Annotated in this window: 39 protein-coding genes (1 of these 39 cut by a window edge); 30 read left to right on the forward strand and 9 right to left on the reverse strand. The window is 65.2% G+C overall.

Annotated elements, in window-relative coordinates; translation table 11 throughout:
- Positions 1–1,483: the 5' portion of a DUF885 family protein gene (locus FG94_RS03185; RefSeq protein ID WP_229445838.1), read on the reverse strand. Its footprint begins 263 nt before the window's first position; 1,483 of the gene's 1,746 nt are visible here — the first part of the coding sequence; it begins with the start codon at positions 1,481–1,483; the stop codon falls past the left edge of the window.
- Positions 1,484–1,720: 237 nt separating this feature from the next.
- Between FG94_RS03185 and FG94_RS03190 the strand changes: the two genes are divergently transcribed.
- Genes FG94_RS03190 through FG94_RS03200 form a run of 3 tightly spaced genes read left to right on the forward strand, consistent with a single transcriptional unit; the run spans position 1,721 to position 4,994 of the window.
- The gene (locus tag FG94_RS03190) at positions 1,721–2,137 is read left to right on the forward strand and encodes a hypothetical protein (RefSeq protein WP_051996089.1); all 417 of its coding nucleotides are present in this window, start codon (positions 1,721–1,723) and stop codon (positions 2,135–2,137) included.
- Positions 2,138–3,607, forward strand: a complete 1,470-nt coding sequence (locus tag FG94_RS03195; RefSeq protein WP_036206971.1) for an ATPase domain-containing protein — start codon at positions 2,138–2,140, stop codon at positions 3,605–3,607. It abuts the gene before it with no gap.
- A gap of 58 nt (positions 3,608–3,665) precedes the next feature.
- Complete coding sequence (locus FG94_RS03200) at positions 3,666–4,994, forward strand: ATP-binding protein (RefSeq protein WP_229445839.1); 1,329 nt, start codon at positions 3,666–3,668, stop codon at positions 4,992–4,994.
- 7 nt (positions 4,995–5,001) lie between these two features.
- Here the strand turns inward: FG94_RS03200 and FG94_RS03205 are convergent, their stop codons facing one another.
- Positions 5,002–6,213 (reverse strand): pyridoxal phosphate-dependent aminotransferase, encoded by a 1,212-nt coding sequence (locus tag FG94_RS03205; protein ID WP_200879940.1) that lies wholly within the window; start codon positions 6,211–6,213, stop codon positions 5,002–5,004.
- Between the two features lie 147 nt (positions 6,214–6,360).
- A complete protein-coding gene (locus FG94_RS03210; RefSeq protein WP_229445840.1) occupies positions 6,361–7,875 on the reverse strand; it encodes a peptide MFS transporter in 1,515 nt (504 codons plus the stop codon).
- A 163-nt stretch (positions 7,876–8,038) separates the two neighbouring features.
- On the opposite strand from FG94_RS03210, the gene FG94_RS03215 reads away from it, so the two are divergent.
- Positions 8,039–9,016 carry an amidohydrolase family protein gene (locus FG94_RS03215; protein WP_036206977.1) on the forward strand — a complete coding sequence of 326 codons (978 nt, stop codon included), beginning with the start codon at positions 8,039–8,041 and terminating at the stop codon, positions 9,014–9,016.
- A 106-nt stretch (positions 9,017–9,122) separates the two neighbouring features.
- A complete protein-coding gene (locus tag FG94_RS03220; RefSeq protein ID WP_036207079.1) occupies positions 9,123–11,510 on the forward strand; it encodes a TIM-barrel domain-containing protein in 2,388 nt (795 codons plus the stop codon).
- A 155-nt stretch (positions 11,511–11,665) separates the two neighbouring features.
- Here FG94_RS03220 and FG94_RS03225 read toward each other — a convergent pair whose 3' ends face one another.
- Together FG94_RS03225 and xth are read right to left on the reverse strand one after the other, a co-directional pair.
- Positions 11,666–12,289, reverse strand: a complete 624-nt coding sequence (locus tag FG94_RS03225; RefSeq protein ID WP_036206980.1) for a LysE family translocator — start codon at positions 12,287–12,289, stop codon at positions 11,666–11,668.
- A gap of 74 nt (positions 12,290–12,363) precedes the next feature.
- Positions 12,364–13,161: an exodeoxyribonuclease III gene (gene xth, locus FG94_RS03230; protein ID WP_036206982.1), complete on the reverse strand. Its 798-nt coding sequence runs from the start codon at positions 13,159–13,161 to the stop codon at positions 12,364–12,366.
- 184 nt (positions 13,162–13,345) lie between these two features.
- Here xth and FG94_RS03235 point away from each other — a divergent pair, with 184 nt between their 5' ends.
- The 4 genes from FG94_RS03235 to FG94_RS03250 are packed head-to-tail and all read left to right on the forward strand — an operon-like array spanning position 13,346 to position 16,339.
- Positions 13,346–14,176, forward strand: a complete 831-nt coding sequence (locus tag FG94_RS03235) for an ABC transporter substrate-binding protein (RefSeq protein WP_027865318.1) — start codon at positions 13,346–13,348, stop codon at positions 14,174–14,176.
- Positions 14,177–14,185: 9 nt separating this feature from the next.
- Entirely contained in the window at positions 14,186–14,881 is a 696-nt protein-coding gene (locus FG94_RS03240; protein ID WP_036206984.1) for an amino acid ABC transporter permease, read from the forward strand.
- A gap of 19 nt (positions 14,882–14,900) precedes the next feature.
- Positions 14,901–15,596, forward strand: coding sequence for an amino acid ABC transporter permease (locus FG94_RS03245; RefSeq protein WP_036207082.1), 696 nt, complete (start codon positions 14,901–14,903; stop codon positions 15,594–15,596).
- Positions 15,597–15,610: 14 nt separating this feature from the next.
- Positions 15,611–16,339 (forward strand): amino acid ABC transporter ATP-binding protein, encoded by a 729-nt coding sequence (locus FG94_RS03250; RefSeq protein WP_036206986.1) that lies wholly within the window; start codon positions 15,611–15,613, stop codon positions 16,337–16,339.
- Between the two features lie 6 nt (positions 16,340–16,345).
- Here FG94_RS03250 and FG94_RS03255 read toward each other — a convergent pair whose 3' ends face one another.
- Complete coding sequence (locus tag FG94_RS03255; RefSeq protein ID WP_036206987.1) at positions 16,346–16,876, reverse strand: DUF488 family protein; 531 nt, start codon at positions 16,874–16,876, stop codon at positions 16,346–16,348.
- Between the two features lie 117 nt (positions 16,877–16,993).
- On the opposite strand from FG94_RS03255, the gene FG94_RS03260 reads away from it, so the two are divergent.
- Complete coding sequence (locus FG94_RS03260; RefSeq protein ID WP_036206989.1) at positions 16,994–17,341, forward strand: GFA family protein; 348 nt, start codon at positions 16,994–16,996, stop codon at positions 17,339–17,341.
- 64 nt (positions 17,342–17,405) lie between these two features.
- Entirely contained in the window at positions 17,406–17,654 is a 249-nt protein-coding gene (locus FG94_RS03265; protein WP_036206992.1) for a hypothetical protein, read from the forward strand.
- 12 nt (positions 17,655–17,666) lie between these two features.
- Here the strand turns inward: FG94_RS03265 and FG94_RS03270 are convergent, their stop codons facing one another.
- The 3 genes from FG94_RS03270 to map are packed head-to-tail and all read right to left on the reverse strand — an operon-like array spanning position 17,667 to position 21,871.
- Entirely contained in the window at positions 17,667–18,413 is a 747-nt protein-coding gene (locus tag FG94_RS03270; protein WP_081925756.1) for a pseudouridine synthase, read from the reverse strand.
- Positions 18,414–18,436: 23 nt separating this feature from the next.
- The gene (locus tag FG94_RS03275) at positions 18,437–21,019 is read right to left on the reverse strand and encodes a [protein-PII] uridylyltransferase (RefSeq protein ID WP_051996092.1); all 2,583 of its coding nucleotides are present in this window, start codon (positions 21,017–21,019) and stop codon (positions 18,437–18,439) included.
- 15 nt (positions 21,020–21,034) lie between these two features.
- Positions 21,035–21,871 (reverse strand): type I methionyl aminopeptidase, encoded by an 837-nt coding sequence (gene map / locus FG94_RS03280; protein ID WP_036206998.1) that lies wholly within the window; start codon positions 21,869–21,871, stop codon positions 21,035–21,037.
- Between the two features lie 276 nt (positions 21,872–22,147).
- On the opposite strand from map, the gene rpsB reads away from it, so the two are divergent.
- The 19 genes from rpsB (at position 22,148) to FG94_RS27070 (ending at position 40,393) form a co-directional block, all read left to right on the forward strand.
- Positions 22,148–22,897, forward strand: a complete 750-nt coding sequence (gene rpsB / locus FG94_RS03285) for a 30S ribosomal protein S2 (RefSeq protein ID WP_036207002.1) — start codon at positions 22,148–22,150, stop codon at positions 22,895–22,897.
- A 153-nt stretch (positions 22,898–23,050) separates the two neighbouring features.
- Positions 23,051–23,956 carry a translation elongation factor Ts gene (gene tsf / locus FG94_RS03290; protein WP_036207088.1) on the forward strand — a complete coding sequence of 302 codons (906 nt, stop codon included), beginning with the start codon at positions 23,051–23,053 and terminating at the stop codon, positions 23,954–23,956.
- A 165-nt stretch (positions 23,957–24,121) separates the two neighbouring features.
- On the forward strand, positions 24,122–24,838 hold the full coding sequence (gene pyrH / locus FG94_RS03295; RefSeq protein WP_036207004.1) for a UMP kinase: 717 nt from the start codon (positions 24,122–24,124) through the stop codon (positions 24,836–24,838).
- Positions 24,839–24,873: 35 nt separating this feature from the next.
- Positions 24,874–25,434: a ribosome recycling factor gene (gene frr / locus FG94_RS03300; RefSeq protein ID WP_036207006.1), complete on the forward strand. Its 561-nt coding sequence runs from the start codon at positions 24,874–24,876 to the stop codon at positions 25,432–25,434.
- A gap of 103 nt (positions 25,435–25,537) precedes the next feature.
- The gene (gene uppS, locus FG94_RS03305; protein ID WP_036207009.1) at positions 25,538–26,290 is read left to right on the forward strand and encodes a polyprenyl diphosphate synthase; all 753 of its coding nucleotides are present in this window, start codon (positions 25,538–25,540) and stop codon (positions 26,288–26,290) included.
- A 21-nt stretch (positions 26,291–26,311) separates the two neighbouring features.
- A complete protein-coding gene (locus FG94_RS03310; protein ID WP_036207012.1) occupies positions 26,312–27,142 on the forward strand; it encodes a phosphatidate cytidylyltransferase in 831 nt (276 codons plus the stop codon).
- A 32-nt stretch (positions 27,143–27,174) separates the two neighbouring features.
- Positions 27,175–28,350, forward strand: a complete 1,176-nt coding sequence (gene ispC / locus FG94_RS03315; RefSeq protein WP_036207015.1) for a 1-deoxy-D-xylulose-5-phosphate reductoisomerase — start codon at positions 27,175–27,177, stop codon at positions 28,348–28,350.
- A gap of 4 nt (positions 28,351–28,354) precedes the next feature.
- Positions 28,355–29,698 (forward strand): RIP metalloprotease RseP, encoded by a 1,344-nt coding sequence (rseP, locus tag FG94_RS03320; RefSeq protein WP_036207019.1) that lies wholly within the window; start codon positions 28,355–28,357, stop codon positions 29,696–29,698.
- 75 nt (positions 29,699–29,773) lie between these two features.
- On the forward strand, positions 29,774–32,110 hold the full coding sequence (gene bamA / locus FG94_RS03325; RefSeq protein ID WP_036207021.1) for an outer membrane protein assembly factor BamA: 2,337 nt from the start codon (positions 29,774–29,776) through the stop codon (positions 32,108–32,110).
- Positions 32,111–32,160: 50 nt separating this feature from the next.
- Positions 32,161–32,685 carry an OmpH family outer membrane protein gene (locus tag FG94_RS03330; RefSeq protein ID WP_036207022.1) on the forward strand — a complete coding sequence of 175 codons (525 nt, stop codon included), beginning with the start codon at positions 32,161–32,163 and terminating at the stop codon, positions 32,683–32,685.
- A gap of 63 nt (positions 32,686–32,748) precedes the next feature.
- Positions 32,749–33,798, forward strand: coding sequence for a UDP-3-O-(3-hydroxymyristoyl)glucosamine N-acyltransferase (gene lpxD, locus FG94_RS03335; RefSeq protein ID WP_036207024.1), 1,050 nt, complete (start codon positions 32,749–32,751; stop codon positions 33,796–33,798).
- Positions 33,795–34,283, forward strand: coding sequence for a 3-hydroxyacyl-ACP dehydratase FabZ (fabZ, locus tag FG94_RS03340; RefSeq protein WP_229413069.1), 489 nt, complete (start codon positions 33,795–33,797; stop codon positions 34,281–34,283). Before lpxD ends, fabZ begins: the two co-directional genes overlap by 4 nt.
- A 1-nt stretch (position 34,284) precedes the next feature.
- Entirely contained in the window at positions 34,285–35,073 is a 789-nt protein-coding gene (gene lpxA, locus FG94_RS03345; RefSeq protein ID WP_036207028.1) for an acyl-ACP--UDP-N-acetylglucosamine O-acyltransferase, read from the forward strand.
- A complete protein-coding gene (gene lpxB / locus FG94_RS03350; RefSeq protein ID WP_036207031.1) occupies positions 35,057–36,217 on the forward strand; it encodes a lipid-A-disaccharide synthase in 1,161 nt (386 codons plus the stop codon). Before lpxA ends, lpxB begins: the two co-directional genes overlap by 17 nt.
- Before the next feature lie 7 nt (positions 36,218–36,224).
- Positions 36,225–36,872 carry a ribonuclease HII gene (gene rnhB / locus FG94_RS03355; protein ID WP_081925758.1) on the forward strand — a complete coding sequence of 216 codons (648 nt, stop codon included), beginning with the start codon at positions 36,225–36,227 and terminating at the stop codon, positions 36,870–36,872.
- Between the two features lie 10 nt (positions 36,873–36,882).
- Positions 36,883–37,668 (forward strand): RNA methyltransferase, encoded by a 786-nt coding sequence (locus FG94_RS03360; RefSeq protein ID WP_036207033.1) that lies wholly within the window; start codon positions 36,883–36,885, stop codon positions 37,666–37,668.
- Positions 37,669–37,719: 51 nt separating this feature from the next.
- Complete coding sequence (locus FG94_RS03365) at positions 37,720–38,925, forward strand: EAL domain-containing protein (protein WP_036207035.1); 1,206 nt, start codon at positions 37,720–37,722, stop codon at positions 38,923–38,925.
- Positions 38,926–39,227: 302 nt separating this feature from the next.
- Entirely contained in the window at positions 39,228–39,662 is a 435-nt protein-coding gene (locus FG94_RS27065) for a hypothetical protein (RefSeq protein ID WP_152570823.1), read from the forward strand.
- A 119-nt stretch (positions 39,663–39,781) separates the two neighbouring features.
- Positions 39,782–40,393 carry a hypothetical protein gene (locus FG94_RS27070; protein WP_152570824.1) on the forward strand — a complete coding sequence of 204 codons (612 nt, stop codon included), beginning with the start codon at positions 39,782–39,784 and terminating at the stop codon, positions 40,391–40,393.
- The last annotated feature ends 134 nt before the right edge of the window (positions 40,394–40,527 follow it).

The following is a 40,527-nucleotide window of genomic DNA, read 5'->3' on the forward strand; positions in this document are numbered from 1 at the left end:
TGTTCTCCATCAGGTAAGCCTGGGCCTGCTCGCGGGTCCAGCCCTTGGCATGGATGCCGGTGTCGACCACCAGGCGCGAGGCGCGCCAGGCCTGGTAGCTCAGCATGCCGAAGTGCTCATACGGCGTCTCGTAGATGCCCATCTCCACGCCCAGGCGTTCCGAATACAGGGCCCAGCCTTCGCCGAAGGCCGAGATGTAGGCGCGGCGGAAGTTCGGCACGCCTTTTTGCTCCAGCGCCACCGGCATCTGGAAGGCGTGGCCGGGCGCCGATTCGTGCAGGGTCAGCGCCGGCAAGCTGTAGAGCGCGCGCGCCGGCAGGTTGTAGGTATTGACCCAGTAGGAGCCGGCGCCGCCGCGGCCGGCGGTGTAGAAGGGCGCCTGGTCGTCCGGCACCGGCAGGATCGCGAAGCGGCGGCGCGGCAGGTAGCCGAAATACTGGTCGGCCTTGGCGTCGAACTTCTTGGCGGTCCAGGCCGCGTGCATCAGCAGTTCCTTGGGTGTCTTCGCATAGAACTGCGGGTCGGTGCGCAGAAATGCCAGGAAGGCCGGCAGGTCGCCCTTGAAGTCCACCTTTTTCATGGTCTCGTGCATTTCGGCGCGGATCTTCGCCATCTCGGCCAGGCCGACGGCGTGGATCTGGTCCGCCGTCATGTTCGTGGTGGTGAATTCGACGATCTTCGACTGGTAGTAGGCTTTCCCGCCAGGCATGCTCTCGGCGGCCAGCGTGGTCCGGGCCCTGGGCAGGTATTCGGTGCGTAAGAAGGCCAGCACTTTCGCATACGCCGGCTGGACCTGCTCGCGGATCACGCTTGCTGCCTGGGCGCGCAGTGCTTCCTGCTCGGCTGCCGGCACTGCGGCCGGGAAGTTCTTGAACGGGGTGAAGAAGACCGTCTCTTCCGGGGTCCTGGCCTCGGCGATCGGCACCAGCGCCACGTCGCGGCCCTTCAGTGTGACCTGCGGCGGCGTGAAGCCGCGCGCCAGGCCGGCGCGCATGTTGGCGGTCTCCTGGTCGAAATAGTCGGGCAGGGCGGCCAGCTGCTTCAGGTAGTTGCGGTAGTCCTCGAGCGTCTTGAAGGGACGGCGCGCGCCGAAGGTGACGTTGGTCCAGAACGCGCTGTCGGCATTGACCGGCTGTTCGTACTCGCGGAAGCGCAGGGCGTCGGCCAGCGCCGCGATCTGGGCGCGGTAGACGGCGAAGTTGATGCGCTCGTCCGGCGACAGCTCGGCCGGCTTGATACTGTCGAGTTCCTTCAGGATGCCTTCCCAGTAGCGGCGCCGCGCTTCTTGCGCAGCAGCATCGACACGCGCGATGCTCGCGCTGACGCCGCGTTCATCCTCGGCACGGGCGAGCCGTTCCGTGACGCGCCATTTCCACTCTTTCGTGTAGATTGTCTTGAAGCGCGCGTCGGCGCTCGTTGCGGCTTGCGCCGGCGACATCGCTACGGCCAGTACGACACAGGCCGTCGACAGGACGGCACCCAATTTTTTTTCCATCGTTCACCCGCTAATGATGAGCAGCATTGCTCGGCGAGGGCTATTCTATAGCGGGCTTGGACCGAATTGACACTACTGAACATGTTTCTCGACGAACCCAGGCGATTTTTCCAGTTTGCTAGAGCGACACGCTATAATGCCGAATGCACCGGGGGAGCCGTTCATCCGTCCCCGCTGCGGGCCAGCGCCAGGCCACCAGACCCACCCAACCACCAGCGGCATTCATTGTTCAACGACGAAGACATGACGAATAGTACGGGCGCGCCGGATCCATCCGCCGTGAGCAGGGAGCTGTTGCAGCCCTGGCGTCGGATCGCTCAGCATCTCTGCCCGCTGATCGGAGAAAGCGGTTTCTGTGCCCTGTTCGGACGTGCCGTCCACGTGATCGGTCCCGATCATGCATGGCTTGCGCCCCAGCAGCCCTGCAGGGCACCTGCACAGCTCTTCGCATTGCTCGAGGAACGCATGGCCCTCGTCGATGCAGAGCGCGCCGCCGCGGCCAATGAGGCATTGCTCCAGACCTTTACCCAGTTACTTGCCGCACTTATCGGAGAAAGGCTGACCCAGCGGCTGCTGGAGTCGGCCACGGCCACCACGGACACGGCGCCAGGCCAGCAGAAGAATGCACAGGAGCAGAAATAAATGAGCGACAAAGTAAGCTTGGGGAAATTGGCTACCGGCGTGCCGGGGCTTGACGTGCTCCTGGGCGGCGGACTGAACGAGTTTTCATTCAACCTGATCACCGGGGCGCCCGGCTGCGGCAAGACCACGCTGGCGCACCAGATCATGTTCGCGCTCGCCAATCCCGAGCGCCGCGCCCTGTTCTTCACGGTGCTGGGCGAGCCGCCGCTGAAGATGCTGCGCTACCAGCAGCAGTATTCGTTCTTCGATACCGACAAGGTCAATACCTCGATCCGCTACGTCAACCTGGCCACCGACCTGCGTGCAGGCGACTTCAGCGGGGTCCTGGAACGCATCACCCAGGAGGTCGAGGACTTCGCGCCCAGCCTGGTGTTCGTGGATTCCTTCCGCTCCGTGATCCAGACCGGCAAGGGCGGCATCGAGGGCATGAGCGACCTGCAGTTCTTCGTCCAGGAACTCGGCACTCGCATGACCAGCTGGATGGCGACCACCTTCCTGATCGGCGAGTACCAGCACCAGGAAGCCGAGGCCAATCCGATCACCACCGTGGCCGACGGCATGATCGCCATGAGCCAGCTGCACGATCGCAATGCCGTGGTGCGCAAGATCCGCATCGTCAAGATGCGCGGCCAGGCCCACATGTCGGGCTCGCACACCTTCCGCATTACCGATGACGGCGTGCGCATCTACCCGCGCCTGCTGCCGCCGCTGGCCGACGACCGCGAACCGGGCGTGCCGGTGGACCGCGAGCCGCGCCGCATTGCGACCGGCACCCCGGGACTGGACGAAATGCTGCACGGCGGCCTGCCCCAGGGTCACTCGCTGCTGGCGATCGGCCCGACCGGCTGCGGCAAGACCATCATGGGATCGAAATTCTTGCGCGCCGGTGTCGACATCGGCGAAAAAGGCGTGATCATGTGCTTCGAGAAGGGCACGGCGCGCCTGCGCAATGCCGAGCTTGCCGGCATGATCCAGTCGGGCCAGGTCAGCGTGGTGGAAAGCCGCAATATCGACATGACGGCCGAGGAATTCGAGGATGATCTGCTGGTCGCCATCGGGCGTACCGGTGCGCGCCGGGTCGTGATCGATTCGCTGTCGGAGTTCAGCCTCTACCTGGCGCCCGAGTGCCGGCGCGACCTGCGCGAGGGCGTGTTCCGCATCCTGAGCAGCCTGGCCAAGCGCGGCGTGTCCTCGCTGGTGACGGTGGGCCTGGACGACCGCTCGGTCGACATGAATTTCGCGCGTGCAGACATGGCCTACCTGACCGACGCGGTCGTCGCCATGCGCTATGCCGAAGAGGACGGGCACGTGAAGCGCTTCATCTCCATCGTCAAGGTGCGGGGTTCCAGCCACAGCCACGATGTGCGCGAGTACCGGATCACGGACGACGGCTTCGAGATCGACCCGATCCCCGCCCAGGTCAACGGTGTCCTGTACGGGCGCATCGGTGGTTTGAGTTCCGACGAGTGAAACATCCATCATGGGGACGTTCAATGAATCAAATGCTGGCTCTGTACAACGTTCCCTGATGGGCGAAGACAACCCTTCCCTTGGCGGGCTGCTGCGCGAGCAGGAACTGCAGCAACGCATCGCCGTCCTCGAAGCCGAGTTCTCGCAGGCGCGCGTGCTGGCGCGCGAGCACGCCCGCCTCGAAGCCCAGGTCGAACAGCTGCGCGAAGCCAACGAGCACCTGGTCATGGCCACCGTCAGCGCCCAGTCGCTGCGCGATCTGGCCGAAGCCACCAACCGCCGCCAGACCGAATTCCTCGCCATGCTGGCGCACGAGCTGCGCAATCCGCTGGCGCCGATGAGCATGGCGGCCAGCCTGATGGGAAGCGTCGGTGCATCCTCGCCGCAGCTGGCCCATGTCGCCGGCGTGGTCAGGCGCCAGGTCGACCACATGGCGCGCCTGCTCGACGACCTGCTCGACGCCGCGCGCATCAGCAGCGGCAAGATCACCCTGTCGGCGCGCCCGATGGCGCTGGCCGCCGCCCTCGACCAGGCGGTCGAAACGGTGGCGCCGCGCGTCCGCGAACGCGGCCAGCGCCTCGATGTCGAGCTGCCCGACGAGGTGCTCACCATCGATGGCGACCCGGTGCGCCTGACCCAGGTCTTCGCCAACCTGCTCGGCAATGCGTCCAAGTACACCAGCGACGGCGGCCACATCGTGCTGCGCGCCTGGCGCGCGGACGAGGAAGTGGCGGTCGCGGTGAGCGACAACGGTTCCGGGATCGCCCCCGAGATGCTGCCCCAGGTCTTCAACCTGTTCATCCAGGGGCCGCGTTCGCTGGCCCGCTCGGAGGGCGGCCTCGGTATCGGCCTGAACGTGGTGCGCAACCTGGTGGGCATGCATGGCGGAAGCGTCACGGCCGATAGCGCCGGCGAAGGGAAGGGCAGCACCTTCACGGTCCGCCTGCCGCTGTCCAGCGCGGCTGCGCCGGTGGTGGAGATGCCGACCGGGCCGAGCGCCGCGGACGGCGCCTGCCGCATCCTGCTCATCGAAGACAACGTGGATGCCTGCGATACCCTGCGCACGCTGCTCGAACTGGCCGGCCATGAGGTCGCCGTCGCCTATGACGGCAACGCCGGCCTGGAGGCGGCGCAGGCACGCCGCTACGACATCCTGATCTGCGACATCGGCCTGCCGGGCATGGATGGCCTGGAAATCATGGCGCAGCTGCGCCGTGAACCGCCGCACGGGCGGGCGCCGTTTGCGATCGCCCTGTCCGGCTACGGCCAGGGCGAGGACCGCGAGCGTGCATTCGGCGCGGGTTTCGACCGCTACCTGGTCAAGCCGGCCGCGCCCGACGCCCTGCTCGAGCTGGTCGGCGAGGCGCGCGAGATTCGCGTGGCCTGAGCCCGCCTTAGCGGCCGAGCACGCGCGCCAGGCGCCCGATCGCTTCCTCGATGCGCTCCAGGCGCGTCGCGTACGAGAAGCGCACGTGCCTTGCCGGCGCGGCAAAACCGAAATCATCCCCCGGTACGATCGCCACATGCGCGTCGCGCAGCACCGACCAGGCAAAGGCGGTGCTGTCGCCGGCATGCGCATGCGGCAGGGCCGAGATGTCGGCATACACGTAGAAGGCGCCGTCCGGCATCACCGGCACCCCGAAGCCGAGCTCGCGCAGGGCCGGCACCAGGAAATCGCGGCGGCGCTGGAATTCGCGCCGGCGCTCCTCGTAGATGCCGAGTGCTTCTTGGGTGAAGCAGGCCAGGGCGGCCTGCTGGGCCACGGTCGGGGCGCAGATGAACAGGTTCTGCGCCAGCTTTTCAAACGTCGCCACCAGGGCCTCCGGCACCACCAGCCACCCGAGGCGCCAGCCGGTCATGCTGAAGTATTTCGAGAAGCTGTTGACGGTGATGACATTTGGGTCGAAGGCCAGGGCGCTGACCGGCTTGTGGTCGTAGGACAGGCCCTGGTAGATTTCGTCGATGATGGCGAAGCCGCCGCGTGCACGGACGGCGGTGAGCATGCCGCGCAGCTGTTCCGGCGTCATCGAGGTGCCGGTCGGGTTCGAGGGCGAGGCGACCAGCACGCCGCGCGTGCGTTCGTTCCAGTGTCCTTCGACGTGGGCGGCACTCAGCTGGTAGCGCTCCTCGCTGCCTGCCGGCACCAGGACCGGCTTGCCGCCGAAGCTTGATACGAAATGGCGGTTGCAGGGATAGCAGGGGTCCGGCATCAGGACCTCGTCGCCATCGGCCACCAGGGCGGCGCAGGCCAGCAGCAGGCCGGCCGAGGCGCCGGCGGTGACGACGATGCGGCGCGGGTCGATGTCGAGTCCGTGCACCGCGGCGTAATGGCCGGAGATTGCCTCGTGCAGCTCGCGCAGGCCGAGCGAATCGGTGTATTGGGTGACGCCGCCCTTGATGGCTTCCATCGCCGCATGGGCGACGATGTCCGGGGCGGTGAAATCGGGCTCGCCGACGCTCATGCTGATGACGTCGATGCCGCTGCGCTTCATTTCGCCGGCGGCCTTGACCATTTCCATGACGCGGAAGGGTTCGATGGCGTGGACGCGCTGGGCGACCTGGAGGGCGCGCAGGGCCTGGGTGTCGATGGGGGAAGTGGTAGACATGCCGGAATCCGTAAAATCTGATCCGCCATCTTACCGTAGGGTGGGCGGCTTTGCCGCCCACGCGGTCCAACGAGGCTAGATCAGCCAGTGCGAATCTTCGTCCATCAACTATCACCGCGTGGGCGGGAGACCCGCCCACCCTACGACTTATTGATGGGAATGATGCGTCGCCGTCAGCCTGCGCATCAGCGGCAGCGCCGCCAGCGCAATCAGCGTGCAGCCGATCGCCGCGATGCCCAGCTTGTTGAACAGCCCGGTGTAGACCGGCAAGGTCTGCAGCGGATCGGTCATGCCCTGCGGCACCGCGGCCAGGTTCGCCACCACGCCGCCCAGGTACTGCGAAATGCCGACGGCGACGAAGTAGGCGCCCATCATGAAGCCGCCCATGCGCGCCGGCACGTAGCGGGCGATCATGGCCAGGCCCAGGCCGCTCACCAGGAGTTCGCCCAGCGAGTACAGGCCGTAGCCGGTGATCATGATCCACGACGAGGTCAGGCCGTTCACGGCAAACGCGCCGGCCACGCCGTAGGTGAAGAAGCCGGCTGCCACCACGGCGAAGCCGAGCGCGAACTTGGCGGCGATCGACAGGTCCTTGCCGCTGTTACCGGCGCGGGTGTAGAGCAGGGCCAGCACCGGGCTCAGGACCATGATCCAGATCGCGTTGAGCGCCTGGAACTGGGCCGGCGACCAGGTCCACAGGTGGGCGCCGAACACGGTGAACTCGAGGTCGACGTTACGCAGGGCGAACAGCGACAGCGAGGTCGACATCTGCTGGTAGAAGATGAAGAAGAACACGGTCTGCAAGGTCAATACCAGGGCCGCGATCAGGCCGGCGCGCTCGTTCGGCTGGCTGCTGCGGATCAGGTGGACGAAGATGCCGAGCACGACGAAGCCGGCCACGTACACGAAGGCGCGCGCCAGGTCGCGGTACTCGAGGATGACGGCCGAGGCGGCGACGGCCACGACGCCGCCCGCCAGCACCGCCAGCAGGCGGTTCACGCGCAGCGGCTCCGCGTCCGGCGGCGAGCCGATGTGGCCGATGGTCTTGCGCAGCAGGCCGACCGTCAACAGGCCGACCGTCAGGCCGACGCTGCACACCGCGAAGGCCACGTGCCAGCCCAGGTTGCCGCCATAGGCCGCGTTGACATAGTCCTTGATCCAGGGCGTGGCCAGCATCGAGAAGGTCGAGCCGACGTTCACCGCCATGTAATAGATGGTGAAGGCGCTGTCGATCTTGGAATCGTCGCCCTCGTAGATCTTGCGCACCAGGTTGGCGGTATTGGGCTTGAACAGGCCGTTGCCGACCACGATCACGCCCAGCGCGGAAAAGGTCATCCAGGTGTTGGTGGTCGGCACCGCCATCAGGGCGTAGCCGAGGGTGAGGATGAGCGCGCCCAGGATCATGCAGCGCCGCGTGCCCAGCACCTTGTCGCCGATCCAGCCGCCGATGGCCGGGGCCACGTAGATCAGGGCGGCGGCCGCGCCCCAGACCAGGTTGGCGCGGCTGTCCTCGAAGCCGAGGCGCTGCACCATGAAATACACGATCAGCGCCTGCATGCCGTAGTAGCCGAAGCGCTCCCACAGTTCGATCAGCGCGATCGTGAGGAAGGAGCGGGTCTGGCTCACGGGGTGGGCCGCTTGTGGCGGCATGTCGTTCTTCATGTCTCTCCCTTGTAAGGACGGGCGGCGGAAATGCCGGCACGGATCGGGCGATGCTACGCCAGGCGCATGGAAGATGCAATCTTGACAGGCGTTGCTGCCGATGCGATAACATGTCGTTTTGCCTGGCTCAAACGGGCCGGCATTTTTCGCGCGAGGTATATGTATGAAGCGTCTTCCCGTCCTGTGGTGCGCCGCTGCGGTGCTGGCATGGAGCGGCGTAGCGAGCGCCGCGCCCGCGGCGCCGGCGCGCCCGGTTCCGGCTGCGATGCCGGTGGCCGACCACCACCAGTACGTCTACAGCCCGGCGGCGGCGGCCTTCATGTCGGCCACCAGCGCCATGCATCCGGTGTCGGCGCAGGACCTGATCCCGCAGCTCGACGCGGCCGGCATCGAACGCGCCGCCGTGCTGTCGGTCGCCTATGTCTACGGACAGCCGGCGCGCTCGCTCGCGGAAGAGTATGCGCGGGTGCGCGCCGAGAACGACTGGGCCGCGCGCCAGGCCGCCGAATATCCCGAGCGCCTGGTGGCGCTGTGCAGCGTCGATCCGCTCAGGGACTATGCGCTGGCCGAACTGGCGCGCTGCGCCGCCAGCCCGGAGTTCGGGCGCGGCATCAAGCTGCAGCCGGCTTCAGGCGGCGCCCTGCTGGACGACCCGCAGCAGGTCGAGCGCCTGCGCCGCGTGTTCCGCTCGGCCAATGCGCGCGGCATGGCGATCGTCCTGCAGCTGCAGGAGACCGGCGTGCGCGAGGCGCGCCTGCTGCTCGAGCAGCTGTTGCCGCATGCGCCCGACGTTCCGGTCCAGGTCGCGTATACGGGCGACAAACCCGGTGCGCGCGGCGCTTCGCCGCAGCTGGCTGCGCTGGCGGTGCTGGCCGATGCCGCCGCGCGCCGGGATCCGCGCATGCGCCACGTCTGGGTCGACGTCACGGCCTTCGCCCGCCCCGGCCTGACGGCCGCCGACGCGCGCCGTCTGGTGCGGCGCCTGCGCCAGGTCGGCATGGAGCGGGTGCTGTACGGCTCCGACACCGAGATCGGCATGGACGTGCGCCCGCGCGAGGCCTGGGCGGCCTTCCGCAGCCTGCCGCTCACCGATGCCGAAGCGGCGCGGGTGGCGAACAACGTGATGTCCTACCTGCGCTAGGCGTGGCTTGGAGGTCGCGGCTGTACTTTAATTACATTGCCACTTTTTCAGCTGGCGAATTTCTGTCATGCTCTCGGTTGCGACCAACGACAACAACCGAGACCCCATGACGAAAACCACGATCGCCCGGCTTCTCCTGTGCCTGATGGCCAGTCCCATCGCCTACGCTCAGAATGCCGAGCGCCAGCTGCAAGGCCATACCCTCAACCGGAACACGCTGGAGCTGGCCACCAGTGACGGCCGCTACCTGATCAAGCCGTATTCGGCCCATGTAGTCGAGACTACATTTATCCCGAATGGCCAGCAGCACGACCCGGCCTCGCACGCGGTGGTGCTGCCGCCCGCCGGCATCCAGGCCAGCCTCAAGGCCGAAGGGAACCGGATCGAATTCGCCACCCCGGGCATCACGGTCGTGGTCGACCGCAAGCCCTTCCGCATCAGCTACCTGTACAAAGGCAAGCCGCTGGTGGCGGAGAAGGGCGGTTACGCCAAGGGCGACAAATTCGAGACCATCGAATTTGCGCTGGAAGACGGCGAGGCCCTGTACGGCGCCGGCGCGCGCGCGGTCGGCATGAACCGCCGCGGCAACCGCTTCCAGCTGTACAACAAGGCCGACTACGGCTACGGTAAGACCTCACAACTGCTCAACTACACGATCCCGGTCGCGCTGTCCTCGAAAAAGTATGCGATCCACTTCGACAACCCGCAGGTCGGCTTCCTCGACTTCGACAGCCGCAGGGACGGCACGCTGCGCTACGAAGTGATCGGCGGGCGCAAGACCTACCAGGTGGTGGCCGGCGATAGCTGGGCAGATGTCATGGCCAACTATACGAGCCTGACCGGACGCCAGCCGCTGCCGCCGCGCTGGGCCTTCGGCAACTTCGCGAGCCGCTTCGGCTACAAGAGCGAGGCCGAGACCCGCGCCGTGGTCGACCGTTTCGCCGCCGAGAAGATCCCGCTCGACGCCGTCGTGCTCGACCTGTACTGGTTCGGCAAGGAGGTCAAGGGCACGATGGGCAACCTGGCCTGGGACCGCGACACCTTCCCGACCGCCGAGAAGATGATGGCCGACTTCGACAAGAAAGGCGTGAAGACCATCGTCATCACCGAGCCTTTCGTCCTGACGACCTCGTCGCGCTGGCAGGAAGCGGTGCAGCACAAGGTGCTGGCGCTTGATTCCGCCGGCAAGCCGGCCACCTACGACTTCTACTTCGGGAACACCGGCCTGGTCGACCTGTACACCCAGCAGGGCCGCGACTGGTTCTGGAACATCTACAAGGAGCTCAAGAACGGCGGCGTGGGCGGCTGGTGGGGCGACCTGGGCGAGCCGGAAGTGCACCCGTCCTGGGTGCGACACGGTGGCGGAAAGACGGCCGACCAGGTCCACAACGTCTACGGACACGACTGGGCGCGCCTGATCGCGGAAGGCTACCAGAAGGACTTCCCGAACGAGCGTCCCTTCATCCTGATGCGTGCCGGCTACTCGGGCTCGCAGCGCTTCGGCATGATCCCGTGGTCGGGCGACGTCAGCCGCGGCTGGGGCGGCCTGCAATCGCAGATGGAGATCTCGCTCCAGATGGGCATGCAGGGCCTGGGCTACATGCACTCGGACCTGGGCGGTTTCGCGGGTCCGGTGCTGGACGACGAGCTGTACGTGCGCTGGCTGCAGTACGGCGTGTTCCAGCCGATCTTCCGGCCGCACGCGCAGTCCGAGGTGGCGCCGGAGCCGGTGTTCCGCTCCGAGCGGACCAAGGTGCTGGCGCGCGAAGCGGTCTGGCTGCGCTATGCCATGCTGCCGTATAACTACACGCTCGGTTTCGAGAACAGCCAGACCGGCATGCCCTTGATGCGCCCGGTGCTGTTCGAGGAAGACGAGGCGACCACGATGTCCTCGACCTATCTGTGGGGCCGGGACTTCCTGGTGGCGCCGATCGTGGAACCGGGCGCCACCCGCAAGGAAGTGCACTTCCCGGTCAAGGATAGTGTCTGGTTCGATTTCCACACCGGCGAGAAGCACCGGGGCGGCATCCTTGAAGTGGTCAAGCCCGAAGAGGCGCACATCCCGGTGTACGTGCGCGCCGGCGCCTTCATCCCGATGGCGAAGGTGGTGCAGACCACGCGCGACTACTCGACCCGCCACATCGACCTGCACTACTACCATGACGCCAGCGTCGCCAGCGGCGAGGGCAAGATGTACGACGACGACGGCGAAACAGCCGACGCCTACGCCAAGGGCAAGTACGAGATCGTGCGCTTCGCCAGCAGCTATGCGAACGGCAAGCTCGAGATCGGCCTGCAGACCGAGACCGGCAAGGCGCTGCTGCCTGCCGAGCGCGGTTTCGCGCTCAAGGTGCACAACGTGGAGAAGAAGCCGCGCGCTGTGACGGTGGACGGGCGTACCGTGGCCTTCACCTGGAACAGCCGCCACAAGCTGCTGGAAGTGCCGCTGGCGGCGCGCAAGCAGCCGGCAAGCAAGGTGGCGATCACGCTCTGATCCCGGCCACCACCCTCAAGACCGTCGCTCCGGCGCAGGCCGGACTAAGTTTGTTCGCAGCTCGCTAGCAGAACTTGGAGGGAATAATGCCAGTGGCATTATTCCCGCCTGCGCCGGGATGACGTGCACAGGAAGCAGGCCAACTTTTGGCAGTATCAGCGCGTCACGATCAGGCGCAGGCCCAGGCCCACGAAAATGGCGCCGGCAATCCGATCCAGCCACATCCCGGCGCGCGGCGTGCGGTTCAGCCACTGTCCGATCGTGCCGGAAAAGTAGCCCAGCAGCCCGAACAGCACGGCCGCCTGCACGGTAAAGATCAGTCCCAGCCAGGCGATCTGCCAGTTCGCATCTCCGCGCGAAGCCACCACGAACTGCGGCAAGAAGGAGAGGAAGAACAGCACCACCTTCGGGTTGATGGCATTGGCCAGCAGTCCCTTGAAGAACAGCTGGCGCGCCGACTCGTCCGGGACGCTACCCGCTACTTGCGCCGCGCCGCGGCTGCGCAACGCCCCGATGCCCATCCAGATCAGGTACAGCCCACCGGCGATCTTGAGCGCCGTGAAGGCGATGGGCGAGGACGCGATCAGGGCGCTCACGCCGATCACCGCCAGCAGGGTGTGGTTCAGGCAGCCGAGCGCGCAGCCCAGGCCGAAGGCGATGCCGCGCGCCCGTCCCTTGGCGATCCCGGCGCCCAGCACCATCATGTTGTCTGGACCCGGCGAGAGCGTGATCAGGATGGCGGCGGTGAGGAAGCCGAAGAATTGTTCGGGCGTGAGCATGGTGGAACGGGCTGGTCATGAAACGGACCAGCATCATAGCGCAAGGGCGCCCAAACTTTGCAACTCGATAACGCTCAAGCCTTTGGCTGCACCACCGCATCCATGTCCAGTTCGACCCAGGTCGGCGCGTGGTCGCTCGGCTTTTCTTTGGCACGCTGGAACTTGTCGACGCCTGCGGCGCGCAGCGCCGGCGCCAGGGCAGGGCTGAGCAGCAGGTGGTCGATGCGGATGCCGGCATCGCGCCCGAAGGCGTTGCGGAAGTAATCCCAGAAGGTGTAGACCACCTGGTCCGGGTACAGGGCGCGCAGCGAGTCGGTCCAGCCCTGCGACATCAGGCGTTCGAAGGCGGCGCGCGATTCGGGGCGGAATAGGGCGTCGTCCACCCAGCGTTCTGGCTTGTAGACGTCGAGCTCGGTCGGGATCACGTTGAAGTCGCCGCACATCACGACCGGCACCCTGGCTTCGAGCAGCTCGGCGCCGCGCGCGATCAGCCGCTCGAACCAGGCCAGCTTGTAGTCGAACTTCGGGCCGGGCGCCGGGTTCCCATTCGGCAGGTACAGGCCGCAGACGACCAGGCCCTGGTAGACCGCCTCGATGTAGCGGCTCTGTTCGTCCGTCGGGTCGCCCGGCAGGCCGCGCTGCAGCTCCTGGGCCGGGCCGTCGCGGGTCAGGATGGCGACGCCGTTCCAGCTCTTCTGGCCGTGCCAGATCGCGTGGTAGCCGGCCTCAACGATCGCCGCCTCGGGGAATTTTTCCTGCGGCGCCTTCAGCTCCTGCAGGCAGACCACGTCCGGGCGGCGTTCTTCGAGGTACTCGAGCAGGGCGCTCAGACGGGCGCCAATTCCATTCACGTTGTAGGTCACGACCAGCATCTTGCCTCCGTAGCATTCTTCATTGCTTGCCACTCTAGCATGCCGGAGCATCAACATGGACGACTGAAGATTTCTCGGTGCTTATAGTCGAGAACGCATTTTCTTATGGCAAATTGATCGTTCGGCCATGCAAGATCATGCTCTATACTGCTGTGATCGAAATTTTTTGCAGTTGGAGAAGAACATGTTCACCCGCCGTCACATCCTCATTGGCGCAGTCGCCCTGTCCGCCACCATGTTTGCGTCCGCCGCGCAGGCCGACCAGCTCGCGGACATCAAGAAGAAAGGCGAGATCGTGTTCGGCGTGCTGGGCACCGACGAGCCGAACAGCTTCATCGATCCCAAGACCCGCCAGCTGGTGGGTTACGAGATCGACATCGCCACCGCGGTCGCGAAGAAGATCGGCGTCACGCCCAGGTTCAAGCAGATGTCGGTCTCGGCCCGCATCCCCGAGCTGCAGCAGGGCCACGTCGACGTGCTGGCCGCCACGCTCACCCACAACAAGGAACGCGAATCGCAGGTGGACTTCGCGCTGACCCACTTCGTGACCGGCTCGAAGGTCATGGTGCGCGCGGGTAGCGGCATCACCGCGCTGCCCCAGCTGGCCGGCAAGAAGGTCGTCACGGTACGCGGCGGCACCCAGGAAACCAATATCCGCAAGGCGGTGCCGAACGTGGAGGTGGTCACCTTCGAGAACACCCAGCAGGCCTTCCAGGCCCTGCGCCAGGGCAAGGGCGTTGCCTACGTCAACGACGAGTCCTCGCTGCTGGCCGACTACGGCAAGCTGGGCGCGGCCGCCAAGGGCTTCACCATCCTGCCGACCAGCATCGGCGTCGAGTCGATCGCGCTCGGCCTGCGCAAGGGCGAGAAGAACCTGAAGGCGGTGGTCGACGAGACCCTGCGCGGCCTGGAAGCGAGCGGCGAAGCCGAGAAACTGTTCAACAAGTGGTATGGCCCGGGCACCCGCCCCAACATCGCCAAGCGCAGCTTCAAGATCAGCACCGACAAGATCTAAGTCCGAGCCTTGCAGTTTTTCGACCCCAGCATCCTGGAATCCGGCCAGTACCATGACTGGCTGGTGCAGGGTCTCATCCTGTCGCTCCAGCTGACAGCAAGCAGTTTCGTGATTGCCCTGCCGTTCGGCGCCATCCTCGCGGTGATGCGCACCTCCGGCTTCGCGCTGGCGCGCGGAGTCGCTTCGACAATTATCGAAGCGATCCGCAACGTGCCGCTGCTGGCGCACTTGCTGTTCTGGTATTTCGCCTTCCCCGAGCTGCTGCCCGAGGGCGCGCGCGAATTCCTGTACGCGCACAACCCGGAAGCCGTGTGCGCCGTGATCGCGCTGTCGTTGTACAGCGGGGTGCACATGGCCGAAGACATCCGCAGCGGCATCCGCGCCGTGCCGCCCAGCCAGCTGGAGGCTGCCCGTTCGCTAGGCCTGGGCCGCCTGGCCAGCGTGCGCCTGGTGCTGCTGCCGCAGGCCTTCCGCGCGGCGACCCCGCCGCTGCTCTCGCAGACCGTCAACCTGTGGAAGGACACCAGCGTGGCCACCGTCATCGGCGCCGCCGAACTGATGTACCAGGCCGCGCGCGTCGAAACCAGCAGCTTCCGCAGCCTGGAAGCCTTCAGCTTCGCCACCCTGGCCTACCTGAGCGTGTCGCTGCTGATTTCCTTCGCCGCCTGGCTGTTCCAGCGGCGCTACCCGGTCCGTCCGGCATGAGGCGCCCGTGCTGAACGCAATGATCGAACTCATCGACACCTACTGGCTGTATTTCCTGGTCGGCCAGTATCCGGAAGGCCCGCTGGGCGGCCTGGCGCTGACCGTGCTGCTGTCGCTTGGCGCGCTGCTGCTGGCGATGCCGCTCGGCCTGCTGCTGGGCGTGGCGCGCGTGAGCAGCCAGCGCGCGATCCGTTGGCCGACCGCCGCGCTGGTGCAGCTGGTGCGCGCCGTGCCGCTGCTGCTGGTGGTGTTCTGGGTCTACTTCTTCCTGCCGGCCGTCACCGGCGTCAAGACCGGACAGGTGACCACCATGCTGATGGTGCTGGTGCTGTTCGACGGCATCTACCTGGCCGAGATCGTCGCAAGCGGCATCCGCGCGCTGTCGAAGGGCCAGCTGGAAAGCGCCCGCTCGTTGGGCCTGTCCTACCCGCAGGCGCTGCGCCTGGTGGTGCTGCCGCAGACCTTGCGCAACGGCCTGCCCTCGATCGTCAGCCAGCTGGTCTCGACCATCAAGGCGACCTCGCTCGGCTACATCATCGGCCTGTCGGAAGTGTCCTTCATCGCTACCCAAGTGAATACCCTGGTGTTCACGCAGGCGGTCGAGGTGTACCTGATCCTGGCGCTGACCTATTTCATCCTCTGTTTCGGCCTGTCCCGCCTGGCCTTCCTGCTCGAGCGCCGCTTATCAAGCAAGCGCGCCGTGCAGCTTCAATAAAAAGGGTGTGAACGATGATCGTTCTCGATAAAGTCAACAAGTGGTACGGCGATTACCATGCGCTTCGCGATGTCAGCGAACACGTGGAGAAAAACGAAGTCGTGGTCGTGTGCGGCCCGTCCGGTTCCGGCAAGTCGACCCTGATCCGCACTCTGAACCGCCTGGAAGAAATCGATGGCGGCAGCATCGCCATCGACGGTCGCGACATCCATGCCAAGGGGCTCGACGTCAACGCACTGCGCGCCGGCATCGGCTTCGTATTCCAGCACTTTAACTTGTTCCCGCACCTGACGGTGCTGGAGAACTGCACGCTGGCGCCGGTCAACCTGAAACGATCCACGCCGAAGGAAGCACGCGAATACGCGATGCAACTGCTGGAACAGGTGGGCCTGGCGCACAAGCGTGACGCCTACCCGAACGCGCTCTCGGGCGGCCAGCAGCAGCGCGTGGCGATCGCCCGCGCGCTGGCGATGCGTCCGCCGATCATGCTGTTCGACGAACCGACCAGCGCGCTCGATCCGGAGATGGTGGGCGAGGTGCTGGGGGTGATGCGTTCGCTGGCGGGGCAGGGCATGACCATGGTGTGCGTGACCCACGAGATGGGCTTCGCGCGCGAGGTCGCGGACCGGGTCATCTTCATGAGCGAAGGGCAGATCCTCGAGCGCGCCAAACCGGAAGACTTCTTCACCCATCCGCAGCACCCGCGCGCGCAGCAGTTCCTGGCGGACCGCCGGCGCGCCTGAGCGGCCTTATTCCGTCGGCGCTTCGGGCGGATACAGGATCTGTGTTCCGCTGACCCGGGCGAAAGGCGTGAGCGTATGCGGCTTGGTCTTGCCCTTGTTGATGATGTGCTCGGCCGGCACGCCGCGCACCGCCAGTGCGTCCGCCACCATCGAGCGGTGGCAGCGCCAGGGCACGGCCTCGGCGCACATCAGCGCGCAGCGTGTCGACTGCGCCATGCGCGCCACGATGTCGACGTGCTCGTTGAATTCCGGCGACTGCATGTGGTCCGCATAGCCGCGAAACGAGGCATTGCGCCAGGCGCCATTCGGCGTGTCCTTGCGCGCCTTGCGCAGGCCGCCCAGTTCGCGGATGTATTCGTAGCCGATGCCCGCCTTGGCCAGCGAATCCGGCAACTGGTCCTGCCCGAACTGCGGGTTGTGGCGCGACTTCGGCACGGTCCTGATGTCGAGCACACGCTCGATGCCGTGCTCGCGCAGCAGGCCGATGAATTCCTCGATCGGGCGGTTCGAGTGGCCGATCGTGTAGACCGCTTCCATGCCTGAGTCCTCCTCGACTGTGTCGCGGCCATTGTCGCCCGCCGGCCCGTTTTGCGGCGCGCAACTGCGGATGTGATAGCGTTATGCCGGTTCGACAACGACAACGAGTAGACCGGGATGATTTACGAAGGAAGCTGCCACTGCGGGCAGGTGGCATTCGAAGCGGAAGGGGAAATCGATGGCGCCCTGGCCTGCAACTGCTCGATCTGCAGGCGCAAGGGTTCGCTGCTATGGTTTATCGCGCGCGACAAGCTGCGCCTCAAGACGCCGGAAGAGGCGGCCAGCACCTACACCTTCAACCAGCATGTGATCAAGCACCGCTTCTGCCCGAACTGCGGGATCCATCCGTATGGCGAGGGAGTCGATCCGAAGGGGAATGCGATGGCGGCGGTGAACCTGCGCTGTGTCGAGAACCTCGACCTGGACAGCGTCCCGGTGCACCATTATGACGGGCGCTCGCACTGAATTTCGCGCCAAGCGCCCTTACCCCGTACAATGCGCCCCCGATTCCCACACGTACGACACCAGCATGGAAAACATCGACCAGCGTTACCTTGTCCAGCAAAACAAGCGCACCGACGAAGGCAAGAAACCCCCCGTATTTGCCAGGGTCATGCGCAGCAAGGAGGGCAAGTTCGAAGGCGTGTCCTTTATCCGGAACAAGGAAAAAGCGACCGTGATGACGGTCGCCGAAGCCGAAGAGGTGGTCCGTTGGGCGAAGCAAAAGAAGGGCAATGCCCAGGAGTACGACACCAGGATCATCTGCGTCGGCCAATAAGGCCGGCAGCCCTCAGAACTGCTCGTCGGGGCCCAGGTAGCGCCATTGCCCCGGCGGCAGATCGCCCAGCTTGACTTTACCGATGCGCACCCGCTTCAGGCCGAGCACCTTCAGCCCGACCATGTCGCACATGCGGCGGATCTGGCGCTTGCGGCCCTCCCTCAGGGTAAAGCTGAGCTGGTCCTCGTTCTGCCAGCGCACCTTGGCCGGCAGCAGCGGCTTGCCGTCCATCCACAGGCCGTGGTTGAGCTTTTTCAGGTCGGCGTCCGGCAGCGTACCCGGTTTGGTGTACTGCACCCGCACCAGGTATTCCTTGTCGACCGCACTGTTCTCGCCAATGAGCTGCTTGGCGATGCGGCCGTCCTGGGTCAGCACCAGGAGGCCCACCGAGTCGATGTCCAGGCGCCCGGCCGGGACCAGGCTGCGCAGCTGGGTCGGGTGGAACTGTTCGGGCGAAGGATCGTCCGGCCAGCGGTTCTCCGGTTTGATCAGGGTGACGGCCGGCTTGTAGCCGTCCTCGGCCTGGCCGCTGACGTAGCCGACCGGCTTGTTGATCAAAACCGTCACGCGCTTGGACTGCTCGGCCGCGGCCTGGCGCTCGACGGTGATCTTCTGGTGCGGCAGCACCTTGCTGCCCAGCTCGGAGACGACCTTGCCGTCCACCCGCACCCAGCCTTTGGCGATCCAGTCATCGGCTTCGCGGCGCGAGGACAGGCCGAGTTCGGACATACGTTTGGAGAGGCGGACAGGTTCGGTCATCGGGAAAACAAGGAAAAAGAAGGTTAAATCTTGAGGGCGTCGAGCAGGTCGGTCTCGAGCTGCACCTGGCTGCGCGGGTTGTTGAGCGCGGCGCCGTCGATCAGGAACACGTCTTCGACACGCTCGCCCAGGGTCATGATTTTGGCAGTGTGCAGGTTGATGCGGTAGCGCGTCAGCACGCTGGCGATCGCGTACAGCAGGCCCGGGCGGTCGTTGGCGGCCACCGACAGCACATGGAACTGGCCACGCTCGTCGGGTCGAAGGTCGACGGTCGGCGTGACCGGGAACGTGCGCGACAGGCGCGACAGGCGCCCGCGCGTCGGCGGCGGCAGGGCTTCCTGGGCCAGCAGCTGCGCGCACAGCTCGTGCTCGATCAGGCTGATGATGTCGCGGTAGCTGCCGGCGAAGTTGTCCTCGGTGACGAGGAAGGAGTCGAGCGCGTAGCCGTGGCGCGTGGTGTGGATCTTGGCGTCGAGAATGCTGAAGTTCTTGCGGTCGAAGTAGCTGCAGATGCGCGCGAACAGGTCCGGCTGGTCCTTCACGTACACCGCCACCTGCAGGCCTTCGCCGATCGGCGCCAGGCGCGCCTTCACCACAGGCTTGTCGCTGTCGACCTTGTCGTGCAGGGCGCGCGTCTGCCAGGCGATGTCGGAGGCATCGTGGCGCAGGAAATAGACCACGTCGAGCTGCTTCCACAGGGGCTCGTGGGCGGTGGCGGACAGGCCGAACAGGCGCAGCGTGGCCAGCGCCTCTTTCTGGCGCGCGCGCAGTTCGCGGTCGGCGCTGTGCGGCTCGCCGCCCAGCACGCGCAGGGTCACCTTGTACAGGTCCTCTAACAGCTTGGCCTTCCAGGCATTCCAGACTTTCGGGCTGGTGCCGCGGATGTCGGCGACCGTGAGCAGGTAGAGCGCGGTCAGGTGGCGTTCGTCCTTCACCAGGTTGGCGAAGGCCTGGATCACGTCCGGGTCCGACAGGTCCTGCTTCTGGGCCACCGTCGACATGGTCAGGTGCTGCTGCACCAGGAACACCACCAGTTCGGTATCTTCTTCGCCGATGCCGTGGCCGCGGCAGAAGTCGGCCGCGTCCTGCATGCCCAGCTCCGAATGGTCGCCGCCGCGGCCCTTGGCGATGTCGTGGAACAGGGCGGCCACGTAGAGCAGCCAGCGGTCGCGGAAATTGGCGATCAGCCCGCTGCAGAACGGGTATTCGTGGGCATGCTCGGGCATCGTGAAGCGGCGCAGGTTGCGCACCACCATCATGATGTGCTGGTCCACCGTGTAGACGTGGAACAGGTCGTGCTGCATCTGGCCGATGATGCTGCGGAAGGCCGGCAGGTAGCGACCCAGCACGCCCATGTCGTTCATGCGCCGCAGCGCGTGCAGCAGGCCCACCGGGGCCTTCAGGATGCGCAGGAACAGGGCCTTGTTGGCTGGATTTGCGCGGAACTCAGCGTCGATCACGTTCCGCGCATGCCACAGGGCGCGGATGGTGCGCGCCGTCATGCCCTTGATGTCGGGCCGTTCGGTCATGGCCACGAACACGCCCAGCACCGTCGAGGGATGGCGCTCGAAAGTGTCGTCGTGCGCGATGTCGATGAAGCCGTTGACCTCGTTGAAGTGCGCCTGGAAGTCGCCGCCGATGGGCAGCTTCGCCGCCGGACGCGGGAACAGCTGCGCCTCGATGTTCTGCAGCATGATGGTGTTCATCTGGGTGACCACCTTGGCCGCCCAGTAGTAGCGCTGCATCAGGAATTCGCTGGCGCGGCGTCCTTCGGCATTCTCCAGGCCGAAGGTCTTGGCGATCGCGGTCTGGACGTCGAACACCAGCCGGTCTTCGCGCCGTTTGGTGTGCAGGTGCAGGCGCACCCGGATGTCCTTGAAGGCGTACTCCTTTTCCATCAGCTGGCGCGCCTCGGCGCGGGTGATCAGCTTGGCGCGCGCCATCTGGCTCCAGGATTCGGCCAGGCCGGCGGCCTTGGCCACCCACATGATCACCTGCAGGTCGCGCAGCGCGCCCGGGCTTTCCTTGACGTTGGGCTCGAGGGCGAAGGCGGTGTACTCGTACTTGGCGTGGCGCAGCCGCATCTCGGCGGTCTTGGCCTGGAAGAAGGCTTGCGGGTCGAGGGCCTCGCGGTAGCGCCGGCGCAGCTCGTCGAACAGGAGTTCGTCGCCGGCCACCAGGCGCGCTTCCAGCAGGCTGGTCTGCACCGTGATGTCGGCGCGCGACTCGACCAGGCACTCGTCCACGGTGCGGATGCTGTGGCCGATTTCCAGGCCCAGGTCCCAGAACAGCTGCACCAGGCTTTCCAGCTTGGCCTGGGTGAGGGCGTCGGCCGGCTGGCCCAGCAGGACCAGCAGGTCGACGTCGGAATAGGGGAAGAGTTCGCCGCGGCCGTAGCCGCCCACGCCCACCAGCGCCGTATTGGCAGGCAGGCCGGCCGCGCGCCAGGCATCGAGCAGGATGCCGTCGACGCAGTTGCGCAGTCCGCGCAGCAGCTTTTCCGGCTTGCCGTCCTGGTGGAAGGCGTCGATCAGGGCCTGGCGCTCGGCCTTGAGCCGTTGCCGCAATTCGGCACGCGAGCTGTCGAGGAGCGCGGGCTGGCCCATGATCGATTCCTTCGCTCAGGCCGGGACGGCGGCGCCCTGGTCCAGCAGCGGCAGCACGATGCTTGGGGGCGGCGGGCTGCCGGCCGACATGGTCAGCACCTCGACGCCGGTCTCGGTGACCAGCACGGTGTGTTCCCACTGCGCCGACAGGCTGCGGTCCTTGGTCTTGATGGTCCAGCCGTCCGGCATCTCGCGGATCTCCCGGCGGCCGGCATTGATCATCGGCTCGATGGTGAAGATCATGCCGGGCACCAGCTCTTCGCCGGTGCCGGGACGGCCGTAGTGCAGCACCTGCGGCTCTTCGTGGAACACGCGGCCCACGCCATGGCCGCAGAACTCGCGCACTACGCTGTAGCCGTGCTTCTCGGCGTGCTGCTGGATCGCGAAGCCGATGTCGCCCAGGCGGTTGCCCGGCTTGACCTTGGCGATGCCCAGCCACATGCATTCGAAGGTGACTTCGGACAGGCGCTTTGCCAGGATCGAGGGCTCGCCGACCAGGAACATGCGGCTGTTGTCGCCGTGGAAACCTTCCTTGGTGATCGGGGTAATGTCGATGTTCAGCGCATCGCCGCTCTTGAGCACGCGGTCGCCCGGGATGCCGTGGCAGATGACGTCGTTGACCGAGGCGCAGATCGAGCCGGGGAAGGGCGGGTAGCCCGGCGGCGCGTAGTTCAGGGTGGCCGGGACGGTGCCCTGCACGTTGATCATGTAGTCCTTGGCCAGGCGGTCCAGTTCGCCGGTAGTGACGCCGGGCTTGACGAAGGGCGTGATGTAGTCGAGCACTTCCGAGCCGAGCCGGCAGGCGACGCGCATGCCTTCGATTTCTTCCGGGGTCTTGGGGATGGAGGCCATGTTCTTATCCTGCAAAAATGTGGTGATATTGCGCCATTATAAGGGATGGCGGGTCCCCGTAGGTGGGCCGGTCGTCCCGCCGAGGCCGGGAATCCGGTATCGACCCCGCACGCACATCTTGAAAAGCGGACCAAATCCCGCTAGAATCTCGGGTTGCTCGTATTCGCATCGAGCAATGTTGTAAAAATCATCTTTTAAATGAAATCGCGAACGTGGCCGCCAAAGGGTGCCTGCTAGGTGACTGGCTACGTTCAAGACCCAACCCTGGAGAATTACATGTCCGTTACTATGCGTGAAATGCTGGAAGCCGGTATCCACTTCGGCCACCAGACCCGTTTCTGGAACCCGAAAATGGCGCCGTTCATCTTCGGTCATCGCAACAAGATCCACATCATCAACCTGGAAAAGACCATGGCGATGTACCAGGATGCGATGAAGACCATCAAGCAGATCTCGGCCAACCGCGGCACCATCCTGATGGTCGGCACCAAGCGCCAGGCCCGCGACATCATCGCCGCCGAAGCGCAGCGCGCAGGCGTGCCTTACGTCGACCAGCGCTGGCTGGGCGGCATGCTGACCAACTTCAAGACCATCAAGACCTCGATCAAGCGCCTGAAGGACATGGAAGCCCTGGTCGAGTCGGGTGAAGTCGAGAAGCTGTCGAAGAAAGAAGCGCTGATGTTCTCGCGCGAAATGGTCAAGCTGCAGAAGTCGATCGGCGGCATCAAGGAGCTGGGCGGCGTGCCGGACGCGATCTTCGTCGTCGACGTCGGCTACCACAAGGGCGCCATCACCGAAGCCGGCAAGCTGGGCATCCCGGTCATCGGCGTGGTCGATACCAACCACTCGCCGGAAGGCGTCACCCACGTGATCCCGGGTAACGACGACTCGTCGAAGGCGATCACCCTGTACGCACGCGGCGTCGCCGATGCGATCCTGGAAGGCCGCGCCAACGCCACCAACGAAGTCGTTGAGATGGTCAAGGCCGCCGGCGACGACTTCGTCGAAGTTTCCGAGCAGGCATAATGCAGGGCAGGTGAGACCTGCCTGAGTATTGAAGGGGCGCCGAGCCATAGCACGAGCGCCCCTTTTTTTAAGCACGACGCTTAGCAATAAATTATCGTCCGGATGTCCGTGGGACATGTGGGCCTCTACATCAAATATTTGGGAGAATTCAACATGGCAGCTATTACCGCAGCGATGGTTGGTGAACTGCGCGCGAAGACCGACGCGCCGATGATGGAATGCAAGAAGGCACTGACCGAAGCCGAAGGCGACATGGGCCGTGCCGAAGAGATCCTGCGCGTCAAACTGGGCGGCAAGGCATCGAAGGCAGCATCGCGTATCACCGCCGAAGGCGTGGTCGCCGCTTACATCTCGGGCAACATCGGCGCGCTGGTTGAAATCAACAGCGAAACCGACTTCGTCGCCAAGAACGACGACTTCCTGGCCATGGCCAACCTGGCAGCCCGCCTGGTCGCCGAGCAGAACCCGGCCGACGTCGCCGCCCTGGCAGCCCTGCCGCACGAAGGCAAGACCTTCGATGACGTGCGTACGGCACTGATCGGTAAAATCGGCGAGAATATGACCGTTCGCCGCTTCCAGCGCTTCGAAACCACCGCCAAGCTGGCTTCGTACCTGCACGGCGCCCGTATCGGCGTCATGGTCGAGTTCGAAGGCGACGACCAGGTCGGCAAGGACGTGGCGATGCACATCGCTGCAATGAAGCCGGTTTCCCTGTCGGCAGAGCAAGTGCCTGCTGAACTGATCGAGAAAGAGCGTTCGGTTGCTCAGCTGAAAGCCCAGGAAGACGCCGACAAGGCCGTCGCCGAAGGCAAGCAGCCGCAGTCGGCCGAGATCGTCGCCAAGCGTATCGACGGCTCGGTGCAGAAGTACCTGAAGGAAGTCTCGCTGCTGAACCAGGCATTCGTGAAGAACGACAAGCAGTCGATCGAGCAGTACCTGAAGGCCTCGAACGCCAGCGTGAAGGCATTCACGATGTACGTCGTCGGCGAAGGCATCGAGAAGAAGGTAGACGACTTCGCAGCAGAAGTCGCAGCCCAGATGGCTGCCAACAAGCAGTAATCAACAAAGCGGGCCGTAAGGCCCGTTTTTGTAGGGTGCTGCCGCGTGCGTCGGTAGGCGCGCGCAGCGGCAGCCCGAACAGCCATCTGTATTGCAGATGAGATCGCCAGCCACGAGCCGGCGGTCGGACCCGAATTCGAAACACAACATAGGAGCCGCTTCATCATGACAAAACCAGCCTACCAACGAGTCCTCCTCAAACTGTCTGGCGAAGCGCTGATGGGTGACGACCAGTTCGGCATCAACCGCGCAACCATCGACCGCATGGTCGCCGACGTGGCGGAAGTGGCGAAGCTGGGCGTGCAGGTGGCGGTCGTGATCGGCGGCGGCAACATCTTCCGCGGCGTGGCCCCGGGCGCCCAGGGCATGGACCGCGCCACCGCGGACTACATGGGCATGCTCGCCACCGTCATGAACGCCCTGGCCCTGGCCGATTCGATGCGCCACGTGGGCATCACCGCGCGCGTGATGTCGGCGATCAGCATCGAGCAGGTGGTCGAGCCCTACGTGCGCCCGAAGGCCCTGCAGTACCTGGAAGAGGGCAAGGTCGTGGTGTTCGCCGCCGGCACCGGCAATCCCTTCTTCACCACCGATACCGCCGCCGCCCTGCGCGGCGCCGAGATCTCGGCCGAGATCGTCCTGAAGGCAACCAAGGTCGACGGCGTCTACACCGCCGACCCGAAGAAGGACCCGAACGCCACCCGCTACAATTCGATCTCCTTCGACGAGGCGATCGCCAAGAACCTGCAGGTGATGGACGCTACCGCGTTTGCCCTGTGCCGTGACCAGAAGCTGCCGATCAAGGTCTTCTCCATCGTCAAGCCCGGCGCAATGAAAGCCGTGATCATGGGTGAAGACGAGGGTACACTGGTACACGTTTGAGTTTCGTTTCAAAAATTAAAATATAGGAGTGCAGCATGTCCTTAGCTGACGTCAAGAAGAACGCGCAGGAGCGCATGACCAAGTCCATCGAGACCCTGCGGGCCAACCTGGCCAAGGTCCGTACCGGCCGCGCCCACGCCGGCATCCTCGATTCCGTGATGGTCGAATACTACGGTTCGCCGGTCCCGCTGTCGCAGGTGGCCAACCTGACCCTGATCGACGCCCGCACCATCGGCGTGGCGCCGTTCGAAAAGAAAATGGCGAGCACTATCGAAAAGGCGATCCGCGACTCCGACCTGGGCCTAAACCCGTCGTCGCAGGGCGACATGATCCGCGTGCCGACCCCGCCGCTGACCGAAGAGCGCCGCAAGGAAATGGTCAAGCTGACCAAATCGGAAGGCGAGGACGCCAAGATTGCCGTGCGCAACATCCGCCGCGACGCCAACGAAGCCGTCAAGAAAATGGTCAAGGACAAGACCGCGTCGGAAGACGACGAGCGCCGCTCGGCCGACGAGATCCAGAAGCTGACCGACAAGTTCGTTGCCGAGATCGACAAGCTGCTGGCCGAAAAAGAAAAAGACATCATGACGGTGTAATACTGGGCACCGCGAGCGATCCTCACTCGCGCCCAGGCGGACCGGTCCCGGTATTAATACCGCGGCCGGTCCGACTCCCTTTAAGACCCAGCTGGAAGCAAAGATGTTCAAAAGTTCGACCACTGTCATTCCCGAAGCGCCGAAGGTGCCGCGCCATATCGCCATCATCATGGATGGCAATGGGCGCTGGGCGACCAAACGCCTGCTGCCGCGCGTGGCCGGCCACGTCAAGGGCGTGGAGGCGGTGCGCGGTGTCGTCGAGCACTGCGTCGAGCGCGGCGTGGAATACCTGACGCTGTTCGCCTTTTCGTCCGAAAACTGGCGCCGTCCGGCCGAGGAAGTCTCGCTCCTGATGCGCCTGTTCGTCACCGCGCTCGAGCGCGAAGTGGCGAAGATGCATGCCAATAACATCCGCCTGAAGGTTGTGGGCGACTTGAGCCGTTTCGACGCCAAGCTGCAGGAAATGATCACCGCGGCCGAGCGCCGCACCGCCAACAACACCCGCCTCACGGTCAGCGTGTGCGCCAACTATGGCGGCCGCTGGGATATCATGCAGGCAACGGGCAAGATGGTCGCGGCCAATCCCGGCGTGACCGAATTCACCGAAGAGATGCTGGCCCCGCACCTGGCCATGGCCTACGCGCCCGAGCCCGACCTGTTCATCCGTACCGGCGGCGAGGAGCGCATCTCGAACTTCCTGTTGTGGCAGCTCGCGTATTCCGAGCTGTATTTCACCAAGACCTTCTGGCCGGATTTTTCCAAAGCCTCGCTGGACGAAGCGATCGACTCCTTCCAGCAGCGCGAGCGCCGCTTCGGCCAGACCGGCGACCAGGTCGCGAAGAAGTCCAAGGTTTAAGACCCGAAGCCCATATCGACAATGCTGAAAACCCGGATCCTCACCGCGCTCGCACTGCTGGCAGTCCTGCTGCCGGTCCTGTACTTCAACAACTACACGGCGTTCGCGGTGGTCGCATCCTGCTTCTTCGGGGCCGCGATCTGGGAGTGCTTCCGCCTGTTCAACCCGGAGACCGCCAAGGCGCCGCTGATCGCCGCCTTCTGGACCGCGGCCTTCGTCTACGCCTTCTTCATCGCGCCGAGCCCGAACCCGACCTTCTGGTTCGCGATCAGCGTGCTGGTGTGGGCGCTGCGCTTCGCGCCGTCCCTGAAGCTTGGCCTGCCGCCGCTGAACAGCAGCGCCAACACCTTCCTCAGCCTGGTCTACGCCGTCGCCGTGGTCGGCTGCTTCGCGGCCGTCGTCGAGATGTACCGCCTGTCGCCGCTTTACCTGCTGTCGGTGATGGCCATCGTCTGGGCCGCCGACATCTTCGCCTACTTCTCGGGCAAGGCCTTCGGCAAGCGCAAGCTGGCGCCCTCGATCTCGCCGGGCAAGTCCTGGGAAGGCGCGATCGGCGGCTGCATCGCCGTGCTGGTCCTGGCCACCCTCAGCATCGCGCTGGGTGGTGACGCGATGGCCGGCACCTTTGCCGCGCAGGTGCAGGCCAGCCTCGGCTGGGCCGCGCTGTACGTGGTGCTCATCCTCATCGTCGCGGCCAGCGTGGTCGGCGACCTGTTCGAATCCCAGCTCAAGCGCCGCGCCGGCATGAAGGACAGCAGCAACCTGCTGCCTGGCCACGGCGGAGTGCTGGACCGCGTGGACGCGCTCGTCCCGGTCCTGCCCCTGGCAGCCCTGATCGGCTCCCGGCTCTAGCAGCAAGCTGCCAGCAATAAAGGAATCCCGCAATGCAGCGCATTACCATCCTGGGCGCCACCGGCTCGATCGGCGCCTCGACCCTCGACGTTCTCGCCCGCCACCCCGACCGCTACCGCGTGTACGCGCTGAGCGCGCACGGCCGCGTGGAAGAACTGGCCGAGGCCTGCCGCCGCGTCAAGCCGGCGCGCGCCGTGGTCGGCACGGCGGAAGGGGCAGAGCGCCTAGCGCAGCTCCTGGCGGGCCTGGACATCCAGGTCGACCATGGCGAGCAGGCCTTGTGCGAGATCGCCTCCAGCCCGGACACCGACACCGTGATGGCTGCCATCGTCGGCGCCGCCGGCCTGGCGCCGACCCTGGCGGCCGCGCGCGCCGGCAAGAAGGTCCTGCTGGCCAACAAGGAAGCCCTGGTCATGTCCGGCCAGCTGTTCATGGACGCGGTGCGCGAGCACCATGCGACCCTGCTGCCGATCGACAGCGAGCACAATGCGATCTTCCAGTCGCTCCCCGCCACGTACGCCCGCGACCCGCAGGCGGCCGGCGTGGCCAAGATCCTGCTCACCGCGTCCGGCGGCCCCTTCCTGCAGCGCGCCGTCGAGACCCTGGAGGCGGTGACGCCCGACGAAGCCTGCAAGCACCCGAACTGGGTCATGGGCCGCAAGATCTCGGTCGATTCGGCCACCATGATGAACAAGGGCCTGGAAGTGATCGAGGCCCACTGGCTGTTCGGGGCGCCGGCCGACCTGATCGAAGTGGTGATCCACCCGCAGAGCGTGATCCACTCGATGGTCTCCTACACCGACGGCTCGGTGCTGGCCCAGCTGGGCAATCCCGACATGCGTACCCCGATCGCCCACGCGCTGGCCTTCCCGGAGCGGATCGCGTCCGGCGTGCCCCAGCTCGACCTGACCGCGATGGCCGCGCTGCAGTTCCACCAGCCCGACTTCGCGCGCTTCCCTTGCCTGGCGCTCGCGTTCGACGCGCTGCGCGCGGGCGGCACTGCGCCGGCCCTGCTCAATGCCGCCAACGAAGTGGCGGTGCAATCCTTCCTGGAGCGCGAGATCGGTTTCCGCGACATCGACCGCGTGATCGCCCAGGTGATGGACACCGTGCCGCATGGTCCCGCACCTTCGATCGAGGCGGTGCTGGCCCAGGATGCGCGCGCCCGCGCCGCGGCGCAAGACGTGATCGCTCGCCTGCGGGCCTGAACCCATGAGCCTGCTCTATACCATCCTGGCTTTCGCGCTGGCCCTCGGGCCGCTGATCGTCCTGCACGAACTCGGGCACTACCTGGTGGCCCGTGCCTGCGGCGTGAAGGTGCTGCGCTTCTCGATCGGCATGGGCCGCGTGGTGTGGTCGCGCCGCTTCGGGCCGGACCAGACCGAGTGGGCGATCTCGGCTTTGCCGCTTGGCGGCTACGTCAAGATGCTCGACTTGCGCGATCCGGAGACGGCGCCGAAGGACGAATCCGAACTGCACCGCGAGTTCACCCGCCAGAGCGTATGGCGCCGTATCGCCATCGTGGCGGCCGGCCCGCTCGCCAACTTCCTGGTGGCGATCGGCTTGATGGCGGTGCTCTTCATGCACGGCGTCGAGGAACCCTCGGCGCGCCTGCGCGCCGCGCCGCAGGGCACGGCGGCGCAGCTGGCCGGCGTGCGCGGCGGCGACACCGTGGTGGCAGTGAACGGCAACGCGGTGCAGTCCTGGGCCGAGCTGCGCTGGCAGATCATCCACGCCACCGTGGACAAGACGGACGCGCGCCTCGAGCTGCGCGCCCAGGGCGGCGGCAGCTACAACGCCACCATCCCTGCGCAACGCATCGCGCAGCTCGATGTCGAAGGCGGCGACGTGACGCAAGCGCTGGGCCTGGACCTGTGGCGCGCGCGCGCCCGGATCGAGAAGGTGCTGCCGGGTGGGGCGGGGGAGCGCGCCGGCCTGCAGGCCGGCGACCTGGTGCTGCGCGCCGACGGCAAGGCGGTCGAGGACGGCCTGGCCTTCACCGAGACCATGCGCGCGGCGGCCGGCCGCACCGTGCAGCTCGACGTCGAGCGGGCAGGGCGCGTCTTGAGCGTCGCGGTCACGCCCGAGAAGGACGCGGCCAGCGGGCGCGGCGTCGCCAAGGTGATGCTGTCGCAGCCGGTCGAGATGGTGACCGTGAGCTCGGGTCCCTTCGAGGCAATCGCCAAGGGCGCGGAGCGGACCTGGGAGACCAGCGTCATGACGATCAAGATGATCGGCAGGATGATCACCGGCGAAGCCTCGTGGAAGAACGTCACCGGCCCGATCACCATCGCCGATTACGCGGGACAGACGGCACGCATCGGCCTGGCCACCTATTTGCAGTTCATCGCATTTATTAGTATTAGCTTAGGCGTAATGAATTTGTTACCAATTCCGGTTCTGGATGGTGGCCATTTACTGTATTATTCGCTGGAAGTTTTGACCGGGCGTCCCCTCCCTGCGCGCGTTGGAGAATATGCGCAGCGCTTCGGGGTCGGCCTGCTGTTCATGCTGATGGCGCTCGCCGTCTTCAATGACCTGGTGCGGTTACTCTAGCGGTGCCCAAGCAGGGGCCGCGCACCGGTAAAAACAATAGTTACGTTGTCCAATGACTGACCAGAAATCCAGCCAATGAATTCACAACCTGATCGTTTCGCCCTGCCGTTCATCCGTCGCAGCATGATTGGCGCAGCCGTGCTGGCGCTGTGCGCCGGCAATGCCCTTGCCGCCAACCCGTTCGTGGTCAAGGACATCCGGGTCGAAGGCATCCAGCGTACGGAAGCAGGCACCGTGTTCAGCTACCTGCCGGTGCGCGTGGGTGAAACCATGGACGATGCCCGTGCGACCACCGCCATCAAGGCGCTGTTCGCGACCGGCTTCTTCAAGGACGTCCGCCTGGAAGAAGAAAACGGCGTGCTGGTGGTGCTGGTCGAGGAACGTCCCGCCATTTCGTCGGTGGACTTCACCGGCACCAAGGAATTCGAGAAGGACATGCTGGTCAAGGCGCTGGGCGAGATCGGCGTCGGCGAGACCAAGATCTTCGACAAGGCGGCCGTGGACCGCGCCGAGCAGGAACTCAAGCGCCAGTACCTGTCGCACGGCCTGTACGGCGTGAAGATCACCACCACCGTCACCCCGATCGAGCGCAACCGCGTGACGATCATGTTCAACGTCGACGAAGGCGACGTGGCGAAGATCCGCCAGATCAACTTCGTGGGCAACAAGGCCTTCAGCGACAAGCAGTTGCGCGAAGTGCTGCAGCTGTCCAAGTCGGGCTGGTTCACCTGGTACTCGAAGGCCGACCAGTACTCCAAGCAGAAGCTGACCGGCGACCTCGAGGCGATCAAGTCCCTGTACCTGAACAATGGCTACCTGGAAGCGAACGTCGAATCGACCCAGGTCTCGATCACCCCGGACAAGCGCGACATCTACCTGACCATCAATGTCACCGAAGGCGAGAAGTACACCGTCTCCGGCGTGAAGCTGGAAGGCGAGATGTTCGGCCGCGAAGAAGAACTGAGCAAGCTGATCCTGCTCCAGCCGGGCAAGACCTACTCGGGCGACCTGATGGAGGCGACCAACAAGCTGATCTCGGACCGCCTCGGCTCCTTCGGCTACGCCTTCGCCAACGTCACCGCCAACCCGGAGATCGACCGCGAGAAGCGCGAAGCCAAGTTCACCTTCTTCATCGATCCGGGCAAGCGCGCCTATGTGCGCCACATGAACATCTCGGGCAATACCGTGACCCGCGACGAAGTCATCCGCCGCGAGTTCCGCCAGTTCGAAAGCTCCTGGTACGACGCCAACCGCGTCAAGCTCTCGCGCGACCGTGTCGACCGCCTCGGCTACTTCAAGGACGTGAAGGTCGAAACCCCGGAGTCGCCGGGCACCACCGACCAGGTGGACGTGAACATGGTGGTCGAAGAGAAGCCGACCGGTAATTTCATGATCGGCGGCGCGTTCTCGCAGTCGGAGAAGTTCACCTTCACCGCCTCGATCTCGCAGGCCAACTTCGCCGGCAGCGGCAACACCATCGGCCTGGAACTGAATACCAGCAAGTACAACCGGACGATCGCGTTCTCGCAGACCAATCCGTACTTCACCGACGACGGCATCTCGCGCTCGTTCCAGCTCTACCTGCGCACGATGCGCCCGCCGGCGCTCAACCTCGGCCTGTACACGGTGCGCCAGACCGGCGGCACCATGACCTTCGGCGTGCCGTTCTCGGAAAACGATACCGTGTTCTTCGGCGCCGGCCTGGAACGCACCCAGATCGAGACCGACTTCACCTCGCCGACCCTGTACAAGACTTTTGTCGCGGACAACGGCGGCCCCGCCGACGGCGTCGGCAAGGCATCGACCTTCGCCATCCCGCTGACCGCCGCATGGGGCCGCGATACCCGCGACAGCGCGGTGACGCCGACCCGCGGCCGCTACCAGCGCGCCAACCTCGAAATCGACGCACTGGGCGACGCCAAGTACTACCGCCTGGTGTACGAACACCAGTGGTGGCGCCCGCTGACGCGCTGGATGACCCTGGCGCTGCGCGGCGAGTTCGACTACGGTAAGGGCATCGGCGGCAGCAACTATCCGGTGTTCAAGAACTTCTACGCCGGCGGCATCGGCTCGGTGCGCGGCTACGAAAGCTCCTCGCTGGGCGTGGTCGACCCCAACTACTACGACGCGGTCGGCGGCTCCAAGCGCCTGATCGCGAACGCCGAACTGCAGTTCCCGTTCCCGGGCGGCGGCACCGACCGCAGCCTGCGCTGGTTCACCTTCGTGGACGGCGGCCAGGTCTACCAGGAGGAAGAGAAGATCCGCCTGAACCGGATGCGTTTCTCGGCGGGTATCGGCCTGTCGTGGATTTCCCCGGTCGGTCCGCTGAAGTTGAGTTATGCTAAGCCTTTGAACGCCTTGCCGGGCGACCGACTGGAACGCTTCCAGTTCCAGATGGGTACCGGCTTCTGACCGGCCGGAATGGGGCCGTTCAGTCAGGCCCCACCGTTATACGGAGAAAGATGTTGAAAATGCTGAAAGCCACGTTGCCCCGGCCTTTGCTCCGGACACTGCTGCTGGCCGCGCTGTGCGCAGCGCCGCTGGCCCAGGCCCAGAGCACCGGCCGGATCGGATTTGTCGCCACCGAGCGCCTGATGAGCGAATCGAAGATGGCGAAGACGGCCGATGCCCGCATCCAGGCCGAATTCTCGAAACGCCAGAAGGTGGTCGAGGAAACGGTCACCAAGCTCAAGCAGATGTCGGAGAAGTTCGACGGCGAAGCGGCCGGCCTGAACGACGTGGAACGCACCCGCCGCGCGCGCGAACTGCTGAACATGGAAAAGGACGTGCAGCGCATGCAGCGCGAGTTCCAGGAAGACCTCATGCAGCGCAAGAACGAAGAGCGCGCCGCCATCGCGACGCGTGCCTACAAGATCATCGAGCAGGTCGCCGAGCAGGAGCGCCTGGACGCTGTGCTGGCCGAAGCCGCCTGGTCGAGCCCGCGCATCGATATCACCGACAAGATCCTGAAGCTGCTGGACAAGTAATTCGCTCCGGCGGCAGCACAAGTAAAGACGCAGCACATTTTGACTGACACCCGACATTCCAACATGGGCATTCGACTCCAAGACCTGGTCGAGCGCTTCGGCGGACAGCTGGTGGGCGACCCGGACCTGATCGTCTCGGCCATCGCGCCGCTCGACAGCGCGGGCGCCTCCCACATCAGCTTCCTCAGCAACAGCAAGCTGCGTGCCCTGGCGGCGCAAAGCCAGGCCGCTGCGCTGATCCTCTCTCCGCTGGACGACCCGAGCGTTGCCGCGACCTACGAGGGCGCGCGCATCGTCACCACCAACCCCTACGCCTATTTCGCCCGGGCCGCGCAGTACTTCGTGTCGCTCTCCGAGACGCCGAAAGCGCCCGGCATCGACCCGAGCGCCGTGGTCTCGCCGGATGCGACGGTCGACCCGACCGCCCACGTCGGCCCGCACGTGACCATCGAAGCCGGCGCCGTGATCGGCGCCCACGCGGTCATCGACGCCGGCTGCTTCATCGGCCTTGACGCGCGCATCGGCGAGGGCACGCACCTGTTCGCGAACGCCACCTTCCACGCGCGCTGCGTGATCGGCGCGCGCGGCGTGATCCATTCCGGCGCCGTGATCGGCGGCGACGGCTTCGGCTTCGCGGTCGAGGGCGGCAAGTACATCAAGATCCCGCAGACCGGACGCGTGGTGATCGGCGACGACGTCGACATCGGCGCCAACACCTGCATCGACCGCGGCGCCCTGGCGGACACCGTCATCGAAGACGGCGTCAAGCTGGATAACCAGATCCAGATCGGCCACAACTGCCACATCGGCGCCAATACCGCCATGGCCGGCTGCGTCGGCGTGGCCGGCAGCGCGAAAATCGGCAAGGGCTGCACCTTCGGCGGCGCGGCCATGGTGCTGGGCCACCTCGAGATCGCCGACAACGTCCATATTTCCTCGGGCAGCATGGTGTCGCGCTCGGTGCTCGAGCCGGGCCAGTACACCGGCTTCTACCCGCTGGCCAAGAACGCCGAATGGGAGCGCAGCGCCGCCATCGTGCGCAACCTGGCCTCGATGCGCGAGAAGATCCGTACGCTTGAAAAAACCATCAAAACACTGACAGAACAAAAATGACCACCGAAGTCCAGACCACCGCTGACATCAAGACCCTCGACATCAACGCGATCAAGGAATACCTGCCGCACCGCTATCCGCTGCTGCTGGTCGACCGCGTGCTGGACGTCGAACTGGGCAAGCGCATCACCGCCATCAAGAACGTCACCGTCAACGAAGAATTCTTCAACGGCCACTTTCCGCACAAGCCGGTGATGCCGGGCGTCCTGATGATCGAAGCGATGGCGCAGACCGCCGCGATCCTGTCCTTCATGACCATGAACGTCAAGCCGGACGAGAATTCGGTGGTGTATTTCGTCGGCATCGACAACGCGCGCTTCAAGCGTCCGGTCGAGCCGGGCGACCAGCTCAAGATGGAAGTCGAAATCCTGCGCGTGTCGCGCGGCATCTGGAAGTACAAGGCCGTCGCCAGCGTCGACGGCAAGGTCGCGGTCGAGGGTGAACTGATGTGCACCATCCGCGCCAACGAAGCCGCAGGACAGTAATATGAGCAAGATTCATCCGAGCGCGATCGTCGACCCCAAGGCCGAGCTGGACAGCTCGGTCGAGGTCGGCCCGTATTCGATCATCGGCCCCGACGTGCGCATCGGCGCCGGGACCGTGGTGGGCCCGCACGTGGTCATCGAAGGCAACACGACGATCGGCAAGGACAACAAATTCTTCCAGTTCTGTTCGATCGGCGCCGCGCCGCAGGACAAGAAGTGGAAGGGCGAGCCGACCCGCCTGGAAATCGGCGACGGCAACACCATCCGCGAATTCGTCACCATGAACCTGGGCACCGCCCAGGACGTCGGCGTCACCCGCCTGGGCGACGACAACTGGATCTCGGCCTACGTGCACCTGGCGCACGACTGCCAGGTGGGCAGCCACACGATCTTCTCGAACAATGCCCAGCTGGCCGGCCACGTCCACGTGGGCGACCACGCCATCCTGTCCGGCTACGCCGGCGTACACCAGTTCTGCAAGATCGGCGCCCATGCTTTTGTTGGCATGTACACCAGCCTGACCCAGGACGTGCCGCCCTTCGTGCTGGTCTCGGGCAACCCGGCCGGCCAGCGCGGCGTCAACATCGAAGGCCTGAAGCGCCGCGGTTTCAGCCGCGAGCAGATCGACGGCATCCGCAGCGCCCACAAGCTGGTGTACCGCTCGAACCTGACCCTCGAGGAAGCCAAGGCCGCACTGCTGGCGCTCGAGTCCGAACAGGCCGCCGCCGCGGCCGATATCCGCGCCATGCGTGAATTCCTCGACAGCGCCACCCGTGGCATCGTCCGCTGAGGTCTCGCTAGCGATGGTCGCCGGCGAGGTGTCCGGCGACATGCTCGCCGCGCGCCTCATGGCGGGCCTGCGTCCGCAGCTGCCGAACGTGCGCTTCCACGGCATCGGCGGCCCGCGCATGATCGAGCAGGGCATGCACAGCGACGTCCCGATCGAGACGCTCACGGTGCGCGGCCTGTTCGAGATCATTCCGCGCTACCGCGAGATCAAGGGCATCCAGAACACGCTGCGCGACCGCCTGCTGCGCGAGCGCCCGGCCGCCTTCATCGGCGCCGACTACCCGGGCTTCAACCTGGGCCTGGAGGAACAGCTGCGCGCGGAAGGCATCCCGACGGTCCACTTCGTCAGCCCCCAGATCTGGGCTTGGCGCGGCGGACGCATCAAGAAGATCAAGCGCGCCGTCTCGCACATGCTGGTGATCTTCCCGTTCGAGGAAGCGATCTACCGCGCCGCCGGCGTGCCGGTCACCTATATCGGGCATCCGCTGGCCGAGATGATTCCGATGAAACCCGACGTGGCGGCCGCGCGCGAGGCGCTCGGCATCGACAAGGGCGCGCGCGTGGTGACGATCATGCCGGGCAGCCGCATGGGCGAGCTGAAGTACCTGGCCGAACCTTTCGTGGCGGCGGCGAAGCTGCTGGCCCAGCGCGACCCGGGCCTGGTGTTCATCGCGCCGATGGCGGGCGAGCGCCAGCGCGCCTATTACACCGAGATCCTGGACAAGGCCGGCCTGAACGACGTGCCGGTACGCCTGGTCGACGGCCAGTCGCATGCCGCCATCGCAGCAAGCGACGCAGTGCTGGTCGCTTCGGGAACGGCGACGCTGGAAGTGGCGCTGTTCAAGAAGCCGATGGTGATCGCCTACAAGGTGATGGGCGCCTCGTGGCAGATCATGCGCCACATGGGCTACCAGCCCTGGATCGGCCTGCCGAACATCCTGGCGCGCGAATTCGTCGTTCCGGAGTATCTTCAGCATGCGGCCACGCCGCAGGCGCTGGCGGACGCGGTCTGGCGCCAGCTGGACGACCCGGCCGGCAGCGAGGCGCTGGCGCGCCGTTTCACCGACATGCACCACAGCCTGCTGCGCAACAGCGCCGAGGCGAGCGCGGACGCAGTGCTCCGCGTGATTGGACGTAAGAAGTGAGCACACAGTGAGCAAGAAGCGAATCAACCTCTACCCAGGCCTGCCGCCCCGGCTGCGGCCGTTTACCGACGCCGACATCGTGTGTGGCGTGGACGAGGCCGGCCGCGGTCCGCTGGCCGGGCCCGTGTTCGCCGGCGCCGTGATCCTCGACCCGAAGCGGCCGATCGAGGGCCTGCGCGACTCCAAGAAACTGACGGAAGCGCGGCGCGACGAGCTGGCGCCCCTGATCAAGGAGCATGCCCTGGCCTGGGCCATCGCCGAGTGCTCCTGCGAAGAGATCGATACCCTGAACATCCTGCACGCCACCATGCTGGCGATGCGCCGCGCGGTGGAAGCCTTGCAAACCGTGCCGACGATCGCCCTGATCGACGGCAACCGCTGCCCGCCGATGGAGATCCGCGCCCATGCGGTGGTGGAAGGCGACGACAAGGTGAATGCGATTTCGGCCGCCTCGATCCTGGCCAAGACCGCGCGCGACGCCGCGCTGGTGCAGCTGCACGCGCAGTACCCGCAATACTGCTTCGACCAGCACAAGGGCTATTCGACGCCGCTGCACCTTGAACGCCTGCGCCTGCACGGCCCGTCGCCGGTGCACCGCCGCTCGTTCGCGCCGGTGCGCGGGCTGCTGCAGCCCGACCTGTTCGCCGCCGCATGAGGTTCCGCTCATGAGGCACGTCAGCTCGCGCGACAACGCGTTTTATAAGGAACTGAAGGCGCTCGCCACCAGCTCGCAGGCGCGCCGCAAGCTTGGCGCCAGCCTGCTCGATGGTGTCCACCTGTGCCAGAGCTGGCTCGAGCTGCGCGGCGCGCCGGAGCATTGCGTGGTGTCGGAAGGCGCCCTCGGCAATCCCGAGGTCGCCGCCATCGTCGAGCGCGTCGAGGCCTTGCACGCGCACGTCACGGCGTTGCCGGATGCGCTGTTCGGCGCCATCAGCCAGGTCGAGCACGGCGTGCACATCGTGTTCGTGGTCGCTTCGCCCGTGCCCTCCAAAGCGCCCGGCCTGATCGAATCGAGCGTGCTGCTCGATGGCGTGCAGGACCCGGGCAACGTCGGCTCGATCCTGCGCAGCGCCGCCGCTTCCGGCATCAGGCAGGTCTACTGCAGCCCGGGCACCGCCTTCTGCTGGTCGCCCAAGGTGCTGCGCGCCGCGATGGGCGCCCACTTCGTGCTCGACATCTTCGAGAACATCGAGCTCGCGCCGCTGGTGCGGGTGGCCAGCATTCCGGTGCTGGCCACCAGCGGCTACGCCGCCGAACGCCTGTATGCGCTCGACCTGCGCCGACCGGTCGCCTGGATCCTGGGCCACGAAGGGCAGGGCGTCTCGCAGGAGCTGCTCGACCTGGCCACCCACCGCGTCGCCGTCCCCCATGCCGGCAAGGTGGAGTCGCTGAACGTGGCCGCCTGCGCCGCGGTGTGCTTTTTCGAGCAGCTGCGGCAAACGCAGGCGTAGACGGCGGCTCGGCCTTCAGGGTAATCTGGCGGCTGATTAACTGGAGCAGAGATGGACATCGCGCATTTGCACTTCCTGGTGGCGGAAGCCGACGCTGCCCAGCGCAGGACGCTGGTCGAGCTGCTCGGCCAACTCGGCGCGCGCCGCGTGACCGACGTGCCGGATGGGCACCTGGCCCTGCAACGGCTGGAAGCCGGCTTCTCGCCGAAGGTGGACGTCGCGATCGTCGACCTGGCGTTGCCGGGCATGGACGGCCTGGAGCTGATCCGCCATCTTGGTGCGCTGGGCGCGGCCGCGGAGGGCCTGCGCCTGATCGTCACCGGCGCCCAGCCGGCCGGGCTGCTGTTCTCGGTCGAGACCCTGGCCCAGGCTTATGGCGTCGACCTGCTGGGCACGACGGCCAAGCCGATCAGCTCCGCCAAACTCAAGCCCCTGCTCGACAACTACACCCCGCTGGCGCGTAGCAACGCTGCGCCCAAGGGCCCGAGCTTTTCCTTTCAGGAGATCGGCATCGGCCTGCAGAAGCGCCAGTTCGAGCCCTTCTTCCAGCCCAAGATCGAACTCGCCACCGGGCAGGTGAAGGGCCTGGAAGCCTTCGCGCGCTGGCGCCATCCCGAGCACGGCGTGCTGGGGCCGGGTTCCTTCATCGATGCGCTGGAGCAGAACAACCGCGTCGATTTCCTCGACTGGAGCATGATCGAGCTCTCCAGCGAGCGTTGCCGCTGGTTCCAGGACCAGGGCATTCCCGTCCCGATCAGCCTGAACCTGGCGCCCGAGACCCTGGCGCACCCGGCGTTCGTGCGCCAGATCACCGCCTGCGTCGGGCGCCACCGCATCCTGCCGGAATACCTGACCTTCGAGATGCCCGAATCCTCGGTCTTGAACACCGACCCGGAATTCATCGAGCGCCTGGTGCGCCTGCGCATGATGGGCTTCGGCCTGGCGATCGACGACTACGGCACCGGCCGCTCGAACCTGCAGCTGCTGGCGCGCATCCCGTTCACCGAACTGAAGATCGACCGCAGTTTTGTCGACGGCGCCTCCAAGCGCCGTCCGCTCGGCACGGTGCTGCGCTCCTGCCTGGGCTTGGCGCACAGCCTCGACCGCATGTCGGTCGCGGTCGGTGTGGAAACGCGCCAGGACTGGGACTTCCTGCAGAACCTCGGCTGCACCTATGCCCAGGGCTACCACATTGCCAATCCGATGGAAGCGGGGGCCTTCCCCGGCTGGCTCGAGGACTGGCGGCACTTCTTCTGATTCGGCTTGTAGGACGTCAGGACAAACGCTGTTGCTGGCTCTAACGGTGACATGCTTGTACACGGAGGCATATGACTGCTCGCTATCGGCCAAGAGCAGCCGTTTCGACCTGCTGTGAAGATTGTGTGTTTCGAACGGCATTCGCGCTGGCTCGCGGTCGACTTTCCTCTTCAAGCGAGTAAGATTGACCATAGCGTACTCAAGCAGTAGCGCAGGCTATTTTTATGCACGTCAAATTAATTTCAATCTTCGCAGTTGTCGCTGCCATAAGTTCAGCCCACGCAGCTGCTCCAGAGGACTACTTGTCCCAACTGGATAAACGTTATGTTTCGGAGAAGGGCAAGTATGGCGGACCCAAGTTCTTTAGGGTGCCTGTCGTGCAAGAGGCCCTGGCCACAGCGGTTCCGCGGGATTGGCGACGGGCGATGATGAATGAGCTGGTCGTCGAAACACCAAATGCACTTGTAGACGGATATCTGGTTGTCAGCGCATGTAAGCCACATTTTTGTCCGGACAAGAATTATGCGGCGACAGTCCGTGTCGCTGACGGTGCGGCCTTGTTTATTGTCTTTGATAACGACCGTGGTCGAATCAAAGATGCAGAGCCACAATGTTTTTCGGCAGCGTTTGACAAGGTTTCGCAACTGCCCAATTCAGTCCTGGATGAACTCCGGGAGCGAAGCGCACTCGGGAGTATCGATGGCACCTCGCTTGGCTGTGCGGTCAGCCGGCGATGACATGTATTTCCTGAACTCGGCAAGAGCCGTTATCGCCCCCCGAGTGCACGACTGCAACGGAGCGGCCTCCGCCTAAGGACGGCAATCGGCCAACAGCGGACAATCCACATCTCGAATTCATGACTGACATGCTAGTAAAAGCTACTCTGGCGCTGTGCCTTGCGACGGCCTGCGCTTCAACTTTTGCACAGGCTGACCAAGTTGTGTCGTGCAAGCCGTTGGTTCAAGATGCTGTTGCGGACGAAGCCGGCAGTCCATTGCAAGCTAAGCCACAGGAGCGAGAATTATGTTTTCCTGGCGATCAAGACTGTTTAGATCGTGGAGGGGGCGCAGCAGAAAATATATGGAAGAGCGCAAATAATCCTGAGCAGGTGAAGAGCGTTTTGCTGGAATACGCCGACTATACAGGGCGAGTGTTCGAAGTGGACATACCGAGTAAAGGCGGAAAGATTGTCCGCATAGAGAGGTTCGTAGGAACTGCCTACTGCGTGCGCGATACGTATTTTCTGTACCAAAAAGACACTTACCGCTTAATTGATAGTCCTTCACTGGAAGCCCTATCCGCTGAGGCAGGAAACTGTGGCGATGTCGGGATAACGCTCAAAGCGATCGGCGAGCCGCTCCTCGTTACCAAGTTCTACGGCGTTGTGACTGCATACCGATTTGGTGACGATTTTGAGCTGAAGAAGGTGTGCAGTGAACGGTATCGAGCTCCGCGACTAGCACAATGATCACGTCTGATCTTGCCCCGCTTTTCCCGGACACAGCCTGATGCTTAGTTAGCGTCAGTTTCCAGAGCCTGACGGCGTCGCTCTTTCCTAAACATCCGCGGCGATTTGTAGCCGAGCGCTGAATGCGGATGCAC

This window comes from Massilia sp. LC238, assembly GCF_000735635.1.
Classification (GTDB): domain Bacteria; phylum Pseudomonadota; class Gammaproteobacteria; order Burkholderiales; family Burkholderiaceae_D; genus Telluria; species Telluria varians.

What these genes read in the sequence shown, in the direction of transcription:
- FG94_RS03195 (WP_036206971.1), top strand. Translation starts at nt 2,138, where the DNA reads ATGAGCGACAAAGTAAGCTTGGGGAAATTGGCTACCGGCGTGCCGGGG.
- FG94_RS03200 (WP_229445839.1), top strand. Translation starts at nt 3,666, where the DNA reads ATGGGCGAAGACAACCCTTCCCTTGGCGGGCTGCTGCGCGAGCAGGAA.
- FG94_RS03205 (WP_200879940.1), bottom strand. Translation starts at nt 6,213, where the DNA reads ATGTCTACCACTTCCCCCATCGACACCCAGGCCCTGCGCGCCCTCCAG.
- FG94_RS03210 (WP_229445840.1), bottom strand. Translation starts at nt 7,875, where the DNA reads ATGAAGAACGACATGCCGCCACAAGCGGCCCACCCCGTGAGCCAGACC.
- FG94_RS03215 (WP_036206977.1), top strand. Translation starts at nt 8,039, where the DNA reads ATGAAGCGTCTTCCCGTCCTGTGGTGCGCCGCTGCGGTGCTGGCATGG.
- FG94_RS03220 (WP_036207079.1), top strand. Translation starts at nt 9,123, where the DNA reads ATGACGAAAACCACGATCGCCCGGCTTCTCCTGTGCCTGATGGCCAGT.
- FG94_RS03225 (WP_036206980.1), bottom strand. Translation starts at nt 12,289, where the DNA reads ATGCTCACGCCCGAACAATTCTTCGGCTTCCTCACCGCCGCCATCCTG.
- xth (WP_036206982.1), bottom strand. Translation starts at nt 13,161, where the DNA reads ATGCTGGTCGTGACCTACAACGTGAATGGAATTGGCGCCCGTCTGAGC.
- FG94_RS03235 (WP_027865318.1), top strand. Translation starts at nt 13,346, where the DNA reads ATGTTCACCCGCCGTCACATCCTCATTGGCGCAGTCGCCCTGTCCGCC.
- FG94_RS03245 (WP_036207082.1), top strand. Translation starts at nt 14,901, where the DNA reads ATGATCGAACTCATCGACACCTACTGGCTGTATTTCCTGGTCGGCCAG.
- FG94_RS03250 (WP_036206986.1), top strand. Translation starts at nt 15,611, where the DNA reads ATGATCGTTCTCGATAAAGTCAACAAGTGGTACGGCGATTACCATGCG.
- FG94_RS03255 (WP_036206987.1), bottom strand. Translation starts at nt 16,876, where the DNA reads ATGGAAGCGGTCTACACGATCGGCCACTCGAACCGCCCGATCGAGGAA.
- FG94_RS03260 (WP_036206989.1), top strand. Translation starts at nt 16,994, where the DNA reads ATGATTTACGAAGGAAGCTGCCACTGCGGGCAGGTGGCATTCGAAGCG.
- FG94_RS03265 (WP_036206992.1), top strand. Translation starts at nt 17,406, where the DNA reads ATGGAAAACATCGACCAGCGTTACCTTGTCCAGCAAAACAAGCGCACC.
- FG94_RS03270 (WP_081925756.1), bottom strand. Translation starts at nt 18,413, where the DNA reads ATGACCGAACCTGTCCGCCTCTCCAAACGTATGTCCGAACTCGGCCTG.
- FG94_RS03275 (WP_051996092.1), bottom strand. Translation starts at nt 21,019, where the DNA reads ATGGGCCAGCCCGCGCTCCTCGACAGCTCGCGTGCCGAATTGCGGCAA.
- map (WP_036206998.1), bottom strand. Translation starts at nt 21,871, where the DNA reads ATGGCCTCCATCCCCAAGACCCCGGAAGAAATCGAAGGCATGCGCGTC.
- rpsB (WP_036207002.1), top strand. Translation starts at nt 22,148, where the DNA reads ATGTCCGTTACTATGCGTGAAATGCTGGAAGCCGGTATCCACTTCGGC.
- tsf (WP_036207088.1), top strand. Translation starts at nt 23,051, where the DNA reads ATGGCAGCTATTACCGCAGCGATGGTTGGTGAACTGCGCGCGAAGACC.
- pyrH (WP_036207004.1), top strand. Translation starts at nt 24,122, where the DNA reads ATGACAAAACCAGCCTACCAACGAGTCCTCCTCAAACTGTCTGGCGAA.
- frr (WP_036207006.1), top strand. Translation starts at nt 24,874, where the DNA reads ATGTCCTTAGCTGACGTCAAGAAGAACGCGCAGGAGCGCATGACCAAG.
- uppS (WP_036207009.1), top strand. Translation starts at nt 25,538, where the DNA reads ATGTTCAAAAGTTCGACCACTGTCATTCCCGAAGCGCCGAAGGTGCCG.
- FG94_RS03310 (WP_036207012.1), top strand. Translation starts at nt 26,312, where the DNA reads ATGCTGAAAACCCGGATCCTCACCGCGCTCGCACTGCTGGCAGTCCTG.
- ispC (WP_036207015.1), top strand. Translation starts at nt 27,175, where the DNA reads ATGCAGCGCATTACCATCCTGGGCGCCACCGGCTCGATCGGCGCCTCG.
- rseP (WP_036207019.1), top strand. Translation starts at nt 28,355, where the DNA reads ATGAGCCTGCTCTATACCATCCTGGCTTTCGCGCTGGCCCTCGGGCCG.
- bamA (WP_036207021.1), top strand. Translation starts at nt 29,774, where the DNA reads ATGAATTCACAACCTGATCGTTTCGCCCTGCCGTTCATCCGTCGCAGC.
- FG94_RS03330 (WP_036207022.1), top strand. Translation starts at nt 32,161, where the DNA reads ATGTTGAAAATGCTGAAAGCCACGTTGCCCCGGCCTTTGCTCCGGACA.
- lpxD (WP_036207024.1), top strand. Translation starts at nt 32,749, where the DNA reads ATGGGCATTCGACTCCAAGACCTGGTCGAGCGCTTCGGCGGACAGCTG.
- fabZ (WP_229413069.1), top strand. Translation starts at nt 33,795, where the DNA reads ATGACCACCGAAGTCCAGACCACCGCTGACATCAAGACCCTCGACATC.
- lpxA (WP_036207028.1), top strand. Translation starts at nt 34,285, where the DNA reads ATGAGCAAGATTCATCCGAGCGCGATCGTCGACCCCAAGGCCGAGCTG.
- FG94_RS03360 (WP_036207033.1), top strand. Translation starts at nt 36,883, where the DNA reads ATGAGGCACGTCAGCTCGCGCGACAACGCGTTTTATAAGGAACTGAAG.
- FG94_RS03365 (WP_036207035.1), top strand. Translation starts at nt 37,720, where the DNA reads ATGGACATCGCGCATTTGCACTTCCTGGTGGCGGAAGCCGACGCTGCC.
- FG94_RS27070 (WP_152570824.1), top strand. Translation starts at nt 39,782, where the DNA reads ATGACTGACATGCTAGTAAAAGCTACTCTGGCGCTGTGCCTTGCGACG.